General features: G+C 53.0%; 38 protein-coding genes, 3 tRNA genes and 1 pseudogene (1 of these 42 cut by a window edge). 23 read left to right on the top strand and 19 right to left on the bottom strand.

Annotated elements, in window-relative coordinates; genetic code table 11:
- From VFA09_03305 to VFA09_03285, 5 genes are all read left to right on the top strand, one after another.
- Positions 1-897: hypothetical protein (locus tag VFA09_03305; protein HZU66279.1), on the top strand; the 897-nt coding region annotated here is incomplete at its 5' end.
- 421 nt (positions 898-1,318) lie between these two features.
- On the top strand, positions 1,319-1,702 hold the full coding sequence (locus VFA09_03300; GenBank protein ID HZU66278.1) for a hypothetical protein: 384 nt from the start codon (positions 1,319-1,321) through the stop codon (positions 1,700-1,702).
- A 180-nt stretch (positions 1,703-1,882) separates the two neighbouring features.
- Positions 1,883-3,454 carry an RHS repeat-associated core domain-containing protein gene (locus VFA09_03295; protein ID HZU66277.1) on the top strand — a complete coding sequence of 524 codons (1,572 nt, stop codon included), beginning with the start codon at positions 1,883-1,885 and terminating at the stop codon, positions 3,452-3,454.
- Positions 3,455-3,865: 411 nt separating this feature from the next.
- On the top strand, positions 3,866-5,077 hold the full coding sequence (locus tag VFA09_03290) for a tetratricopeptide repeat protein (GenBank protein HZU66276.1): 1,212 nt from the start codon (positions 3,866-3,868) through the stop codon (positions 5,075-5,077).
- An 89-nt stretch (positions 5,078-5,166) separates the two neighbouring features.
- Complete coding sequence (locus VFA09_03285) at positions 5,167-5,724, top strand: RHS repeat-associated core domain-containing protein (protein ID HZU66275.1); 558 nt, start codon at positions 5,167-5,169, stop codon at positions 5,722-5,724.
- Here the strand turns inward: VFA09_03285 and VFA09_03280 are convergent.
- A complete protein-coding gene (locus VFA09_03280) occupies positions 5,721-9,257 on the bottom strand; it encodes an SEC-C metal-binding domain-containing protein (protein HZU66274.1) in 3,537 nt (1,178 codons plus the stop codon). The genes VFA09_03285 and VFA09_03280 overlap by 4 nt on opposite strands.
- Before the next feature lie 277 nt (positions 9,258-9,534).
- Between VFA09_03280 and VFA09_03275 the strand changes: the two genes are divergently transcribed.
- Together VFA09_03275 and VFA09_03270 are read left to right on the top strand one after the other, a co-directional pair.
- Positions 9,535-9,619 (top strand) — tRNA-Ser (locus VFA09_03275).
- Between the two features lie 48 nt (positions 9,620-9,667).
- Positions 9,668-9,753 (top strand) — tRNA-Ser (locus tag VFA09_03270).
- A 122-nt stretch (positions 9,754-9,875) separates the two neighbouring features.
- On the opposite strand, the gene VFA09_03265 is transcribed toward VFA09_03270, so the two are convergent.
- Positions 9,876-10,088, bottom strand: a complete 213-nt coding sequence (locus tag VFA09_03265) for a biotin/lipoyl-containing protein (protein HZU66273.1) — start codon at positions 10,086-10,088, stop codon at positions 9,876-9,878.
- A complete protein-coding gene (locus tag VFA09_03260; protein ID HZU66272.1) occupies positions 10,085-10,981 on the bottom strand; it encodes a methyltransferase domain-containing protein in 897 nt (298 codons plus the stop codon). Before VFA09_03260 ends, VFA09_03265 begins: the two co-directional genes overlap by 4 nt.
- A 252-nt stretch (positions 10,982-11,233) precedes the next feature.
- Between VFA09_03260 and VFA09_03255 the strand changes: the two genes are divergently transcribed.
- Positions 11,234-11,707: a DUF5518 domain-containing protein gene (locus tag VFA09_03255; protein HZU66271.1), complete on the top strand. Its 474-nt coding sequence runs from the start codon at positions 11,234-11,236 to the stop codon at positions 11,705-11,707.
- On the opposite strand, the gene VFA09_03250 is transcribed toward VFA09_03255, so the two are convergent.
- The 5 genes from VFA09_03250 to VFA09_03230 form a co-directional block, all read right to left on the bottom strand.
- On the bottom strand, positions 11,691-13,223 hold the full coding sequence (locus tag VFA09_03250) for an acyl-CoA carboxylase subunit beta (protein HZU66270.1): 1,533 nt from the start codon (positions 13,221-13,223) through the stop codon (positions 11,691-11,693). The two genes, VFA09_03255 and VFA09_03250, sit on opposite strands and share 17 nt — an antisense overlap.
- 24 nt (positions 13,224-13,247) lie before the next feature.
- A complete protein-coding gene (locus VFA09_03245; protein ID HZU66269.1) occupies positions 13,248-13,598 on the bottom strand; it encodes a hypothetical protein in 351 nt (116 codons plus the stop codon).
- A gap of 75 nt (positions 13,599-13,673) precedes the next feature.
- Positions 13,674-15,038 carry an acyclic terpene utilization AtuA family protein gene (locus VFA09_03240; protein ID HZU66268.1) on the bottom strand — a complete coding sequence of 455 codons (1,365 nt, stop codon included), beginning with the start codon at positions 15,036-15,038 and terminating at the stop codon, positions 13,674-13,676.
- Positions 15,039-15,041: 3 nt separating this feature from the next.
- Positions 15,042-16,187 (bottom strand): acyl-CoA dehydrogenase family protein, encoded by a 1,146-nt coding sequence (locus tag VFA09_03235; GenBank protein HZU66267.1) that lies wholly within the window; start codon positions 16,185-16,187, stop codon positions 15,042-15,044.
- A 113-nt stretch (positions 16,188-16,300) separates the two neighbouring features.
- Positions 16,301-17,821 carry a serine/threonine-protein kinase gene (locus VFA09_03230; protein ID HZU66266.1) on the bottom strand — a complete coding sequence of 507 codons (1,521 nt, stop codon included), beginning with the start codon at positions 17,819-17,821 and terminating at the stop codon, positions 16,301-16,303.
- Positions 17,822-18,183: 362 nt separating this feature from the next.
- Between VFA09_03230 and VFA09_03225 the strand changes: the two genes are divergently transcribed.
- Positions 18,184-19,461: an alkaline phosphatase family protein gene (locus VFA09_03225; GenBank protein HZU66265.1), complete on the top strand. Its 1,278-nt coding sequence runs from the start codon at positions 18,184-18,186 to the stop codon at positions 19,459-19,461.
- A 17-nt stretch (positions 19,462-19,478) separates the two neighbouring features.
- Here the strand turns inward: VFA09_03225 and VFA09_03220 are convergent, their stop codons facing one another.
- From VFA09_03220 to VFA09_03205, 4 genes are all read right to left on the bottom strand, one after another.
- Positions 19,479-21,161, bottom strand: a complete 1,683-nt coding sequence (locus VFA09_03220) for a serine/threonine-protein kinase (GenBank protein HZU66264.1) — start codon at positions 21,159-21,161, stop codon at positions 19,479-19,481.
- Between the two features lie 376 nt (positions 21,162-21,537).
- The gene (locus VFA09_03215) at positions 21,538-23,148 is read right to left on the bottom strand and encodes a long-chain-fatty-acid--CoA ligase (GenBank protein ID HZU66263.1); all 1,611 of its coding nucleotides are present in this window, start codon (positions 23,146-23,148) and stop codon (positions 21,538-21,540) included.
- A 1,662-nt stretch (positions 23,149-24,810) separates the two neighbouring features.
- Positions 24,811-27,555: an FtsX-like permease family protein gene (locus VFA09_03210; GenBank protein HZU66262.1), complete on the bottom strand. Its 2,745-nt coding sequence runs from the start codon at positions 27,553-27,555 to the stop codon at positions 24,811-24,813.
- Between the two features lie 84 nt (positions 27,556-27,639).
- Complete coding sequence (locus tag VFA09_03205) at positions 27,640-28,389, bottom strand: ABC transporter ATP-binding protein (protein HZU66261.1); 750 nt, start codon at positions 28,387-28,389, stop codon at positions 27,640-27,642.
- Between the two features lie 723 nt (positions 28,390-29,112).
- On the opposite strand from VFA09_03205, the gene secD reads away from it, so the two are divergent.
- Genes secD through VFA09_03190 form a run of 3 tightly spaced genes read left to right on the top strand, consistent with a single transcriptional unit; the run spans position 29,113 to position 33,034 of the window.
- Positions 29,113-30,513, top strand: a complete 1,401-nt coding sequence (secD, locus tag VFA09_03200; GenBank protein HZU66260.1) for a protein translocase subunit SecD — start codon at positions 29,113-29,115, stop codon at positions 30,511-30,513.
- Positions 30,514-30,534: 21 nt separating this feature from the next.
- Positions 30,535-31,995, top strand: a complete 1,461-nt coding sequence (gene secF / locus VFA09_03195; protein HZU66259.1) for a protein translocase subunit SecF — start codon at positions 30,535-30,537, stop codon at positions 31,993-31,995.
- A 19-nt stretch (positions 31,996-32,014) separates the two neighbouring features.
- Positions 32,015-33,034: a VOC family protein gene (locus tag VFA09_03190; protein HZU66258.1), complete on the top strand. Its 1,020-nt coding sequence runs from the start codon at positions 32,015-32,017 to the stop codon at positions 33,032-33,034.
- A gap of 3 nt (positions 33,035-33,037) precedes the next feature.
- Here VFA09_03190 and VFA09_03185 read toward each other — a convergent pair whose 3' ends face one another.
- Genes VFA09_03185 through VFA09_03175 form a run of 3 tightly spaced genes read right to left on the bottom strand, consistent with a single transcriptional unit; the run spans position 33,038 to position 35,725 of the window.
- Complete coding sequence (locus VFA09_03185; protein ID HZU66257.1) at positions 33,038-33,679, bottom strand: HD domain-containing protein; 642 nt, start codon at positions 33,677-33,679, stop codon at positions 33,038-33,040.
- A gap of 32 nt (positions 33,680-33,711) precedes the next feature.
- Positions 33,712-34,272 carry a CHAD domain-containing protein gene (locus tag VFA09_03180; GenBank protein ID HZU66256.1) on the bottom strand — a complete coding sequence of 187 codons (561 nt, stop codon included), beginning with the start codon at positions 34,270-34,272 and terminating at the stop codon, positions 33,712-33,714.
- Position 34,273: 1 nt separating this feature from the next.
- Complete coding sequence (locus VFA09_03175) at positions 34,274-35,725, bottom strand: CHAD domain-containing protein (protein HZU66255.1); 1,452 nt, start codon at positions 35,723-35,725, stop codon at positions 34,274-34,276.
- Positions 35,726-35,994: 269 nt separating this feature from the next.
- On the opposite strand from VFA09_03175, the gene VFA09_03170 reads away from it, so the two are divergent.
- Positions 35,995-36,078 (top strand) — tRNA-Leu (locus VFA09_03170).
- Between the two features lie 499 nt (positions 36,079-36,577).
- Here VFA09_03170 and VFA09_03165 read toward each other — a convergent pair.
- From VFA09_03165 to VFA09_03150, 4 genes are all read right to left on the bottom strand, one after another.
- Positions 36,578-37,408 (bottom strand): mycofactocin-coupled SDR family oxidoreductase, encoded by an 831-nt coding sequence (locus VFA09_03165; GenBank protein HZU66254.1) that lies wholly within the window; start codon positions 37,406-37,408, stop codon positions 36,578-36,580.
- A 19-nt stretch (positions 37,409-37,427) separates the two neighbouring features.
- Positions 37,428-38,399 carry a class I SAM-dependent methyltransferase gene (locus VFA09_03160; protein ID HZU66253.1) on the bottom strand — a complete coding sequence of 324 codons (972 nt, stop codon included), beginning with the start codon at positions 38,397-38,399 and terminating at the stop codon, positions 37,428-37,430.
- 21 nt (positions 38,400-38,420) lie between these two features.
- A complete protein-coding gene (locus tag VFA09_03155) occupies positions 38,421-39,989 on the bottom strand; it encodes a helix-turn-helix transcriptional regulator (GenBank protein HZU66252.1) in 1,569 nt (522 codons plus the stop codon).
- 301 nt (positions 39,990-40,290) lie between these two features.
- Positions 40,291-40,521 (bottom strand): helix-turn-helix domain-containing protein, encoded by a 231-nt coding sequence (locus VFA09_03150; GenBank protein ID HZU66251.1) that lies wholly within the window; start codon positions 40,519-40,521, stop codon positions 40,291-40,293.
- Between the two features lie 462 nt (positions 40,522-40,983).
- On the opposite strand from VFA09_03150, the gene VFA09_03145 reads away from it, so the two are divergent.
- The 10 genes and pseudogenes from VFA09_03145 to VFA09_03100 all read left to right on the top strand — a co-directional run.
- Positions 40,984-41,715, top strand: coding sequence for a hypothetical protein (locus VFA09_03145; GenBank protein HZU66250.1), 732 nt, complete (start codon positions 40,984-40,986; stop codon positions 41,713-41,715).
- On the top strand, positions 41,712-41,957 hold the full coding sequence (locus tag VFA09_03140) for a hypothetical protein (protein HZU66249.1): 246 nt from the start codon (positions 41,712-41,714) through the stop codon (positions 41,955-41,957). The genes VFA09_03145 and VFA09_03140 overlap by 4 nt, the downstream gene beginning before the upstream one ends.
- A 13-nt stretch (positions 41,958-41,970) precedes the next feature.
- Positions 41,971-42,180 carry a hypothetical protein gene (locus VFA09_03135; GenBank protein HZU66248.1) on the top strand — a complete coding sequence of 70 codons (210 nt, stop codon included), beginning with the start codon at positions 41,971-41,973 and terminating at the stop codon, positions 42,178-42,180.
- A gap of 350 nt (positions 42,181-42,530) precedes the next feature.
- Positions 42,531-42,910 (top strand): annotated as a pseudogene (locus VFA09_03130) (transposase).
- A gap of 90 nt (positions 42,911-43,000) precedes the next feature.
- Positions 43,001-43,228 carry a hypothetical protein gene (locus VFA09_03125; GenBank protein ID HZU66247.1) on the top strand — a complete coding sequence of 76 codons (228 nt, stop codon included), beginning with the start codon at positions 43,001-43,003 and terminating at the stop codon, positions 43,226-43,228.
- Positions 43,229-43,298: 70 nt separating this feature from the next.
- Entirely contained in the window at positions 43,299-45,152 is a 1,854-nt protein-coding gene (locus VFA09_03120) for a UvrD-helicase domain-containing protein (GenBank protein HZU66246.1), read from the top strand.
- A gap of 134 nt (positions 45,153-45,286) precedes the next feature.
- The gene (locus VFA09_03115) at positions 45,287-45,955 is read left to right on the top strand and encodes a glucosaminidase domain-containing protein (GenBank protein ID HZU66245.1); all 669 of its coding nucleotides are present in this window, start codon (positions 45,287-45,289) and stop codon (positions 45,953-45,955) included.
- A complete protein-coding gene (locus VFA09_03110) occupies positions 45,952-46,440 on the top strand; it encodes a hypothetical protein (protein HZU66244.1) in 489 nt (162 codons plus the stop codon). The genes VFA09_03115 and VFA09_03110 overlap by 4 nt, the downstream gene beginning before the upstream one ends.
- A gap of 8 nt (positions 46,441-46,448) precedes the next feature.
- On the top strand, positions 46,449-47,642 hold the full coding sequence (locus VFA09_03105; GenBank protein HZU66243.1) for a phosphoadenosine phosphosulfate reductase family protein: 1,194 nt from the start codon (positions 46,449-46,451) through the stop codon (positions 47,640-47,642).
- Positions 47,643-47,948: 306 nt separating this feature from the next.
- Positions 47,949-48,242: the beginning of a sigma-70 family RNA polymerase sigma factor gene (locus VFA09_03100; GenBank protein HZU66242.1), read on the top strand. 540 nt of this gene lie beyond the right edge of the window; the window shows 294 of its 834 coding nt (coding positions 1-294); its start codon is at positions 47,949-47,951; the stop codon falls past the right edge of the window.

The raw sequence follows: 48,242 nt of genomic DNA, 5'->3' as shown, positions 1-48,242 counted from the left end.
CCGGTGGTCGGCGTGTTCCTCTCGGCGGACAAAAAGCAGGGCAATCTGCAAGGGATGGACCCCTACACCTATGTCGGCGGCAATCCGGAGACCAGGAGTGACCCGACCGGGCAGCTGTTTATTGGAGATTCAGGGGGAACGCCGCCCTCACAATCCCCACCTCATGACGATTATTGGAATGATCCCAGTCCGCATATTCCAAATGGGTATGGACCTTCCTATTCTGGTGGGCCTTCAGATCAAGTTGGTCCTGCACCGTCGGATCGAGACCCATTTGGAGATCCTTGGAAATGGAAGCCTCTTTTGGCTCTGATAAAAGGAGCCTTAGGCATAAGTAAGTTTTATATAGATGCATCTGTACTCGACATCGCAGCGGCCAAATATGCGGATTTATTCGCGGCGTTCGATACATACCTTCCTGCAATCGATGATCCCGCGATCATAGCAATACTAACTGGGTTAAGCAAACATCCCTCAGGTGTTTTTCAAAGTCAATTACCAAGTGGGATGAAAGCTCTTGCAGAGGGAGTATCTGATCTCCTCGGCGTTGGATTGAATATTGTTGCCGGAGTTTTTAGCGGTCTTGACTTGGCAGAAAATATACACAATCATGATTACACGTCCGCCGGCATTGATATCTTAAATATTGTAGCAGTTACGGCAAATCTCCTCGGTTGGGTTCTCGATAATGAATTCTTATCGGCTCTTGGGTCCAAACTAGGTCTAGTAGTCTTCTCAGCGCAATTGGCTGCTTGGGTTACTCAGCGAGTAGTAGATTTTGCTACGGCAACATATAATTACAGCCGAAGTCATAAAGATCAGGGTAATGGCGGGGGTGGTTTTCCACCTTTTCCGCCCCCACCGCTCATACCGAATTATAGTGATCCCTATGCCTAATAGCTTGTCCATCTTGCTTTGATCGATAGAAAGTCGGTGTCCACTTGAGTAACGACTATATTTCACTATCAAAGCACGATGGACAAAGCACTTGTAGGATGTTAGAATAAAAAGCGGAAGCACTGAGTAGCATAAGTGAAAATCTTAGTTTTCTGTATGGTTTAGCTGGTAATGGTGGCATGTAATTATCTAATCGCTGGGGCAAAGTAACAGGCCTATTGTTCATGCACAGTCTTACACTTATTCTAGCTTACACTTTATATTTTACTGTAATAGAATGAAGTTAAAGATTGGGGCAAATAAAAAGAGATATGCAAATTGCTACTAGTACTACTGAAAAAGCGGTTTTCAATTTTAAATATTGTCAAGTGAAAGCGCTTGACACTGTTTTTGAACATCACAGAGACAATAGGGTCAATCAATGGGCAAAATCATTTCTGGAGAATCATTAGTAGATAGCATTATTCCTTTTTTCCTCTTACTATTTCTGGGGATAATAGTTGCTGCTTCACTTATCTACATGGTGTATTACGTCTGGAGTATCCCGCGGCAACCATTGGTACGATTGCAAAGGATAGCCAAAAACGAGAAACGCGCCCTCAAGCTTCTCGGTGGTCTGCTTTTAGCTGATCTTGTCTGCTGGCTTTTCAGACCATCGAGTATACCTTTCAATGAGTGGATTGCTATTCTGGTCAGTTGGAATATTTGGGTTCTCTGTTTAGCGGCTACAGTAGCGTTAGGAGCGAGACGCGCTCATAAAAAGCTAGCTTCTTCAAGGGATAGGCAGATGAATGAAGTAACATAGCTCTAGGATTGCGAGACAAAAAGTCCATCCACCCAAATGAGCAAGGACGTTCATGAACGAGATATGTAGGACTACTCTCACTATTCAAATGGTCTGCAATAGCATCATTGTAGTGCAGATGCCGGCACCAACCAGTGGAACACCTATTACTATTTCCTGGGCAACCGTCTGATCGGGGATATGGACGCCAACGGCACCTTCTACCTGCTCACCGACGCGCTGGGCAGCATCCTCTCCGATATCAGCTGGTCGGCAGGTGGGGCGTCCATCAAGGCCAGCCAGGTGTTTGGTCCCTATGGCAACGCACGTGGCACTCAGGGCACCTTCAACACCGCCAAGGGCTTCACCGGCCAGTACAACGACCCCTTGACGGGACTGGACTATTACGTCTCACGCTACTACGACCCGGTGGTCGGCATCTTCCTCTCGGCGGATAACGTACAAGGGAATCTACAGGGGATGGACCCCTATACCTATGTCGGGGGGAATCCTGAGACGAAGAGTGATCCCACCGGGCAAAGGTTCACCACCGCGCAAGAGCCACCTCCTCCTCCAGTCGTCTCTCCAGGATTATGGCCGTTGCTGCTCCCTTTTTTAGGTCCCTGGCTCGGTGTCGGTATTTTGTGGGCGACTTCAGCGATCATTATGCAGGCGCCACAACCACAAGCCTCCCAGCCCAGCGCCAATACGCCTCAGCCACAGCCTGTCCCAACGCCGGCACTGCTCACCATAGGATGTTGTGCCATCTTTGGAGGGACTGCCGTCAATAGTGCCGTGCTGGCCAGGTACGAGATATCCGACCTGCTACCCACTCCCAGTGGGCCACAACCACAACCTGGCAGCAGTGGGCAAGGTGGCTTGCCACCTATCCCCCCTGTGCCTGCCGCCAGTCCCCAACCGTGCAGTTTCACTCCTGAGACTACTGTCACGACCGAGCAGGGGAAAGAACCGATTGGGAAGCTGCAGGTGGGTGAAGACGTGCTGGCCTACAATCCCAAGACGCACAAAATGGAGGAGGAACCGATCCTGCATGTCTGGATTCATACCGACCATGACCTGGTCGATCTCACGCTGACCACCTACGTTCCAGCACAGCATGACAAACTGCTCAAGAGCAATGAAGTGATCCATACTAACCAGAAGCACCCCTTCTTGACCGAGGAGAAAGGCTTTTTGCCGGTCGGGCAGATCACGCTGGGCATGCATGTGTTGCGGGCCAATGGCACGTATGGGGTGGTCACGGGATGGAAGGTCGTGCCTGGGGCCAGCGTGATGTATAATCTGGAGGTAGAACAGGATCATACTTTTACTGTGGGTGATGGGCAGTGGGTGGTGCATAACGATTGTGGTCCTGATCTCAGAAACAACATGATAAATGCCGCGAGAATCTTCAACCCAGAAGAACAGGTCGCTCACCATATTATCCCCTGCCAACTACAAAATCATCCGTTGGTTCAGAAAGCGATTGAAGGAGGATTTGATATGAATGGCGCCTACAACGGCAGAGCAGCATATAAAGGCGATTATGCATTCAGAGTAACTCAGGAGGGGGAACCGGGACCAGTACAATGGTCGGGCCATCCAGAATATATAGAAAAGGTGAATGACATGCTGTGGCAAGCTTATGCACAATTAGAGTATAATGCTGATTCTATTCCTGAACAAATCCAGGCGAAAGATGCTTACAACGCCGTTATGGACATCATAGATCAACTCAATCTATACATGGATACTACATGCTTTTTAAGCTGACAGAGACTGATTTGGTTCTCTTCTACATTTCCTATGCTAAGCTGTGGCATGGGAAGTGCAGAAGAGAACCATTTGGCAAAATCTCCTCCGAGGAGATTCGCTCCCAAAACGGGCTAAGGTGCTTCAGTCTCCAACTATGCCATAGCTTAGTACAGAAAATGTGGAAGAGCTAAACCACTTGAAAGACTCAAGTGATAGGATAGCAGCATTAGCCCTATGTTTTGGAATGGAATTGAGGTTGCATCACTTCTTGCACTCATGAAGTAAACAGAAAAATGTGTAACATTGTTTTGATTTATAATTGTCCGTAGTCTCTCTAAATCTGGAAAGACTACAATGTTCATGTAGGGAAGGAACTCTATGTATTACCTTTTGATAACATCTGTTTTGAATGGAGAGATGCGATATGGAATGCCACAAGCAATAGACCCTCGCTTGTGTCTTCAATTAGCTGCTGAACGTGACTTCCCAAGGTCGATGCCCCCACTCCCGTTTTATATCGGCCAAGCCTGTTTGCAACTGGATTATCTTGATATCCAGAATACGTCAGGGAAGCTCTGTACAGAGGACTTCATCAATGTATTGGAGAGAGCAAATGTTCCGTTCACCGCTTACTCTGCTAATTTATTCGAGAAAGATACAAAACAGCCGCTGCCAGCACGCTATTACTTCTGGATTCCTCAATGGATTGAGGGGGCAATTGATTGGGAACAGTCAGAAGAGTGGGTCTATGACGAAACAGGCGTTCGTAGACTTACCAAAATCGTCTTAACATCTGAGTATGAAACAAAAGCTCCTTTACTCTTTCAAATGAAAGAGGGAGGATATTATCTTGTACATGACAAATTGCGCATCCAATTCCAGACAGCCGATATCACAGGAGTGGCCTTCGCTCCGGTTGACACTGCATATGCACCTCATGAGGGTATACGAATTATAGAACTCAAGCATATACTTGAAGGGCATCCTGATGACTGGATGCGCTGGATTGAGTTGGGTGACAGACAAGTAGTCGTACATCGTTATCAGGATGCCCTCGATTCACTAGACCACGCTCTTGCCCTCAAGCCCGATGCAGAGGCAGCCTGGTATAGGCGAGGATCCATCCTCCACACACTAGGGAGGTCGCAAGATGCATTGGATGCGCTAAAGCGGGCTATAGAGATAGAGCCACAAAGTCGAGCTTGGAACGAATACACGGCAGTCTTACGAAAGTTGGGACGCCATGGGGAAGCATTGGCGAGTGCTGAACATGCAGTACAGATATGGAGTAGATCTTCTATATCCTGGTATGAGTTGGCGGCGGCATACGCAGCCTTAGACCAGTATGAGGCAGCATTGCAGGCCATTGAACGAGGACTAGCGTTAGGAGGAGGAGGACCACGCTTGGCAGAAATGTATAGGATTAAAGGAGAGGCACTTTCTCAGTTGGGACAGTATGAAGAGGCATTATCCGCTTATGCAGCTGGGTTATCCTGTAGTCCATCATTAAAGGCTTTATGGGCGGCGAAAGCCTGTGTATTACATAACCTGGGGCGTAACGAGGAGGCATCGGTAGCACAGCAAGAGTTGGATAGGCTAGAACAGCAGCGAGAGAAGAATCTGCAGAAGAGACCAATGTAGTAATACAGCGAGTTCCAAGCGATGAAGCTATGGACTGAGAGCGCTCGGAGGCGCATATCGACCCTTGACACAGAGTATGTTGGTTGGAGATGACCTCACATCATGGTTTTGCCTCGCTGGGTCGTTGTCTCTGGCAAACCATCACCCACTTTGGGATTCCTCGTACACACGCTCCAAGCAGATTTTTCCTGCTCACCGACGCCCTGGGCAGCATCCTCTCGGAGATCACCTGGTCGGCAGGCGGCGCCTCGGTGCAGGGCAACCAACTCTTCGGCCCCTATGGCAAGGGGCGCTACTCTGCCGGCACCATCAACACCACCAAGGGCTTCACCGGCCAGTACAACGACCCCTTGACGGGACTGGACTATTACGTCTCACGCTACTACGACCCGGTGGTGGGCGTCTTCCTCTCGGCGGATAACGTACAAGGGAATCTACAGGGGATGGACCCCTATACGTATGTCGGCGGGAACCCGGAGAGCAGAAATGATCCGACCGGGCAGCTGTTCATCGGAGCCAGCAACAATAATGGCCACTATGTGCTCCCGCCACCTCCACCACCCCCGCCTCCGCAGCAGGGTTCGTGCAACTTCTTCTGCAATCTATGGAATGGCACCAAAGCGGTCGTCAGCAATTCAGAGTGCTAAGCTCCGTGGCACTTCTTATACTTTTTCCCGCTCCCACATGGGCATGGGTCATTGCGTCCAACTTTGCCAACTACCACCGGGCTTTGAGCTGTCGAAGTGGCCGCTGCGCGTTTCTGCCCCTGACCATTCGAGCGGTTGCCGGCATTTTGCGCGCGGGAAGCAGCGGCTTGAACGGGTGCGTTGCCTGGGCGCGCCTTCGCCTGACCACCCGATGTCGCAAGGGTCTTCACATTTGGACGAGCAGGCAGTGGAGCTTTGCGCCTGGGAGCAGGCCGTTCGACAGGCGCGCTGAAATCTCTGCTTAACAGGTTCGGGAGTATCTTGAGCAGTTGATCAACGACGTAGTGCTGGATATAGCCCTTCAATTGATCGAACATCAGGTACGCTTCGTTCTTGAATTCGACCAGCGGGTCGCGCTGCCCGACCGAGCGGAAATGGATACTGGAGCGCAAAACGTCCAGCGCATCGATATGATCCATCCACAGGCGGTCAATCACCTGCAAGATAACGGAGCGCTCTATATCACGCACGGTTGGTATGCCGTATTCGGGATGTTCTTTCGCGCGCTTATCCAGTTCCTTGCCACGCTCTTCATAGTGGTTCACGATGAAATCAACCAGCCTTTTGCTGAGATCATCGCGGCGCACAGCATGAAGATTCTCCGGCAGGATCTCATCCGGTATATGCACCCAGGCTTCGAGAACTGTGATCAGGTTGTCCAGTTCCTCCTCTTCCGAGATCACATTGCCTGGAATCTGCATCTGGACGATTCTTTTCACCTCGGCCCGTATCATATCGAGCACGCGCTCGTGCATATCGGCACGTTCGAGCACGGCTCGCCTATCGTCGTAGATCACTTCACGCTGTTTCGCGATGACATCGTCATATTCGACCACATTTTTACGAATATCGAAGTTGTATCCCTCAACACTCGTCTGGGCCTGCTCAATGAAACGCGAGACCAGTCCGCTCTCAAGCGGAACATCGTCATCCATGCCAACTCGCTGCATCAATTTGGAGACGCGTTCGGCAGCGAAGCGGCGCATCAATTCGTCTTCGAGCGACAGGTAGAAACGCGAGGAACCTGGATCGCCCTGGCGCCCGGCACGACCGCGCAACTGGTTATCGATACGCCGCGATTCGTGCCGTTCAGTACCGATAATATGAAGCCCGCCCAATTCGACAACGCGCTTGTGATCCTCTTCGCACTCGAGTTCTTTCCGTCGCATGAGACGTTCGATCTCTTCTTCCGTCATATTCTCGATATATTGCCGAATGGCCTCTTCCTTCTCTTCGCGCTCATCGGGCGTGCGCGACGGCATTTCTCGAATGAAGTCCACCTGCTCGGCGTGTTTGCGCAGAATGCTGTCGCGATAGCCTGCCGGATTGCCACCAAGCAGAATGTCGGTACCACGGCCAGCCATATTGGTGGCGATGGTGACTGCCCCCAGGCTACCGGCCTGCGCGACGATCTGCGCTTCGCGTTCATGGTGTTTGGCATTCAACACGTTGTGTGGGATGCCTTCTCTATCCAACAAGCTTGAGAGATACTCGGAGTTCTCCACCGATGTGGTACCTATCAAAACGGGTTGGCCTTGCGCGATCACAATCGGGTTGCCGTCTTCGTCCAGCACCGGCTCGCCGTTTTCATCGAGTTTATAAAGCGCCTTCTCGTGGAGTGCCTTGATCTCCTCAACCACGGCCTTATATTTTGCTTCGGTCGTGCGGTAAATCAGATCCGGCAGGTCCTTACGAATCATCGGCTTGTGCGTTGGAATCACAATGACATCGAGTTTATAAATCTTGTGCAGTTCTTCAGCTTCGGTCAAAGCGGTACCGGTCATACCAGCCAGCTTTTCATAGAGGCGGAAGAAATTCTGGAAGGTGATGGTTGCCAGCGTATGATTCTCGCGCTGCACCTTGACGTTCTCTTTGGCCTCGATAGCCTGGTGCAGGCCTTCGCTGTAGCGACGTCCCGGCATCTGGCGGCCGGTGAACTCGTCGACAATGACCACCTCGCCATCTTTGACGATATAGTCTTTGTCTCGCTTGAAGATCACTTCGGCCTTAATGGCGTTTTCCATGTAGCGCGTCAGTTCGACATTCCCCTCGTCATAGATATTGTCGATACCCGCCATCTTCTCGATCTTCTCGATGCCTTCTTCGGTCAGAATAACGGTACGCGTCTTTTCCTCGATGGTATAGTCGGTTTCGGGCTTCAAGCGCCTGGCCCATTGAGCGAATTGCCGGTAGTGATCCGTCGATTCCTGGCCCTGGCCGGAGATGATGAGCGGCGTACGCGCTTCGTCAATCAGGATATTATCAACCTCGTCGACAATGGCATAGTTCAGGTCGCGCTGCACCATCTGCTCAAGCGACCCGACCATGTTATCGCGCAGATAATCGAAACCGAACTCGTTGTTGGTGCCATAGGTAATATCGGCCTGGTACTGCGCGCGGCGCTGTGGGGTCTGTGGATCAACCGCATTGACAATCACACCGACGCTGAGGCCCAGGAACTTGTAGATATGCCCCATCCACTCGGCATCACGCTTTGCCAGGTAATCATTGACGGTCACAACATGTACACCTTTGCCCGGCAAGGCATTCAGATAGGCGGGCAGAGTAGCGACCAGCGTTTTACCTTCACCGGTGCGCATCTCAGCGATTTTTCCCTGGTGCAGCACAACGCCACCTATTAATTGCACGTCATAATGGCGCATCTGAATGGTACGCCGGCCCGCTTCGCGCACGACAGCAAAAGCCTCCGGCAGCAGATCATCGAGCGTTTTGCCGGATTTGTAGCGCTTCACCATTTCTGGTAGCAGCTCATCCATCTGCTCGGCTTTGACGGCGACCAGTTCCTCCTGCAACGTATTCAGGATATCGCCGAACAATTTCATAATCTGCGCGTCGGCATTACTATTGTCGCCGGCAGCATTGCTGCGAGCGGATTCAAAACGCGGCCATGCTTTCTGAAAAGCCTCTTCCAGAAATTCGTCATCGATTTCATCCAGGGCAGGCTCAACCTCTTTGAGCAAGTCCAGTGTTGCCTGCTGGGGGTCTTCCGCGTCTTCCAATCGCTCTTCTCGTTCATGCAACAGGTCGAGCGCGCGAGAAATGCGTTGGGCATTGAGGATCGGGTTCAGGTTTTGATAGGCTTTTTCGAATGTTTCAGAAAGTGTATCTTGCAGGTGATCGCGCAGGTAATATTCCGGGTCGCGTTTGCGTTCGATGAACTGGCGCGGCTCATTCATGACGGCGTGCAACTGCGCATCGCTGCACGTACTCGCGAGCGGCTCTACCGTCTCTAATGCCTCGGCGAAGAGTTTCACCAGTTCGTTTTCAAGCACCATGCCACCTTTGAGGTAGAGGTAAAGCTGGGCGCGAAATTCCTCTGTTTTTGCGGCTAATTCATCATCGCTCAGTTGCTCCATAGCCGGTTCGAGTTCATTGATTTTATCTACAAGTGGCTGGATGACCTTCAATTCTTTTTTGTTGGGATCACCCAGCATTTTCCCAAGTAATTGCATAATGGTGTGTTCTCCTGCTGCGCGGTGTTGGTGCTAAGATATTCTCTATCTCTCTATAATAACGCTTTGTCGTGTTCAAAAATTCTTGTTTAGAGGCAGCTATAGCGTTCCCTCGTAATCTTGATGGCTTCTCTATCTTGCCGGGTGAACTGTACAGTCGAGCGTTTCCTGCCCATCCATGAGTATACGCGCTCGACAGATGCATGTCAATGTGCGATATACTCCGCGGTTCCGCAAATGCTTGCCTTACTTTATGAGATATGCTATACTTGGCGGCGGAGAGATGTCAGAGTGGTCGAATGTGCCGCTCTCGAAAAGCGGTAGGGCGAAAGTCCTCGTGGGTTCGAATCCCACTCTCTCCGCCCCGGACCTGCCTTCCATCGTCTAATATCAATGGGGCAGGCCAGCATGGAGGAGTCCCATAGTGGCCTAGTGGGCACGACTGGAAATCGTGTGAGGTGAATAGCCTCCGTGGGTTCGAATCCCACCTCCTCCGCCTCTCCTCTAAAGTGGCTTCACCTCTAGATTCGAAATTGCCCCCGGCTCATTTGACAGCAAAACACCCGTAGCTTTTCGGAATGCCTACGAGTGTTTTGTTTGCAGTATTCTTGCCGGGTTTTATTCTACCTCTAGCAGCACATCCCCCTCATTCACAAAATCACCCTCGTTAGCTTTGAGGGTTTTCACCGTTCCATTGACGGTGGACTGGACAGGAATCTGCATCTTCATGGATTCAAGCATGACGACATCCTGGTCAACGCTGATCTGTTCGCCAGGTTTGACCAGGAATTCTAAGACCACTCCGGCCATGTTGGATACGATACGCTTCATGCTTGCCCATTTTCCTCTATACTGCTGCTCTCCTCCGGCTTCCTACCCCAGGCTGAGAGGAAAAAGAGGCTGGCTATGAAATCGGACCCGTATATGTCGCTGACCGCCTGATTGTAGAGTTCCTCGAACTGTTCCTCTGTGATGACGCCCGTTGAGATGAGGAATTCCTTACCAAGCTGCAGGCCGGTCCTCACATTTATAGACTGGGACTGGTGGGCTTCGCTGTTCGCGGACCAATCCATGATATGCGCCTGCCTTCGAATATCTTCGAAGCCGGCTTGCTCAAGCAAATGCCCGGTCATAAACATGGTACCGATGAAACGACCGGAGGAAAAGAAAGCGCGCCCGGTTTTACGAATAGCCTCTATTGACAACTCAAGCAGGCGCTCATAAGCAGCGCTATTGGTGATATCCGAACAGTCAGCTTCCGTGATTCTGAGGATGCCACCGGGCTTGAGTATGCGCCTGCATTCGGCGAGCAGGCCAGGCCAGTCACCAGGAGAGAGTACGTACACCAGGAAACGCATGTTGACGAAATCAAAGGAATCATCCTCAAAATTGAGCGGCTTGCGGATATCCATCACCTTATAGGAGGCATTATCAAGACGCTGCACACGGGATAGAGCGTGTGCGTAACCGACCATCTGCTCGATGATATCCACACCGACGACTTCCGTTTCAGGATACTTAAAAGCAACATCCTGTACCCAGCTACCAGGGCCGCAAGCGAGGTCTAGAACCCGTTTGAATCCCGCAGGGTCCACATCTGGAGGGAAAAGCCCGCCCATATATCTGGTGATGAAGCGATGCTGATCAATGAGTCGCGCCATTTCCGCGGCGCTCTCAGGATTAATTATATAGCTATCCTGCCGTTGAGGTGGGTCTATCGGCATATTTGGCACTCCTTCTTTTGCTCGTTGGCCCTATTCCTTTTCATGCATGAGCCAACAACGCTATTATATTCTTTTCCGCGTTTCTCAGCAAGAGGCCTTAAATCCTATGAATTCCACCTCAGCAGAGAAGTATGCATCCAGAATTGCGTAGTATAGTATGAACCACCACAAACTCTACAATAGATTTGCCTTTACCGCAAGCTATCAATATTGAGAATCAGGATAAATATAAGCCAGAGAGGAGCAAGCATCGTGCAAACCCGTAACATCTCCTCGCTCGTGTCCCGTTTGTTGCTACAACCTGGTCCAGGTGTTGTACTTGGCCTGCTCCAGCTGTTGCTCTACATGGCAGGACTGCCCCGTTTTGACACCAACCTCGCGTTGAATGCCTCGTTCTGGCCGGGGCTTGCGCTCTACTTTGTGTTTGGAATGTTAGCAGGGATACTGACGACGAGATATAGTGAGCGGCCACTGGCAGGGGTAGCCGCCGGGTTTGTAACGGGATGCATCGCCAGTGCTGTTGTGCTACTGGTTGCCATTATCGCGCTTGTGCTGAATCCACCCCATCCTGCGCCTTCTAGCCGCTATTACCCTGAACTTGTGAGTATAGTTATTTCGATATTCTTCTTTCTCCTATTGTTCCTGAATGTTGTGGGAACGCTGCTTGCTATGCTGGGGGGCGCAATTGGCAGATGGTGGATCAAGAGAGTCACACCGGGTAAATAGGATTCCTGCATTCGGAGAAACGGGCCTCCTTCGTCTGATAAATGCTGTAGCGCGCAATCAGTTCATCGCGCAGGGACTCGAAAGGCGTGATAGTGTCCACGATTAACTCAGAGGCCAGGCGAAAAATATCGATATCCTCGGCGTAGCGCGCCTCCATCATCTTGCGGAATGGCTCGCGTTCCTCTTCGGGCAGGGCGGCAATCTGGTTGGCGTAGACGGCGTTGATAGCGGCTTCGGGACCCATCACGGCGATCTGGGCGGTTGGAAGCGCCAGCACGGCATCGGTGCCAAAGGCGGGACCCGCCATCGCATAGAGACCCGCGCCATAGCACTTGCGCACGATAACCGAGATTTTGGGCACGACGGCCTGCGAGACGGCGGCAATGAACTTTGCGCCATGACGAATGATACCGGCACGTTCGACGGCAGAACCGATCATGAAACCGGAGACATCGGCCAGGAAGAGCAGGGGAATGTTGAAGGCATTGCAGGTATTGACAAAGCGCGTCCCTTTATCAGACGAATCGGTGAACAGCACGCCGCCCTTAACACGCGGCTGGTTGGCAACAATGCCGATTACGCGCCCACCCAGGCGCGCGAAGCCGGTAATCAGTTCGGGAGCAAAGAGCTTTTTGACTTCCAGGAAGCTGCCACCATCGATCAGTGAATGAATGAAGTCATACATGTTAAAGGGCTTGTTCTGAGCCTCAGGTACGATGTCTTTGAGCGATCGATCGCTGGCAGGCGGCGCGGGTTCGGCATTCGCCGGTTTTTCCAGGTAATTCTGCGGCATATAGCGGAAATACTCACGCGCGATACGAATGGCATCCTCCTCGCTCCCGGCCAGGAAGTCGCCGAGGCCGGAGACGGTACAATGCATGCGCGCGCCACCCATCTCTTCGAGCGTGACCTTCTCGCGCGTCACCATCTCGGCCATACGCGGCGAACCGAGGTAGGCGCTGGCATTGCCCTCGACCATGATCGCGATATCGGCAAAGGCCGGTGTATAGGCCGCGCCTGCCGGTGAGGGTCCAAACATGATGGAAATTTGCGGCACTACACCGGACATCTTAATCTGGTTGTAAAAAGTGCGCCCACCCTGGTTGCGGCCAGGGAACAGGCGAATCTGATCAGGAATGCGCGCTCCCGCCGAGTCGATCAGATAGAACATGGGAATGCGCATCTGCATCGCCATTTCCTGGATACGCAGGTTCTTCTGCACCGACTTTTCGCCCGCCGACCCGGCCTTGACCGTCGAATCGGACGCGCTGAAGGCTACCGGCCGCCCATAAATGCGCCCAACGCCGGTAATATTGCCGTCAGAGGGTAGCTCAGGATTCTGGCACTCGGCGAACATCCCATCCTCGAACTCGATCTTGCCATCATCCAGCAGCAGTTTGAGGCGATCACGCGCGAAGAGCTTCTTTTGCTCGCGATTGCGGATATGGTATTTTTCCGCTCCACCTTTTTTGATTCGTTCGATCTCGGCTGCCAGTTGCTCATCTTTACTTGTCATGAGGCGATGTATCCCTTTCGGAAGCTAATCTTCAACTGTTTCAGTTGAATTTCGCTCTAGCAGGTCGTCGTCAATTTCCATTCTCAATAATGCCGATGATAAAGACTTACCTAACCCATCGCTGCGCAGCGAGCGTGATGCGCCACCATCGAGCGCACCATGCAGCACGAATTTGAGCGCCAGGACATTCGGTACCTCGTACCGTTCGACCTTTCCTGTGATAATGCCGTTGAAATGCGCCTGTACGCGTTCTGCCGTGACTTCACGCGCCAGCAGGTTATAGGTTGCCTCATCAGGCGCGAAGAGGCTGATATCGGCCTTGTCGCCTTTGTCGCCCGAACGGGCATGAGCAAGCCCCACCAGTTGTCTTTTCATAGTTCCTCCGCTTGATTGTTGGATAAATATGGAGGCCGATGAATCGGCGCTGGGCGCGATCAATCGGCCCCTACATCACGGTTCCTCCACGCTCACGCGCACGTATTCTTCGATGATGTCACGCGGGGCAAGCGTGGGCCAGATACCCAGCAGTCCTCGCGGCTCCAGCATGCCACCAGCTCCGCCGATGAAAGGCGGGCCGCTGAGCGCCAGCGGCGGAAAGAGACGACCAAGTTTCGCCGCCTCGTGCCGATCCTTACAACGAATGGCGATGCGCAGGTAGACCTCGTTCAATTCATCGATATAGGTAGGGTCGGCAAGCGGGCCATGGATGGAGTTGTATCCCAGGTATTCGACAATGGTCTCATCCGCTTGCAGGCCAATTTCGGTCATTTGCTGCTGAATGATTTGCGCCGCGGCCTGCGCCTTTGCCAGGGCATCCGGCCAGGCATAGCCGATGATGGCCTGTCCCATGACGCCATCTTCATAGCCGGCCACAACCTTGAGCGTATCCGGAGCGGGTCGCCCTTTCGCTCCGCTGACAAGCACTTCGTCAGGACCAATTTCTTGCAGGCGCAGTGTAGTCATATCGACATCGACATCCGGCGTCAGGTAATGGCGGGGATCATGCACTTCGTATAATAATTGCTCGCGCAACGTATCGAAATTGACGCGCCCACCTGTGCCAGGAGCCTTGCTAATAACCGCATCCCCGTTCTCCCAGACTTCCGCGATAGGGTAGCCAATATGCGCAAGGTCGGGAATGGAGCGCCAATCGCCACCAAAATTGCCGCCCGTAGCCTGCCCGCTACACTCCAGCAGGTGTCCAACCACTATTCCCTGCGCCAGTTTATCCCAATCATCCCAGCGCCAGCCCAGTTCATGAACCATTGGGGCCAGGAAGAGCGCGGCGTCCGCAATGCGCCCGGTCAGCACGATATCCGCTCCCGCTTTCAAAGCATCAACAATTGGTCGCGCTCCCAGATACGCGCTGGCGAATAAGAGGCGCTCGCGCACACCGGCTATGTCTTCGCCTGTATCCATGTGTGCCAGGGAAACGCCTGCGCCCTGCAATTCATCGAGGCGCTCCAGAACCGAATCACCCAGCACAACGCCCACTTTCAGCTTGAGACCGGCTTTTTTGAGCGCGTTCAGCAGCACCCCACGCGCCCCCGGCGGATTCAGCCCACCCGCGTTCAGAATGAATTTAATACCGCGTGGAATGGCTATAGGAAGCAGGTCTAGCAGCATAGGAACGAGATCGCGTGTATAGCCCAGGCTGGGGTCGCGCTGGCGGTCTTTCTGGAGGATGGCCAGCGTCAATTCCGCGAGATGGTCGGACGCAACATATCGTACATTGCCACGCTCAATGCTCGCGCGAATCGGGCGCCACGAGTCGCCATAAAAGCCGAGTCCTCCGGCGATGCGCACAGATTTCATGCCTTACCTCATACCAAGCAGTTCTCTGGCTATCAGCAGCAGGCGAATCTCGTTCGTTCCGGCTCCGATCTCGCCGAGTTTGGCATTGCGCCACATTTTTTCGACCTCGAAGTCCGTTAGATAGCCCCAACCGCCATGAATCTGCAACGCCTCATCCGCGGCGCGCATGGCAGCGCGGGCCGAGAAGAGTAGCGCCGCGGCGGCTTCTTTGCTGACACGTTTGCCCTGCTGCGCCAGCCACATGCAGCGATGCGCCATCAGCCGCGCCGCTTCCAGATCGGTATACATCTCCGCGATTTTGGCCTGAACGAGCTGGAAATTGGCGATGGGCTGGCCGAATTGCTCGCGCTCCTTCGCATATTTGATGGAGATCTCCAATGCGGCTTCGATGCCACCAACCATACTCACCGCGTAGAAGGCACGCTCAAGGTCGAGTCCGCTCATCACGACTTTGAAACCCTCATTGACCTTACCCAGCACATTTTCTTCGGGCACAAAAGCATTCTCGAAGACCAGTTCGCCCGTCGGTGAGCCATGCATGCCCAGCTTGCTCAATTTGCGCGCAACATAGAAACCGGGCGTCTTCGTCTCAAAAATGAAGGCGGTGATGCCGCGACTGCCTGCCTCCGGTCGCGTTTTGGCGTAGACGATCAGCAGATCGGCAATCGGGCCATTGGTAATGAACATCTTGGTGCCGTTGAGCAGGTAGCCGCCCTCGGTTGGCCGCGCCGTCATCTGGATGCCCATGGCGTCGGAGCCAGCATTCGGTTCGGTGAGAGCCAAGGCGCCGATCATCTCGGTGCTTGTGAGTTTAGGAAGATATTTTTGTTTTTGTTCTTCGGTTCCATTGCGCATGATGTTATGGGCACAGAGATTTAAATGCGCCCCGTAGGACATTGAAATGGAGCCATTCGCGCGTCCGATGGCGCGAGCCACCAGCGCCGCCATCAGGAAATCGCCGCCGCTGCCGCCATACTCTTCGGGGATGGCTATGCCTGTGTAGCCCTGCTCGGCCAGCCGTTTCCAGATCCAGGGTGGAAAGTCGTCTGTGCGTTCGATCTCCGCATTATGTGGTTTGATTTCATCTTGCGCGAAGGCAAACGCGCTTTCATAGGCCAGTTGATGCTCTTCCGGCAGTTCAAAATCCATGGCAGGCGATCCATCCTTTCTGATTACATATGCAAAGACCGGACTTTATTATAACAGATAGCCTGGGAGCACGTAAGGGGCCGATTGAATGGGACACCGCATCGTGGCCTGATTCAACCACAATAGCGCTGGAAAGCCTGGGCAAATTCAACGACGGACGCATAACGTTCCTCCGGCCTTTTTGCCAGGGCACGCAGCATCACCTTGTTGAGAGCGGGAGAAATGGCCGGGTTGAGGATAGAGGGGGGCTGGGTCTGCATATTCGCGTGCATCCGCTTCATGATTTGCTCGGAATTGCCCTGAAATGGGGGGCGTTTTGTGAGTAGTTCATAAATGATAGCGGCCAGGCCATATTGCTCTGAGGCAGGTGAAGACTGGCCATCAAATTGCTCAGGGGCCATGTAACGGTAGTTCGCCGGGGTCCTGGCATAGCAGACCCCATCGTGTTCAAAGGCAAAATCAACCAGCGCGACGTTGAGGCCGGGCATACTTTCTGCCTGGTTCAATACCAGAATATTCGATAGCTTGAAGTTGCGGTACAGCTTTTGATGTTCATGGATAACACGAAGCGCGTCGGCCAGTTGGAACAAAATACCGAGAACCTCGCGCGGCGCGTACATTTTAGAGTCGTGCTGGAGCAGCCACGAGTCGAGCGCGCCTTCGGGACAGTAGCGTGTGGTTTTGTAGAAAAATGGTTGGCCGCTTACGTAGGATTTCCCAATATGGATGATAGGCAAAATATGGGGATGCTTCAGGTCAGCCAGCAGGTCTAATTCGGGTTGGAAGAAGTTGGGCAGTTCGGTTGATCCCTCGTTGATTTGATAGGTAATGGTACTGGTTGGAATGACTTTCAATGCAACATCCAGTTCTCGCATGCGGTCATATGCGCGATAAACCGCACACAGTGGGCCACCACCACGCGACTCATATATCTGGTAGCGACCCAGATTTTCCCCCTCCAGCGAGAGCTTCTCCTTATTTTCCTGCTTTGAGAGGACTTTTTCCTGTACCTGCCGGGATGGATTTTTTTCTTCTATTGAACTGGCCGGAACTGCGGGCAAACGAGGTAAAGGCGCCGTCGTTTGTGTGTAGAGTGCCGATTTATCAGACTTGCCGCTTGTTTGCGGTGATTGTAAAGGTGGTAAGGGTCTTGTTGTTGAAGACGGTAAAGCGCCTGAAGATTGCAAGGGGGCCAATGGCGCAGTAGTGCGCGGCAAAAATTGATCGGATGGCGGCAAGAGCAGGCGCACAAAGAGTATTTCCCATTCGTACTTGTCAAGAATTTGCTTTGAAAGGCGATTGAGGAAAAAGCGCTGATTCGTCTCTTCTTGCAGGGCAATAACCGCCATTGGAACAAATGTACCCTGGAGAAAGTGAGTGAAGGCATCCAGGGTACTGGCTACTATTATAGAACGATAGCCTGCCGATACCAGTAGTGATGCTATATATTGGGCTCGTTCCGCGTTGTTGTCTATGAGATAGACTCCACGGCCACGTACTACAGCGGCTGCCCTTAGGGATAGCGTGGTCGATGACCTGAGAGCCTGCTGCAATATTCCCTGCAAGGAGTCGAGCATAGCGTTCGGTTGACGTAACGAGCCTGGAATAGTATATATTTGGGTCTGGGCGTTCATCCTGCTTTCCTACACGCAAGGCGGCATGTCCCCTAAAAGCTGTGCTACGCAATAATACAACATAACCACGTAGATGAAAAGAGTTAATGATATGTTATTTCGATTCCTAACGAAATTTTAATACCTTAAGCCGGACAACTGAAACCCTCCCCTCTTTGCCCGGCTGCAAATATGGCAACAGGTACTGATCTTTACTCCATAGTTGCACTCCGCATCTCGCTCAAACGTCTCTTTAATCGAAAAAAGAGCAATCTGCAAAAGAGATTGCATGAGCTAGTTTCATTTCGTGATATACTGTGTTCAACACAAACATGCATGTAGATTCTGCGGTATCTACCCTTGACCCGAGAGCAGGTGTGACTATGCTCAACTCGGCTTCTGTGAACGCGGTACAGAACGCGAAATTCTCCTCGAGATTCGTGAGGCCTCTCTATGATTCCTACTGCTTCGCCAACCTGCCACAAACGATTGAGTTCCTCTTAAGCGGCAAAGGACAAAATGGCTTCCCGGTAGATGTGTTTGGCAGCTTGCCCACCCACTATAACAAGGTAATCCTGTTCTTTATCGATGCCTTTGGCTGGCGGTTCTTTGAGAAATACGCGGAGCATTACGAGTTCCTCAAAACCGTCCTGAAATATGGCATCGCTTCACAGCTGACCTCGCAATTCCCCTCGACCACAGCTGCCCATGTCACCTGCATTCATACCGGGTTGAACGTTGGCCAGAGCGGTGTCTACGAATGGAATTATTATGAGCCACTTGTCGATGAAGTGATTACGCCTTTGCTTTTCTCTTACGCAGGAGATAGAGAACGCGACTCTTTGAAACGATCCGGCATCCCATCAGAGGCTTTCTTTCCCCGGCAGACCTTTTATCGCCGCTTGCAAAGGTATGGCATCCATTCTTACATTTTCCAGAACCAGGCCTACACACCGTCCACCTACTCCGATATTGTCTATCGAGGAGCTACGGTTGTACCTTATAGAACGATCATAGAGGCGCTTACGCAACTGGGAGAACTTATCGTTTCCGAAAAAACGTCTCCCAGCTACTATTTTTTGTACTTCGACAAGATCGATGCGATCTGTCACCTCTATGGCCCGCATTCCCGGCAGTTCGAGGTGGTCATGGATAGATTCTTGACCGCCATGGATGTGATTTTTTACAAGGCGGCACACGGCAATAGCCCGGATACACTGCTTATTATGACCGCCGATCACGGGCAAATCGAGGTCGATCCCAAGAGGACGTTTTATCTCAATCGCTACGCGCCCGGCATCGAGCATTACCTGCGTACAAATATGCGCGGAAATTTCCTGGTTCCTGCAGGTTCGGCGCGCGATATGTTTTTGCACGTGCGGGAGGATGTGTTGGATGAGGCGATTGCTTTCCTGCAAAAGCGGCTTGAAGGAAGAGCGGAAATATATCCCACCCGGGCGCTGGTAGAGCAGCAGTTCTTTGGCTCTCAGCAGCTTTCGAAGGAATTTTTGCAGCGAGTGGGCAACCTGGTCATTCTCCCCTATGAGCACGAAACGGTGTGGTGGCACGAAGAGCGAAGATTCGACATGCATTTCCTGGGTCACCATGGTGGCCTGACGCCGGAGGAAATGGAGATACCGTTGCTGCTATTGCCGCTTTGACCTTACGGTTCCGGCAGCTATTTCCCCGGTAGAGGTGAACCCTGCTGCGAACGGAACCTATGTGATTGCCCGCGCCAGCCCTGGAACGAGAAGATTCCTATCAAAACCCCACCTGTTACCGCGATCCACGCGCCGAGGACGAATAATTTCAGAAATTCGGGTAGCAATGCTTTGACCTGCTCAATGAAGATGCGCAAACCATCACCCGCCTGTAGCCAATCATGGCCCCAATGTGGCATTGTCAATGCCAGCGCGGTCCAGGCATAGCAGACCAGCGCGGAAAGCACAATATCGGCCACGCCGAAAAGCGCTCCCCGGCATAGGCTCCAGCATATGGTGTCCGAACGCATTGAGCGGAACATGCGCGCAACCCACAGGCCGACCGGCAACGAAGGCCATAACGCGAGCAAAACATTGCCCACGACACGCACCTCTCCAAATTGCCAGGCGGTCACAGCTGCCAACACCATACACAGCAGCAGGTTGAAGAGCATCGCCTCCCACACCTTTTCATTTATATGGGACTCGACCGGCAAAGAAGATGAGATGGGCAGCGCGCTCTTAGCAGTTATGGCAGGATGCTGAACAACCTCTGCACTTTGGGGAGATGTAAGGGCCAGGAGTGGAGCTTGCGGAGGGCCTTTCAAGTCCCTCGCGCTCTGAGACCAGGGTGTTCCCTGCACAGATGTAGGAGCCAGATTTATCGCGCCCTGGGGCTGGAGTGTTCCCAATCCTCCTGAAGGACGGAGAGCCGGTATTGCTGTTTGCGAGGCAGCATCTAAAGCAGCAGCAAAGGTCTGCAGTGTCGGAAAGCGCTGGTGCGGGTCTTTTGCCAGCGCGCGCTGTAAGACGAGGCTCACAGCCTGAGGCAGGTCCGGTCGTAGTTCGTGCAGGGAGCGTGGCGCAATGGTGCGATGGAGATGAATCCACGTGCGCATATTGTTTTCGCTCCTGGATTGCCAGGGATACTCAGCGGTGAGCAGATAAAAACAGGTCACCGCCAGGGCATACTGGTCAGAATAACGTCCTGGAGCCTGGCCCCATACTTCTGGAGCCATGTACGCGGGCGAACCGGCCCAGGGCGCGCTCACGTGCGACACGTTGGCATCAATCATAGAAGCCACACTGAAATCGGCGAGCAACACGTGCGAACCCATTTGCAGCAAATTGGCGGGTTTGACATCGCGGTGCAGCACCCCCCTGCCATGCGCATAATCCAGCGCCTCTGCCGCATGCCGCGTTAAAGAGACCACACGGGCCAGCGACCACGGTTGTTTGCCCTCACGCTCAAATATCTCGGCTATCGACCCTTGCGCCACATAGGGCAAGACGAGATAAGGGAGTGAACCGGGAGTCTGAGAGTATGATAGTCCATAAGGACTCTTATTTCGCTGCGAGATAACGCCAAATGCATAAATGGGCAGAATATAGGGATGAGCCAGGGAAGCGAGCAACGCCGCTTCGCGCTGGAAAAACTCGAGTTGCACCTGGTCCCAGGGTTGGTGAAGTAGCTTGATGACCACTTTGCGCATATTCAAGGATTGCTGTTCCGCCAGGTATACCTTGCTGAAACTCCCACTTCCGATATAGGAGACCACCTTGAAATCATCGATCAGCGCACCTGCCACGAGACTTTCACACTGCTCGCACCATATGCTATGAGGATCATTGATATGTTGTCGCGTACAGCAATAAGCCATTCCAGACGCTCCACTCCAGGATATATTTCTCACAGTGATACACATATGTCCACCGGGGTACTTGCTTTGTATACGCCGTATGACGGGAATTTTAGTGGGGCGATGGAAAGCAGGCAAAGGCGTTATTGTAACGAAAATTTGAGAAAAACAAAAAGTGGTAAAGGTCTGGTGATTCCCCATAAGTTCCCTGGATGAGGCAAGTTCACCTCTGGGCAATCACCAGGTAAAGGTTAGATGGGAGAGCTTGCTCCGCTTATAAGTGTAATTCTGAAGGAAAGCGACCTCGCCCCAATCCAGTCGGGGCGGGGGTTGCGGGAAAGTGGGGCGGAGAAGCTTGCTCCGCCCCCTCGCCCCAATTATCAATAGAATGGATAGATTACTGCGCGGCAATCGCAGCCCTGCCGCCGCGAAGCACATATTTCTGAATCTTGCCGGTAGCAGTCTTGGGCAATTCAGGGATAAACGTAACCGTCTTCGGCACTTTGAAGTGCGCCATGTTGTCGCGAACGAAGGTGCGTAGCTCCTCCTCCGTCGCACTCTGTCCAGGCTTGAGGACAACGAATGCGTGCGGCGCCTCGCCCCAGCGTTCATCGGGCAGACCAACCACCGCCGCCTCCTGCACAGCGGGGTGACGCAGGAGCACGCCCTCAACCTCGATTGAGGAAATGTTTTCACCCCCGCTGATGATCACATCCTTCATGCGGTCGCGAATCTCGGCATAGCCATCGGGATGGACAACCGCGGCGTCGCCCGTATGAAACCAGCCACCCTCGAAAGCACGTGCCGTAGCCTCGGGATCATTGTAGTAGCCTTTCATAACGACGTTGCCGCGCGCCACAATCTCGCCAATCGTCGCCCCATCGTGGGGAACCTCGTTGCCCTGTTCATCAACGACCAGCAGTTCGCCAGAAGTCACCAGTTCCACTCCCTGGCGCGCTTTGATGATCGCCCGCTCCTGTGGGGAGAGCGCGGCATGCTCCGGGCGCGGCTCGCAGATCGTAATGAAAGGAGCCGTCTCGGTCAGGCCATAGACCTGTGTGATCTCCCAGCCCAGTTCGCCTTCGACGCGCTCGATGGTCGCGGCGGCAGGTGGCGCCCCTGCGGTCAGCACGCGCACTTTCCTGCGCTCCGAACCGGTATCCGCGGAAAGCAAGATACCGCGCACATTTTCAGGTGCGCTGGCGATGCTGATAAGTACCGTCGGCGCGGCGCAGAGCAGCGTTACCCTCTCATCGCGTATCAGCGTGAAGATCGCAACCGGTTCCACCTTGCGCAGGCAGATATGCGTGCCACCAACGGCAGTGACAGTCCAGACGAAGGTCCAACCATTGGCATGGAACATGGGCAGCGTCCACAGGTAGCGGTCTGCCGGTGACATCGAGATATGGATCAGGGTTCCAACAACGTTCATATAGGCATTGCGATGGGTAATCATAACGCCCTTGGGCCGCGAGGTTGTGCCGCTTGTATAGTTGATGGTCAGCAAATCATCTTCGGCAATCTCGGGACGGGTGAACGTCTCCGGCGCGTTCGCCAGCGTAGTCTCATAGTCCAGCCAGCCTGCTTCGCGTAAGGAATCCGTCAGGCCTTCAAGCGCAACGAAATGCCTGACCTCCGGTAGTTCATGACGAATACCCTCAACGACATCCAGGTAGTCGCTGTGAACGCAAACAACCTTCGCTCCACTATGCTGGATGATATAGGCAAAATCACTGGCGATGAGACGGTAGTTGATCGGTACGAGCACAGCCCCTATCTGAGGTACCGCGTAAAACGATTCAAGCTGGGCATGTGTATTGGGAGCAATATAGGCAACGCGATCGCCCTTACCGACGCCCAGTTGCTGGAGCGCGGCAGACCAGCGATCACAGCGTTTGCCAAACTCCGCATACGTCAAACGCAAGTCTCCATCGACAACAGCTTCACGATCAGGATACAACCGCCGGGCGCGGCGCAGAAAATCGAGCGGGGTTAAAGGTGTTTCCATTGGATGACCTCCTGAAGAATCGCTACTTTTACTGGCTTAATCGCCTCCACAATCGACATACTCGCCATTGATTCTGGCAATACCTTGCATGATGATCTCCGGCGCGAAAGGTCTTATTGCTTGAAAGTATAACATATGAAACGGGAGCATTCCAAATTGGGCATATTAATAACAGTAAAAAGTATTGACAAACGGAAACTGATGGGTTATACTATTTACAATTATTCAATGTTTTATTTTTAATATTTTTTGTAACGCATCTTGTATTAACTATTAGCCATTTAACATCACTGTGATATTTTCTCTTTATAGAATATCATTATCTGTTTACCACCTAGAAGTCATTGACGCGCAACTGCTTTAAAGATTTTGATGGGTATATCATCTTATACTCTGTTCTGCCGAATCTTTTCCGGTATATAGACAATTAACATAGTCCCTTGTTCTAAATTGTCGATTTGGCTCTCTTTGTTGATGAACGCCCTGGTTGTGGAGCTGGGTATACCTACAAATCACTGGCTGATTTTCACTACACGCAATGGTCTAATGTCCTGGCTCAGGCAAACTACAAGGGTGCGCCTTGGGCAAATCCCAATTCCTTCGTTAATACTCAGCTCTTGATGTATGATGCTGGCCCCAACGGTCATGGTGGCAGTGACGAGTACCTCGCTTATCCTGATGGGTTATCAGTGAATAACAATAATACCTTTACCAACCGCTGGTATAATTATGGCAATAGCTATGGCTCTTGCTATCCATAAGCGGAGGAAGCACCAGCATTATTCTATGCTTGCTTGCTGTTACATTTGATCACATGCTACTATTACTGAGCCAAATGCCTGGCATTTGGCTCAAACAGGCTTTCATAAACGACCGGACTAAGGAATGGAACAAATTATTGCAAAGGATCGTCTTCTCGATAGGAATGCGTTTATAGAGATAAGTATATGCTGTCGCTTATGCATTCTAAATGTAATGCCAGGCGCAAAGTTGTGGGATGAGTAAGAAGGCCGAAGCAAACCTGTAATTTCACTAAAATCGGAGCAGGAGGTGCTCAGTGAAGTGGAAAGTACCAATTCTTATGCCATTCCTTTTACTATTCTCCTTATTAGTACTCTCTTGTGGTGCAGGATCTGATGCCTCAACGTCTTTCAGGCCGACAACACTTCAGGTTGTCCGTTCCAGCACCCTACCAGGAAACAGTTTTCCTCCACTTTCACGTACTATCACCAATGCTAATGCTGTACAAAAGCTGTATGATGCTGCTCTGGCTCTCCCCCAAGTATCAACGACAGGGACGAGTTCTTGTCCAGGTGCCGATGGTCTAATCTATCACCTTCGTTTCCTTCAAGATAGCACGCACGTTCAGCAAATGGATATGGGTCCTACCGGGTGTCCATGGATTAACGTAAACAAGGATGATATGCGTGTACCCAATCAAAAGTTCTTTTTACTCTTTGCTCAGACATTGGGGATATCACCATCTCAGGTAATTCCAGCTCCAATAGGTGAGAGAGGAGTCTTCCCAAAAGCGTAGGTCCTCTTGAAATGGCTCAAGTGCCTGTAGAAAGAAGGATTGTGGCACACATAAGGAGAGCATGCAAGCGCCCCTGGAGGAGGGCAAACGCCGGATGACTCGGACCATGCCCTCCCCATCCCGTATCACTCGTATCTCAGCACTTCCAACGGCCTCACCCGTACAGCTCCCCACGCGACCAGCGCCGCGACCGCCATCGCCAGCAGCGCAATGCCGATAATCAGGCCGAGCGCAATAAACGCGCTCACTCCGAAAGCCGTCTTGAAGAAAAAGGTGCCCAGCAAGCTGGTTGCCAGCGTCACCAGCAACATTGCCAGCAATGCGCCTGTGCCACCTATGACCCCGTTCTCGATCAGCACCTCGCTCAACACGCTTCTGCTGGTATAACCAACAGACTTGAGAATGCCCAGTTCGCGCCGCCGTTCCAGCATCGCCAGGGCTACCGCGTTGGCGATGATGATCACTCCGGCCAGCAGAGAAAGCGAGGCAATCGTTACCAGGATGATCAGGAAATCATTGAGAATCTGGTTGACAAAATCACCGATGTTCGCCAGGTTAATGACCGAAGCGTTGGGCGCGATCCTGCCAATATCGTTCAAAGCCTTGCCAACCTGGTTCGGATCAATCTTCATATAGAAGATGTTCGTCACATTACCGGCGGGAGAGAGAGAAACGACTGTATTCTTTGTGGCAAACACCGCCCCGAATTGTATGTTAAATCCACTACTTTGGTAAAAGCCAACCACCGTGGCAGTTTGTACGCTCTTGCCATCTATACTGGCAAACGTAACCGTGCTTCCTACATGGACATGGCCTTTAAGAGGCGCGAGCTGCTCGAACAGGTAATTCAACAAGACGCTATTTTGACCCGCGTTGCTGGGATTGAGATTACTGCCATCCTTGATCGTGATACCGGTTGGCAGCTGGTTATTGGCTACATCAAAGCCCTCCATGGAACCCAGGAGTCCATAGGTGCCTTCGCGTCCCAAATTGCCAGGACCGGTTGAACTATTGCCGCTCGACACCAGGCTGGACAGGGGCGTTCCATCAATAGCCACAGGGACAACCTGGGCAAACGTTCTTTGGGCGTAATGAGAACGATCAAGGCCAGGTATCGTATTCAGTTGCGATTGCAGCCCATTCGCCTCGCTCCCACTCGCGAGGGTAATCACGTTATAAGTGAGGTTGTTAGCCAGGGCACTATTGATCTTGTCGCGCAGGTCCTGCCCCAGCACCAGAATCAGGCCGATGGTAAAGACGCCGACGAAGAGGGCAAGCATGGTCGTGGTCGTGCGCGCGCGCTGGCGTCCGATGTTGCGCAGGGCCAGTTTCGTGCTGGATTTCCACGAGCGCGGCAGCAGCACAATGACAATACCCATCAACGAGACGACGAACAACAACCCGCCAAACGCGGGCAACGGGATGAAGATCAGGGCCGAAATGACCAGTCCCGCGATCACCAGCGCCAGGTATGGCGGCGAGAAGTGCTCCGGCACCGGCAGCACGCTGATCAGGAAGACCACCAGGCCAAAGAACAGGCTCAAGATGGCCAGGAAGATGAAGGTGCCATAGACCGCGCCGATACCCAACCCGACATCATTCAGAATGAAAATGGCCAGCAGGCAGAATAACACCGAGAGAATCAGGAGCAGGCCAGCAGTCAGGGCAATATTACCGGCACGATTGCCCTCCGGCAGTTCGCGGATCACATTCAAGGGACGGATGTTAGCAGCCTGCACAATGGGCATCAAACCAAAGATCAATGCCGTAACCAGGCCGATCAAGACGCCGCCGCCGATAATCACAGGGTCTAAGACAAATGGAATCAGAACCGGGAAGAGGTTTTCTACCAGGATACGAATGAGCGCGCTCAAGCCAATCGCTACTCCCGCGCCGATCACGCCGCCGATCAATCCTAAGAAAGCCGCTTCCATACCGAAGAGCAGGTAGAGGTCGAAGCGGCGATAGCCGGTCGTCTTCAGCATGGCTATCTCAATCCTGCGACGAGAGAGCAGCACCTGCATCGTGTTGATGATGCCGACGCCTCCAATCAGCAGGGCCAGCAGACCAGCAATCTCCAGAAACTTCTTGATAAAATCGACCTGCTGCTGGTTATTCTTCAAAGCATCGGCTGCCGTTTGCGTGTTGGCGGCAGGAAACTTCTGCTGGATATCCTTGACGGCCTGGTTGATATTCGCCTGGGGAGCCGTGATATCGACATCAGTATACACTAGAGGAATATTCGGATTGGCGGCCTGAAAATCGCTAGCGGAAATGATCATCACATCATTGTTCTGCGCCAGTGAGCCATTATCCTGCACGATACCGGCAATCTTGACGGGCATCGTCAAGCCCCCCTGCCTGCCATTGACGTGCAGGGTCATGGTATCGCCCACTTTTTTGTTATACTGGTCGGCCAGCGCCTGGTCAACAATCACCTGGTCATTCTGCAACAAACCTGGGATGCTGCCATTAGAAGGCGCATTGAAGGTAGGTGCATCCACTACCGGATAGGTATTGGGTTTTACGACCAGCAACTGAAATGACTGCGTGATCGAGGAAGCAAAGCCGTTCGAACCATTGGTCGCATAAAACGCTGTGTAGTTGGTGATAGTTCCATTGCTCTTAAGCTGGTCAAAAAAGGAGAGATCGCTTGAATTGAACGGCGCCGATTGGGAAGTGACGGCAATATCACCCCCATTGGCATCGCGCACATTACCTGTCAGCGCGCCATTGATCATTTCTCCCACTAATTGCAGGGCTACAATCGCCATGACGCCGACGGCCACACAGAAGATCGCCAGGATTGTCCGCTGCCCTCCCCGCAACAACGAACGCGAAGTATAGTTGAAGTACATCGAAGCCTTCATTAGATGATTCTCCATTTATCGTAGGGGCCGATTGATCGCGCCCAGCGCCGATTCATCGGCCATATATGATCGCCTACCGCTGCATTATTGCGTGATTCTCCCACCGATAACATCAATCGAAGCAATCTGGCCATCGACGATACGAATGGCGCGGTCGGCGTGCGAAGCCACAACCGGGTCATGGGTAGCAATGATAAAAGTTTTTCCGGTCTCCTGGCGCAGGTAGGCGATGAGTTTGAGGACATTTTCACCATTTTTGGCATCCAGGTTGCCCGTCGGCTCATCGGCAATCACAAAGGCAGGGTCGGTCGCCAGTGCCCGCGCAATCGCCACGCGCTGCTGCTCGCCGCCGGAGAGTTGGTTCGGGCGGTGCGTCAGGCGATGGGAGAGTCCAACCAGGTTCAGCAGTTCTTTGGCGCGTTCGGAAGGGGAACCCTTGTGCTTGCCAACGTAGAGGGGCACTTCGACATTTTCCTGCGCCGTCAGCGTCGGGATCAGGTTAAATGCCTGGAACACCATGCCGATTTTGTTATTGCGCACCTCGGCCAGCCTGCCCTCGCTCATCTTCGTGATGTCCACCCCATCAATCAAGACCTGGCCGCTGCTGGGATTGTCCAATCCGGCAATGATGCCCAGCAGCGTGCTCTTGCCCGAACCAGAAGGGCCAACAATCGAAACAAATTCGCCGCCCGTAATCTGAAAGGTGATGCCGCGCAGGATATCGATCCTCTCACGGCCCAACGGCAAACTCTTGGTGATATTGCGTACATCCATAACGATGCGATGGTTCGTCTCTTGTAGAGTAGCACCCTCTACGGTCTTCATTTCATCCATTGACAGCAATTACTCCTTCTGTGATGATTTAAAAATTGCCTCTATACCAATCTCAGGCAGAAACGTTCAGAAAAAGCTTTCCTATGAGCTTACGAATCAGCATGCTTAAGGTTTGATCTCCTATTAATGAGAACGAAAGATACAAACCAGGATAAAGCACCTTTATATAGCATTTTGCTATACATGCAGGTTATAACATATCATTTTCTCGTTGTCAAGATGATAATCTTGGTGATTACCCAGAAGTCCGTCGGCTCAGCTGCATGGAGGGCGCCAGGGATTCTTCGTTGCACTCAGAATGACATGGTGGGGCATGTCATTCTGAGTGCAACGAAGAATCCCTGGCGCGCTTATAGGTAATCACCAGGATAATCCCTACCCGGGGCTGCCGCCGAAACAATCATCCTGTTCCGCGCATTACCTGTTATATAGAACAGCATACTTGAGGCAAGGTGAAAAAAGGAGTACGAAAAGACCTATTTTCCGCATGTGTCGAAAGTCATAATGACTTCTCACAGAGGCTTCTGACCAATTTTGCTTGTTCAAATTCATCAGGAGAGGCGGTGAAAAAAGCCGCAAAGCGTTTCGTGTGAATCAAAAAGGGATTTGCAACAGGTCTCAACTATGCTATACTGCACGGGAGCATTATCGGGTTCATATGTTGTGAGTTTTTCAAACGTGCAATTGTTTGTAAAATAGAGACTTTAAGGGGAAACAACACCTATGCGTCGAGGAACACTTACTCTCCTCCTGTTTATTATCTTGCTGGCGGCATGTGCGGCCTATATTGACTGGCCTAACAACCCCGGCATTAATATCGGCTTTCTAGGCTACAGTAATCCACTGAAGGTCAAGGAAGGACTCGATCTGCAAGGCGGCGTAAGCGTACTACTGGTACCCAAAAACCCGCAGAACTATGATTCATCTGCACTTGCAGAAAATGTTGCCGCCGCACGTGACCAGATCGAGCAGCGTGTGAATGGCGGGCTGGGCGTGAACGAGCCGGATATTCGTGTAGAGACGATTAACGGCATACCCAGCATTGCTGTTGAGTTGCCAGGACTCAATAGCGGCGACCCATTTGCAGCCGTCAATTCACTCCTGCAAACCGGTACGCTTGAGTTTTGGAGTACCGGCCCAACCCAGCTACAGATTGGATCAACTTTCGATCCTTCACAATACACGGCGTACAATCCCGGTGGCCAACCGCAATTCACTGGCAAAGATCTCGACGCCAACAACATTTACGTCGGGCAGGATACCACCGGGCAGCCGGATATCAACTTCGAGATGAAAGGTGATGCCGTCGGCAAATTCTACACCTTCACTCAGAAGAATCAATACCAGTATCTTACCGTGACGCTTGACCGCGAAGTTATCGAATCGGCGGTCATTCAAAGCGCCATCAATGGTCCCGGACAGATCACAGGCCGGTTCACCCAGCAGCAGGCCCAGCAAATTGTGACGTTGCTGAAGTATGGGGCGTTACCTATTTCGTTCACACCTCAAAGTGAGCAGATCGTTGGACCAACACTGGGCCAGGACTCTATCAACAAAAGCGAGATCGCAGCCGCCATCGGCCTGGGCATCGTCATCCTCTTCATGCTGCTCTACTACCGCCTGCCGGGATTGCTGGCCGACTGTGCGCTGCTGCTCTATGCCGGTACAACCTTTGCAGTCTTCAAACTGGTGGGCGTAACCCTTTCGTTGGCTGGTATTGCCGGGTTCATTCTTTCCATCGGTATGGCTGTAGATGCCAATGTACTCATCTTTGAACGAGTCAAGGAGGAATTGCGCGCCGGCAGGTTGCTATCTTCCGCCATTGATATCGGGTGGAAACGCGCGTGGCCATCAATTCGCGACTCCAACTGTTCGACGTTGATTACCTGCGCCGTCCTGTATGCCTTCGGCAGCAATTTTGGCGCCACTATCATCGTTGGCTTCGCCACCACCCTGTTCCTGGGTGTTTTGATCAGTATGTTTACCGCCGTCGTTGTGACACGCACCTTCCTGAATCTACTGGTGCCAACCGGCGTCGTCAGCCACCCCGCACTGTTTGGGCTTCCTCCTGGCTCTATTGCCAGGGCCACAGCCTCCCTGTCGCGGCGGAACACTACAGTTTAAAGGAGAGGGAGGAAGTTTGCTGTGTTCAATCTTGTAGGAAAACGCTATATCTTTCTTTTGATATCGTTGATCGTCATTATTCCAGGTACCATCTCATTGATTGTGAAAGGACTGGACGTCGGTATCGACTTTGCCGGTGGAGCAAGCGTTCAATTTCGTCCTGAAAAGACCTTGACGGATGTTCAGGTACAAAACCTGGTCAAGCCGCTCAACCTGGACAGCTTGGAGGTTCAGACAGGAAATGACCCATCAGTAGCTGCCAACCAGACCATCTGGATTCGTTTGAATACGAATATTGATACAAATGTACAAGATGTTATCCAGAACGATTTGAAAAAAGCGTACCCGACGAGTAGTAAGCTTTCCACCGTCTTCCATCCGCTCGTTCTGAATGGGAAAACGGTCACAGTCGTTGTCGTCACAGGATTTGCTTCTGGAGTCAATCCTAAGATTAGCGATATTGAGAAGGCACTCAGCAAGCTGCCTGATACCTCAAACCCAGCGATAGGACCTCCAACAGCGGCCGCCACGCCAACGGCAAGTCCGACCGCCACAGCTACATCTAAGGCCACTCCAACGGCTACGCCTAAAGCGACTGTTACGCCAGGAGCGACCGCTACAGGTACGACTACCGGTACCGGGCCGGTAGCGCACGGTACGCCAACCGCCACGCCGACGCCAACAACGACGAAGCCGAATCCTGCCAACATTCCGGTTAGTATAGTCGATGTGCGACAGGGAGCAACAACGCAAACCATTACGCTACTGACACGCTCCGATCTTTCGCAGAACGATCTCCTGAAGCTGCAGCAGGTCTTCATTAATAATGGCAACAACTACATCCAGTTGCTGAATAATGCTTCGGTTTCCGGCTCCGTGGCTTCGGATACGACGCGCAACGCATTCCTGGCTGTGCTGGCCGCCTCGGTGCTGATCCTGCTCTACATCTGGTTCTCGTTCCGCAAGGTGGCGAAGCCGTGGCGTTATGGCGCATGCGCTATCATCGCGCTGCTGCACGATGTGCTGGTGGTGCTCGGCGTCTTCTCGTTCCTGGGCTGGATATTCCATGTCCAGGTTGACGCGCTGTTCCTCACGGCCCTGCTGACGGTCGTAGGTTTCTCGGTGCATGATACGATTGTGGTATTCGACCGTATTCGTGAGAATATGCAACGCCGTACCTCGGAGACGTTCGAGCAGGTGGTGAATGCCAGCCTGGTACAAACGATGGCGCGTTCGCTCAACACCTCGCTCACCGTACTTTTCACCCTGAGCGCCCTGACGCTCTTCGGTGGAGATAGCATCCGCTCATTTACCGGAGCCTTGCTGGTCGGTATCTTTAGTGGTACCTACTCCTCCATCTTCAATGCCAGTATGCTGTTGGTGATCTGGGAAAAGGGCGAGCTCGGTTTCAATCGCCTGGGTGGTGGAGAGCCGGAGGCGGATCGCCGCGAGGCACGCGAACTGGCACGCACACGCGGATAGAATTGAGGGTTGTAGCAAGATGCTAACAGGGCTGGATCATATTATCATCGGTGTGCATGACCTGGAACAGGCGGCACAGGTATTCAGCCAGAAACTTGGGTTGGCAGTATCGGGCGGAGGTATCCATCCCTCCGGCGGTACTGCCAATCGCATTATTGTGATCGGCGATACCTATATCGAACTGATCGCGGTCAATAGGCCAGAGGAAGCATCGCCCAGAATGCTTGAGCGGCTGGCCAAAGGCGAAGGCTATCTTAATTTCGTGCTGTCCTCCGATAATATCGAGGCCGATAGCGCAGCCATGAAAGAGCGCGGCATCTCCATCTTCGGCCCTACGCCGGGAGAATTGAGGAGCGCGGATGGCCGGACACGCCAATGGCAGCGCGCCGATATAGAGATTCCAGAACTCGCGCAGCACTATCCTTTCATCATCCAGCACGATAGTACGGGTGAAGAACGACGTTTTCGCCTGGCAGGTTGGCAGACGCCACCGCGCCATCCCCTTGGTGCCACACAGGTACTCAGCACAACAATTGCCGTCGCCGACCTTGGCGAGGCCGCGCGGCGTTTCCAGCATATCTATAATCTGTCGCCATCGGATTCATTCACTGGCGAGGCCGATTCGTGGGACGCCATGCTGGTTGCATTCCCCCTGGGCCCGTTCGGAGCAGGCGAGGTAAAGCAAATAGACGGCACCGCTGTGGTTGCGCAGCAGAGTTTCGAGCTGGCAGTGCCACTCCCACTTTCAGTTGAAAGCGATGTAGAAGACCTGTACCTGCCGGAGCCGGGCGCGCTTGCCCGCTACCTGGAACGTTTTGGAGAGAGTCTATGCCGCATGACGCTCGCGGTTGAGAATCTTGAAGCAGCGCGGTGCTACCTGGACGAACACGGCGTCACCTATACACACGAGCAGGGGAATGAAGAAAGCCCGCGCCCGGTGTTATGGATTCATCCTGCTGATGCCTGTGGCGCCTCGATAGTGCTACACGAACACGACCCCAAATTTGTGATTTCCGCGTCCGGCTTTCCTGAGGAATAATTTTCATTCCTGCACCACGAAGTGCAATTTGCGTTTGAACACCTTCTCGAAAAGGTCTGCCTTCTTGTGGGCATGTTCAAGCTCATCATCCAGGTCTGCCAGGGGGCGTTTCCAGAGCAATAGCGTCCATTGCTTTTCATTTGTTTGCTCTCTGGCGGCGGCCACACGCAGCACACGTCCATCGTGGCTATAGTCGAGGGCATCGGCTACGCGCAGTAATGACGCCAGAATGGAGACGCGCCGGCGAGCCTGTCGGCTCAACGCGGCATACTCTTCGTGCGAAGTAGAGGGTAAAGCGCGGCGGTGATAGCGGGCTATGCATGCAATTTCGAATCGCTCTTCATCGCTAAAATCGGGCAGCGACGTTTCGTTGATGAGGCGGAAAGAATGTTTGTGGTGGCGGCGCGCCTCGACCAGCATACCGACATTGTGCAAGAAGGCAGCGCGTTTAAGCAGGCGCAAGGTGCGTTTATCCAGCTTATGCAGGGGCTGTGTGGCTTCAAAAAGCTGCAAGCTGAGTCGTTCTACGTGGCGAGCATGAGGCCAGTCCTCGACACGCAGCCCTCCACTCAAATGCAGTTCCTCGGCGGTCGGCTCGGAAAGTTGCCACCAACCCAGTTCCTCAACTGAAAATGGCGTTGTCATGTCTGATCCCTCCTCTCGTCGCTCCCATAGCTTCATGATTTCAAAACATCCAGTATTTCACGCCGGAAATCGCGTGCTTGCAGTTCATACCAGTGCTTGCGGAAAGCAGCATATTGCTCTTCACGCAATTGTTCCTGTTTATGCAGCAGACTCTCCAGCCCGTAGCGTTCCTCACTTGTGGGAGCGACCGCCGGGTCCAGCAGATCATTCACCAGCTCGGGCTGCACGAGTGGTTTCTCCTTCTGTTTCGCGGTATCCGAGATTGTTCCGGCGTCCTGGCTTCCTAAACACAGCCGCAGCATTGCAATCATCACATCGCTGTCATGCAACTCGCCAAGCTCGTCCTGTAGCTGCTGCAGTTCATCGACGATAGGATGGCTGGCTTCGGGGAAAAACTCCTCAAAAACTTCAAACGTATAGCGGAGCCGTTTAGCTGCAATGCGCAGGTTATGCAACTCGCGTACGCTGTATGGATCGTCGACGCATTTTTGCCAGTTATACAATTCTTCGAGGCGCACTTTGGCGATAATGCGCGCATTCTGCCCGGTAGGAGCAGATGGATTCAGTCCCTTGAGCGGCCTGGCTTTTGCCATACTACACACCTCCAGGAATACAGGCTTCAGCCTGTTCTTCCAAAGCATCCATATCCAGATTGCGAAGGAAGCGTTCCAACTCCTGTTGTTTCTCCTGCCGGTAGTCTTTCAGGCGTGAAATGAGCCACTGCATGCCGGGCCGATCCTCGTCATTCATTTGCTCTAATTGAGCCTGCAAGTTTTGCAGCATCACATCTGTATCGCGCGCCGCTCCCAAAATATCGGCGGCCTTTTTGATCTTCCGGTAGAGCTTCTTAAAGACTTTGGGGTCTGAGCATGACTCGAACGCATCGAGCGTAGCACGCAGGCGGCGCGAGGCAACACGCATCTTATGCACCGCTTCGACATCTTCGTGCTTCAGAACCTCATCGCACCAATCCAGCATCTTCTTTGTGCGATCCAGCAGCATGCGCCTGCCAGATTGCGCAAACGTCTCCTCCTTTGGAGTAGCAAACTGAGCGGATGCATTTGCTCCCTTACCCGCACTGGCGGCCTCAGCGCTTTCTTTGACCTTCTCCAACCAGTGATCTCCATAACGGGCATAGGCCAGCAGCACGCCCTCACGAATGCCGTGTGGGCTTACTCGTACCTCATCCAGGCGCAGGCGCGTCATCACTTTCTGTATAATCAACGCGCCAGCCGGTAGAATACGCGCCCGATCTAGTGGCTGTTCATATCGCTGAGCAATTTCTTCGGCGGGCAGCGCCATCATCAGCCCCATGCAGCGCATAAGATTCTCCTGCGTTAGTCGGCTGCTCGTATCAAGGTGAAACGCGCGCTGGACGAGGTACAGCAGCGAGTTAGCGCTTCCACCGGTGACGATCAGAACGGGTGGGAAGCGCTTGATATCCATATTTTGCAGGTAGGTTTGCAGAAAGGTAGTCGCGACCTCAATTTCCTGGTTCGTTGGAGGATTAGAAGGAAGGTAGCGATCATGCAGCCAGCCTGAACCAATAGGGACGGATGTTTGCCAGGTGATCTGCATGTTTTTCGCGGTGATCAATTCCATGCTTCCGCCTCCCAGGTCCATTACACCAATCTGGGCCGGTGCATTAGGTTCGTTATGCAGCTCATAGGAAGCGCCGAGAAAGGTCAGCACTGCCTCGACGGTGCCACTGATGATTTGCACCTCCAGGCCGGTCTCGCGCTTCACATCCTGCAAAAACTGCTCACCGTTCGTAGCCTTGCGAATGGCTTCTGTGGCCACGACGAAAACCTGCTCGGCTCCATGTTGTCCGGCCAGAGCTTTATATTGATTGAGCGTGGCGATAGTATCGTTCCGTTTCTGTTGCGAAATCTCTCCGGTTGCATTGACACTTTCGCCGATGCGCACCATTTCCACCTGGTCCTCGACAATATCGAGGGCATCAGGAGCGCAGCGCGCAACAACGATATGGATCGTGTTACTGCCAATGTCGATGGCGGCTCGCACGGGAGAGGACTGATCCTGCATGAAAAAAGACTCCCACTTTTCAACGAATGTCTGTTGCATAAACATCGTTTACATCGCCTGTTAGCTCAAACATAAGCTTGCAGGCATAGCAATCCCACAGCCAGTATGTGATACAAAAAGGATGTCTTTGTAATTATAACACAAGGAACTATGCCGGAAGGCGAAGAGGGAAAGGCCGCTTACAAACGGGTCGCAAACCTATTGACAAGCCGCGACAGATGCAGTAATATATGCCTGTCTCCAAAGACAGGACAACCAATCCAGAACGAGCCGAAGTGGTGAAATTGGTAGACACGCAACGTTCAGGGCGTTGTGCTCTTAAGGGCATGGGGGTTCGAGTCCCCCCTTCGGCACCCCCTCACTTTTTCGGTTTTTCCCAAAAACTCCAGGCGGCTTCAGAACAGATGTTTCAGGTCTGAAGCCGCTTCTTTCGTGCTTTCAAGCACTTTTGCCACTTTGCGACGTATGCAGATTCATTCAGGTCTCTTCAAGAAAGTACAGGTCATAAACTGCAAATAAACTGACAAATTGCCTTTCTGCAACGCGCTTGATAAGCAGGATTCGCATAAGAACAACCTGCTGTAGAGACAGTTGATTGGCTGCGGGGTAGGATATGTTTGAGAGGCAGGTCTTCCACTGCCTCTTTCTCTGGAAACCCGTCAGAATTTCACCCCCGCAGGCCAAAAACGCTCTTGGAGAAGAACAACCTTTCGTGATCGAACGACCGGAGAAGTCAAAGGGTTTCTGGCAAAGCCAGGTACAAACGAGTTGCTTTTCGTAGGGACTACGAGGACTGAAGATGCGCCGCGTCGAGTTCTTTTGTTGATTGGGAAATGGGTAAAAACTACCCTCTTAACGGGTCAAAAACCCAGCGTCTACAGGTAATGCACATCCCGTAATGTGGCTTGCCTCAGAAGAGGCAAGCCAGAGAACGACAGCAGTAATATCTTCGGGAGTAACTATTCCCCTGTCCCTGAAGAGATTCATTTCGTTCATACGGGCAATCACGTTCTCGCGGGTGGCATTTGGTCCTGGGCCCCCTGCAAAATAGTCGTAGAATGCCTGGTTGTTAATCATATCGGTATCTACAGTTGTGGGACAGACCGCGTTGACATTGATGTTGTAGGGGGCCAACTCTACTGCTAATGTCTTCACCAGACCCATTATTCCATGCTTAGCAGCAACGTAATGACCCAAACCTGGCAAGCCCTTAAAACTACCTATCGAGCCGATGCAGATAATTTTCCCCTTTTTTCGCGCAAGCATGTGTGGTATCACAGTTTTACATGTGATCCACGCACCCTTGAGTGCCACTGCAACTGTCTCATCCCATTGCTCCTCTGTGAGTTCCCATGTTGTGGCAAATGAGTACAACCCTGCATTTGCCACAACAATGTCAATAGGGCCTAGCTCTGCAATAGCTCTATCAGCGGCTTTCTGCATCTCATTGAGGTCAGTGACATCTGCGTGATGCACAATTATACATTGACCCATCGCTTCGATCTCGCCAGCAGTCCGGAGTAAATCATCAGCAGAACAGAGGAGATAAGGAACTGAGGAATAGGAACGGAGAGTATCACAGAGGAGTAGATGAGCTCCCTCGCGAGCAAAGCCTAAAGCATGAGCTCGTCCTTGCCCACGGCCTGCACCTGTTATCAGAACCACCTGGTCACGAAATCGCATAGCGGACACTCGCTTCTAGTTATGACAGGCGATCTACAATGAGCAATCCACCTGCAACGTCCTCACACCAATATGTTACAGGACTCTTAAGCGTCTCAATGCTCCACTTTCCCCACTTTTCTAGTTTTTCCCGTGAAAATAGCTGTTCGTGCCCATATACCGTTGTAACCTGCTGTTCGTAAGGTACTGCGACTATCAAGCGGTGGCGTGTCAGCTTCAAGAGATGTTCAAATGCTTGAGCAAGTTGAACTTCTGGAAGATGTTCCAGCAGATGAATAGCTGTTACCGTGTCGAAGGTTCCCAGGCTAAGAATAGTCGCATCCAGCACATCTTGTAACTTAAATGTGACGTGGCGCACGCTAGCAACCTCTGCTGTATCCATGGAAAAATTGAGCGCATCAGGGTTGTTATCGCAGCCCATGATTGTTTGCATATTGGGGAAACGCTCGTTCATTAGGATCGGTAAAAAGCCAAAGCTGCATCCGATGTCAAGGAGGCTCTGCCCGATGCAGAGGTCAAAGATACGCCGATAGATCGTCGCAAAAGGGGCAATATAGGAAACCTCTGGAGGTGTGGAAAGAGGATGAGCAATTTGTTCACGCAGCTTGACTAGCGTATTGAAGCAGAACCGCTGCCAAATGATGCGCTGATTGCGTGGCGATGGAAATGTAGAAGCTAGAATGGCAAAGAGAACAGCCCCAAAATCCTTGGCAGATGAAATGAAACCAAATGAGTCTAGCTCCTTTTCAATGAAGCAGATGAGGTCTGCATCAATATCTGCTTGCCCAAATGTGTGCATCAATACTGTTTGATGAGGAGACTGCTTCTGACAGAACACAAAGTGCGGCGTTTCCCTTACTCGATAGCCCTTTGTATGAAAGCGCTGTTCCTGATACTTCAGGGCAAGTTGATCATGCTGAGCCAATACGATCAACTTGCCCACACGGATGGCTTCTTGTTTGCTTAATGCTGGCCTCAAACGATAATCCAACCGAGCCTCCGCTCCTAGTAACTAGGCAATAGCGAGTTGCTGCTGTGCCTCCGCAACAAATGCTTGACAGGACCTGTCGTGGCAGAAACTAGCAAGCAATTCTGTCTGCAAGTAGTTGGCAAATTCCTGTATAAGCGTCGGAGACTGCGAAATCCTGACAATTGGTAACGTTTTTTTGGCAAGAGCAAAAGCACGATTGAGCTCCCCCTGCTGTATCAAAGCTCTTGCCAAGGGAATAGCGGTGGAAACAACGCGCAATATCCATTGGGGCGGAAGCTCATTGAATGCTTGTTGCAGCCGTGTTACTGCCACATCGTATTCTTTGAGATTCAAGGCACAGGTTCCTGCTTGTTGCAACCAGCTTACCTGGTCAAACTCTTCATGGTAGCCCGGAAGGTACTCAAGTAGTCTTTCTGAGGCATCAAGTCTTGCTTGTACCTCTCCTTTTTCACCTAAGAGCGCGGCATTTTCAGCTGAGAAGGCAAGAAGGCGCGCTCGAAGCCGAATACTTTCAGTATCATGATGGTGTGAGATTAGTCTTAGTGCAGCATCTGCCATCTGTAACGCTTCAGGATAGTTCTCGCATTCTCTCAATACATATGCCTGCCAGCTTCGACTCTGGGCCATATTCCAAGGATCAGCACCTTCCAAGGCAGCAATATAGGCTTTTTCGTGTGCTTGGTGGGCTTCAGTGTATCTTCCCTGGAAATAGAGCGCAGCCCCCATCAGCCGATAGACACCAGAATAGAACAAAGGTTGCGCACTTCGGTAGAGCAATGAATGGTTTTGCTGTACCAGATACAATTGTGCGTGGCTAACTGCTAAGACCTGCGCATTTCCTGCGGTATGGAAAATCTTCCATCCAGCTGCGATGCTCTCCCCTAGCGCCTGGTGGAGTTTGGCCCGGTCCTCTTCTGAAGTGTGCCGCCCTTCAGGAATAGGAATGCCGCTTATGACAGCGGCAGCTCCGAGTTGGAGCAATTTGCGTCGTGAAATTTTAGGCATAGCCCGTACCCCGTGCAGTACGATCCGCAATGATTCCAAAAGTTCGTCCACTGCCCATCCTTCATCGAAAAAAGCGGTCAGATCATTGGCTTCCAAGGCGAGCAATGCTCCGAGTCGCTCTTCTGGTGTGGCATCCGTCGCGTGCATGACGAGATCAACTGCTGGATGAGAGCGAAGCAATACCGCTGGAACTTCCTGGATGACTGCTGGGGTTCCTCCTCTCTGAGAAAGTGATGCTGTACTCTTTGGAGGGTACGTTCCATTATAACACGCTCCGTCAAAAAGAGAGGAGGGAAAAGGAACCAGGCTCGTCTCAGGGCAGGGAACTGGTTGCTCGATCAAACCAAGTTCAGCAGCACTTTTGCCGAAGAGTTTGCAAAGTTTTGCTCGATAATGAGCTTCGGGTTTGCTAACGCCGCGCTCCCATCTTCCAACGGTGTCCGCGCTGATCCCACTCTCACGGCCCTCCTGGATACACATGTCATAGAGTTTGTCTGCGATCTCCTGCAGCGTCAGATTCTGCTGCTCTCGTTGGTGACGAAGGCGTGTGTTTGGATGAGCTTTTGGCTTTTGGCGCGAGGCCATCTCTGGCTCCATTCTCCCCGCAGGGACCTACATCAAGCACAGATTACACGAGAAACACGTTGCTATTCTTGCATTGTACTAGAGAAATGGAAATCCTTCAATTTTTACCAAACCGGCCCGTAAAACTCCTGACTTCAGACATGGGGATAGAAGGGCCGTTCCTTTGTGCGCTCTAACTGATGATGTTATCCTTCTTCCTCTTCACCGATACTTGTGCGTACATTGACACAAAACTCTTCACGCCACAACTGGGAAATGTGTTCGAGCATCGTCTGAGGCAAACGCCCTTGCTGCGATGCTGCTAGGTTGCACGTGTATCCGACTCCTCCTCACGTTCTCTCTCGACGGGGTGTAACTCCTTTAAAGCTTTCAAGTCAGCCAAACGAAAATAGACACGGTTTTTTGCTCCATGTCTGTATTTTCGCAACTTCCCCTCATCAATGCGCCTATAGAGTGTATCCCTAGCGATCCCGAGAAATGCAAGAGCCTCATTTACCGAATAGTAGGTCTCGTTATCGATATCAATTGGCATTATTTCAAACTCCATCGTACAGTGCTTGACAAAATCATACAGTATCGACTATACTATAGTCAAGGAAATCGTACAATTGCGTACAGTTACGTATAGAATTGGTCAAAAAGATATTATTCGTCATCCCTAAAGCAGTGTGAAAGCAGTGTCAAGACGTGTTGAAGCAGTGCCAAAGCTGTTCTAAATCAGGGAAAAGTGAGTCATAATTGCACTGTGAACGGTTTGGGGCGGCAACTTCGGGCGGTTCACAAGCGGAAGATGGTTTTCGTAGTGCGTAACTGATTGAAGAGAGCCAAAGAGCGGCAACTCTTCGGCTCTTTCGACTCAGAAGTTCTTTTGCAAGGGAACTGGTGTAGTTTCTCAGGCAACGCCAGAACCCTTGCCCATTCTGTCCTGAGTCTGCCTGTATTATAGCACGGCGGCTCGGACATTGCACCGTTGGGTGCAAGGAGGGCTGCTCTGATGGATTTGTCTTCTACTGACACCACCTATGTCGCGCTGGCCGCTACTATTCTGCCACCGGACCTGCACCCCTACGCCAGCGCCGCCGGTCTGTGTCACCTGCGGATCACTTCTTTTGGCGATGACCAGGAGGCGTGCCTGATTGAGGTGGCTGCGCTGCCTCATCGCTTGCATGATCGAACTGCGTTCAGGCGCGTGTTTACGGTCTGGGTCAACACGGGGCAGCTCGCACACGCGCTGCCTTGGGACCGGACCTTGCAGAATCTGCCCACCTGTGACGTGCGCGAACGCCTAGAAGCGGGCATCTCTCCCTGGCCCGCTGACGATTCCTCGGTCCCTGATCCCGTTGAACCAGGTGAGACGGGCGAAACCCACGAGCAGGGACGCCAGGCCGTGACGCTCCTTCCTCTCCCCGAACTCTTCCTTGCGTGTGAGACCGTCAACGAGGTCGTTGCAGACGGGCCAGAGCCACCACGGAACGCTCCCACCTCTCGCTTGCAGCGCTGGATGCGCCTGGTGTGGCTGCGTGCTGCCCTGGCGATGGTACGCCGTCAACTCGTCCACACCCGGCAGGTGTTTCACAAGCTGGATGTGCTGTTGGAAAAGGTCATCGAGGTGCAGCGGCAGTGGCATCAGTCCCTGGTCAGTGCTAGCGCGGTCTACGTTGACCGGCGGCTGGTCGGCTGGCGCTTGCAGATTGCCTACCCCATGCAGGAGGTGCTAGCGGCATGAGACAGGCGCAACAGACTTCCCAACGGGGCCGGCGCGTCCGGGGCTATCGCATTCATGTGTATCGTGGCTCACAGCATCATCCCCCATCGTTCACGACGCCCATCATGTGGCGCGAGCAGCCACCGGTCGAGGAGTGGAAGCGTGTGATCAACGACCCGGCCACGCAGTCCGCTTACATGATCCGCAGTGGGCGTCGTATGAAAGACTTTCAGTTTACTCGCAACTCTTCATCTCACAGATAGAAAGGAGCAAGACATGCGTCTGCTCAAGCTGATTGGGACGCTGACGTGTATGTTGGCCGAGGCAGCGGCGTTGATGTTCGGCCTCACCTGGTGGGCGCTTCATGATTCCCACCTGGCCACATTCAGAGGCACCCTCCCTTGTTTACTGCCACTGCTTGCGGTCTTCACCCTGGCCATGTGCGTTTTACACCTCTATTGGTATCGAAAGGAGAAAAAGGGGTGATGCGTTCCCACAAAAACCATGACTATCGGCAAAAGCCGACGTTCCTCAAGAAAAAAAGAGCAGCATCCTTGTCGTTTCCGAGGGGAATCATCATCCCGATGCAGGACCCCATCATCCATACCGATGCTCACCCCGTCTGTGATGATGTTTCGTGTCCTTGCCGAGGGAGCGGTTCCCACAGGCAGGCCGAATCCTGAGTACTTCCCAATCGTTGCTTGTGGGGGTTGGGCATGTTGGAGGGCAAGTATCTTCCTACCTTTTTCGCTCACAACCCGTCAGCATCTCACCCCCGCAGGTCAAAAACGCTCTTGGAGAAGAACAACCTTTCGTGATCGAACGACCGGAGGAGTCAAAGGGTTTCTGGCAAAGCCAGGTACAAGCGCAACAAGCAGCAGGACTCGCTGCACAAGGCGAGTCATCTGATCGCCCACAAACTGGTTGAAAGAACCGTTGTGGTTGGTGATCTTTCCCAAAGGCAAATGGTCATGAAAGAGCATCGTGAGCGTAACAAACATTGGCGTACAAATGCGTGCTCTACGGGAAAGAACTGGTGATCTTAGATGAGAGGGATACAAGCAAGATGTGTTGCGCATGCGGACACAAGCAAACTATGCCACTCTGGAAACGCACATATCGCTGTAGTAACCCTGAATGTCGCTTCGTGATAGACCGTGACGAGAATAGCGCGATGAATATCCTCAAGCGGTATCTTGCCCGGCCAGGGCCACATATGGATCGGATATCCATACGGTGTGCGGATGTTTTCACCGCAACGGACAATGTGATTACGTTTGATTACATTTAAGAAAGCAGATACGTTATGGCCATCTCACACTGTCGGGCTTGCCAGCACACCTTTACCAGCATCACCGCGTTTGACCTGCATCGTAGCGGAAGCTATGAGCGCTCTACCAGGCGTTGCCTGACCGAAGAGGAGATGCGTGCGAAAGGCATGACGCGCAATGGTAGGGGCTGGTGGAGTGCCCCATCACGCGGCAAGATTCCCCCCTGGTCTTCACAAGCAGGAAGGGAAAGATCGCTCTCTTGAAATGCTTGTGTTTCCAGCCCCCGGAAGTGCTTCCGGGGGCGGTTTTGTGGGTAGGAAAGGGAGGATGCTCATGCTACCCAGTCCGTATCAGCAAGCCATTTACGCCTGGATCGAACAGGGAGCCGGCAACGCCCTGGTTGATGCCGTCGCCGGCTCGGGCAAAACGACGACCTTGATTGAAGGAGCCAAACGACTCAAGACCCGCAATGCTTGCTTTGTCGCCTTCAACAAGGTGATTGCCGACGAGATTGCCAATCGCCTGCAAGCCAGTGGCTCACCTATGCAAGCGAGTACTATCCATAGCCTGGGCAAACGCTGCCTGGGCCAGGTACGTATTGAGCGTCACAAGTATATCAAACTGTGCCGCAAGTACCTCCAGAGTCTTCCTGATCTGGAAATGGTGCTCAAAGACACCCCGGAGGCGACGGCCGTCAAGCAATTGCGCACCCTGGTCAATTTCACGCAATTGACGCTGACTGAGCCCACTGAAGAGAACCTGCTCCGCCTGGCAGAGCACTATGCCCTGGACGAAGTGCTCGCCCTCAGTGTTCGCCATGACCTGTTGTGGGAGACAATCTGGAGCGGCGTGAGCAGTATCATTGAGCAGGGCATCGAGCAATACCAGCGTGAGCGCCTCATCGACTTCAACGATATGGTGTACTTGCCGACGGCACTGCACCTGCCCATGCCACAGTTCGACTTCCTCTTTATCGACGAGGCGCAGGACTTGAACCGCGCCCAGTTGGAACTGGTCCTTGCTTGCACGAGTCCACAGGGGCGCTTACTCTTTGTCGGAGATCGCAGGCAGTCCATTTACGGCTTCAGTGGCGCTGATACAGCCAGCATCCAGAATATCATCGAACGCACGCAGGCACAGGTGCTGCCCCTCTCCATCTGCTATCGCTGCCCGTCGTTGCCCATCCAATTGGCCCAGCAGATATACCCGGACATCCAAGCGGCGCCAGCGGCTGAGCGTGGAACTGTTGGTATCATTTCTCAGGATGACTTCCTCCGGCGTGTGCAACCTGATCCGGGTGGCTGCGCAGTGATCGGGCGGTGTACCGCGCCCCTGGTCAGTCTGTGCTTGAAACTCTTACAGCAAGGAAAGCGGGCCAAAGTCCGGGGGCGCGATATTGGTGCGAGCATTCTGGATGTGCTTGAACGCTTGAAGAAATCCAGGCACTTCCACTTTGCCGCGTTTCTGGAACTGCTGGAAGCCTACCGCGAGGCTCAGCTCGAAGTCCTGGGAGCCAAACCTGAGCAGAATGAGATGGCGATTGACGCCTTCTTGGACAAGATCGAGACGGTGATCGCCTTCCACCAAGCGTACTGCACCCAGGCGCGCTGCCAGAAAACACCGGTCACCATTGAAGGCTTTGAGAGGTATGTCAGCGACTTCTTTAGCGATGAAGACGAACGCCAGTGCATTCTCTTCTCAACCATCCACAAAGCCAAGGGCCTGGAGTTCAACGTGGTCTACGTGCTGCCGGAGAAAATCCCGCATCCGCTGGCCAAGAACGCCTGGCAGTACGAGCAGGAATGCAACGCCGAGTATGTCTTGCTCACCCGCGCCAAGCAAGCCATGTACTTCATCGGACGACTGATCAGCAACCTGGCACTGCCATCCGATGAGCCAACCACATCAACCCCGGAGGGGTTTACTGCACCAACCCCACTGGAGCCTGCGCTCGTCGTTGAAGCGGAGGCCCTTCCCACTCATCAGGAGCAGGCCAGCAAGAAAGGCGGCAGGCCACGGAAGGACAAAATGCGCCTGCAGATCAAAGTGAGCCAGGAGGTGGTGGCCTACCTGCGGACGCTGAAAGGCGGGGACGACGGCTACAGTGGCTATGTCGAGAGCCTGATCCGCAACGATCCCCAGTTCCTTCAGTTCCTCGCGTCATCGCACACCATTTCGTGTGTATGAAATGGCACCAGCGTTGGACCGTCTGGTGCCATGGTTGATCGATGTTCCTCAGAGGGATGCCTCGTGAGGGGCCGACTGTTCCCACCTGTTCTCATGAACCAGGTGGGATTTCCTTGTCGAAAGGAGTTTTCCCTATGCAGTACACACCTCTCCCCCCAACTCAGAGCCGCCGCGGGTGTTTCACCCCTTTCGGCTGGTTGGTGATTGTCCTGGCGATCATCGTCTGTGTGATCCTGATGGTGTATCCCAACTCGCCCTTTCGTCCGTTTTCATCCCCGCTCCCTGCGCAGCCGACGCCCACACACCACCGAAGCAAGCCAGATGTGCGTGTCCTGGCAGCCGCCCAGGGTCATGATGTGCGCGGAGGACCGAGCCTGGCAGCCGCGTTCGTCGACCAGGTCCTGGCAGCCGCCCATTCGCCAGCGCAGGGAACCGGGCAGGCTTTGTATGACCTGAGTCAGCAGTACAGCATCGATGATGCCTACGCCCTGGCCTTTTTCCAGCATGAAAGTGCTTTTGGCACGACTGGCATCGCCCGCCTGACCCATTCGCTCGGCAATATCCGCTGTAGTGCTGGCTACCGCTGCATCGATGGCTATCGCGCCTACAGCAGTTGGGCGCAAGGCTATGCCGATTGGTATCACCTCATACGTACCCTCTACATTGGTACCTGGCACCTGACCAGCGTCGAACAGATCATCCCCGTCTATGCGCCCGCCAGCGACGGCAACGATGTCGCTGGCTACATCGCCGCTGTTGAAGATGCCGTCTCGCACTGGCGGCAGCACGAGGTGCAAAGATGAAAGGCGGAAGCAGTTTGACGGCATCCGCCGACGAGATGATCTTCTCGCTTGACCTCCAGGCTCCGCTTGAGGGTGTCCTGGCGCTCCATCGTTCGCTGGGCATCCTGGTCAAGATCACCTGTGCAGCGAACCACCCCCAGCTGCTGGCGGTACAGCTCTTCACACCAACTGAACTCACGCTGCTCCTCCCACTCCTGGAGTCCTATCCCGATTATTGTCCCTACGAAGTGTGTTATGCCCGTTTTCATGGGGCCACTTCGGATCGGGAAGTCACCCGGGCCAGGGAGATGTTATATACCGCCATGGGAACAGAAGAGTGGGAGATCATCATGCGGCCCATGCGCAACGTGCTTTCACGCATCCGACTCAAATTGCGCACGCTGGACCTGGAGGTGAGGACGCTGCTGGAGACCGGATATCTGCTGGCACCGCGCAAACAGAAGCGCGAACCAGAGGGGACGCGAGATGGAGGGAAGCAGCAATGAGCGGCCGTATGCCGAGTTTATGGGAGGGCGAGCGCTTGACCTTCGAACGGTCGCTGGCCCTTACTATCGAATCGCTGTCTGCTTACGGTCCTGGGTATGGTCATTGGGCGATGGCCTATAGTGGAGGCAAGGACTCCTCGACCGTTGTCACCCTGGTGGCCCACCTCATCACATCCGGGGCTATTGCTGCCCCCAGGAGCCTAACCGTGTTGTATGCCGATACCCGCCTGGAGTTGCCTCCCTTGCAGATGGCAGCCATGGGTGTTTTGCAGGAACTGCGGCGACACGGGATACAGACGCACATCGTCTTACCGGCACTGGATGACCGCTACTTCGTGTACCTGTTTGGCCGCGGCGTGCCTCCGCCCAAGAATCGCTTTCGCTGGTGTACGGCACAGTTGAAAGTCGAGCCGATGAAATTAGCGCTTGACGTTGTGCGCCAGCGCTATAGTCATGGGGAAAAGGTGCTGCTCCTGACTGGGGTACGCCTGGGAGAGAGTGCCGCCCGCGATCAACGCATCGCCCTATCCTGCTCAAGAGATGGGGCTGAATGCGGGCAGGGATGGCTACAGCACACAAGCGCGACGGCTGTTGCCGATGTATTGGCGCCATGCCTGCATTGGCGGGTGTGCCATATCTGGGACTGGCTGATGTTCTATGCCCCGGAGGATGGCTTTCCCACCCAGGTGATTGCTGAAGTGTATGGCGGAGACGAAAAAGAGGAACTCAACGCCCGGACTGGCTGTGTTGGCTGCAACCTGGCCTCCAGGGATGTGGCTCTGGATGCAGTATTGAAACTGCCGCAATGGGCATACCTGGCTCCCCTGAAGCGGCTCAGACCGCTCTACCAGGAACTCGCCAGACCACAATACCGGCTGCGCAAAGCTGGCACCGACCGGCGCAAGGATGGCAGGCTTGCCGCCCATCCGATGCGGTTAGGACCGCTGACTATGGAAGCTCGTCGCGCTGGACTCCATGAGGTACTCAGGATACAACGAGCGATCAATAGCGCAGCGCGGCAGGCGAAACGGCCGTTCATCCAACTGATCAACCGGCGCGAATACCTGCGAATTCAAGAGCTGATGGAGGCCAATACCTGGCCGGAGGGATGGACAGGCCACGAGGTCCGTGGTGATGTCCTCTTGCCCCAGGTGCTGGCCGATGGGGTAGTCCAGCCACTGCTGGAGGAAGACTTTCTCTGAATGCTGCCAAAGATTACCATTGCAGGCCGAGTTTATCAGGTTGATACATTGGGCAGCTTTGCAGGCCACACGCAGGGTCCAGCCTGATCAGCAAATCAAATGGAGGGGATTATGATCATGGGACGATCACTTGGCGCTTGCCAAGGGAGGCCAGCGATTGAGGCTCAGCGCCCAGGATGGGGCTGCCTGGGTCTATGAATGAAACGCTTGCACGATCTCACCCAAACAGACAAGCACAGTCAGATTGGAGCGCTGATATGCCATCAGTGCTCTTCTTTTGCTCTCAAGACAAGGAGACAAGTTGCTATGCATGAGGAGGAACTCAACCTCATCAGCCAGTACCTCAGAGACATCGGGCCTCATCGGTTGCTGACCTTCGAAGAAGAACAGCAGTTGGCAGAGTGTATCCGGGCCGGTGATGAGCAGGCCAGGCAGCGCTTCATCGAAGCCAACGTCAAACTAGTAGTCAGTCTTGCCAAGCGCTATCAAGGATATGGACTAGCGTTGGAAGACCTCATTCAAGAGGGGAACCTCGGCTTACTGCGCGCAGTGGACAAATTCGATGCCAGCCGGGGCCTCAAGTTCAGCACGCATGCCTTC

This window comes from Ktedonobacteraceae bacterium (assembly GCA_035653615.1).
Classification (GTDB): Bacteria; Chloroflexota; Ktedonobacteria; order Ktedonobacterales; family Ktedonobacteraceae; genus DASRBN01.
The sequence above is the reverse complement of the archived record's forward strand: the minus strand, read 5'-3'. Positions and strand labels throughout refer to the sequence as shown.

What these genes read in the sequence shown, in the direction of transcription:
- VFA09_03300 (HZU66278.1), top strand. Translation starts at nt 1,319, where the DNA reads ATGGGCAAAATCATTTCTGGAGAATCATTAGTAGATAGCATTATTCCT.
- VFA09_03295 (HZU66277.1), top strand. Translation starts at nt 1,883, where the DNA reads ATGGACGCCAACGGCACCTTCTACCTGCTCACCGACGCGCTGGGCAGC.
- VFA09_03290 (HZU66276.1), top strand. Translation starts at nt 3,866, where the DNA reads ATGCCACAAGCAATAGACCCTCGCTTGTGTCTTCAATTAGCTGCTGAA.
- VFA09_03285 (HZU66275.1), top strand. Translation starts at nt 5,167, where the DNA reads ATGACCTCACATCATGGTTTTGCCTCGCTGGGTCGTTGTCTCTGGCAA.
- VFA09_03280 (HZU66274.1), bottom strand. Translation starts at nt 9,257, where the DNA reads ATGCAATTACTTGGGAAAATGCTGGGTGATCCCAACAAAAAAGAATTG.
- VFA09_03265 (HZU66273.1), bottom strand. Translation starts at nt 10,088, where the DNA reads ATGAAGCGTATCGTATCCAACATGGCCGGAGTGGTCTTAGAATTCCTG.
- VFA09_03260 (HZU66272.1), bottom strand. Translation starts at nt 10,981, where the DNA reads ATGCCGATAGACCCACCTCAACGGCAGGATAGCTATATAATTAATCCT.
- VFA09_03250 (HZU66270.1), bottom strand. Translation starts at nt 13,223, where the DNA reads ATGACAAGTAAAGATGAGCAACTGGCAGCCGAGATCGAACGAATCAAA.
- VFA09_03245 (HZU66269.1), bottom strand. Translation starts at nt 13,598, where the DNA reads ATGAAAAGACAACTGGTGGGGCTTGCTCATGCCCGTTCGGGCGACAAA.
- VFA09_03240 (HZU66268.1), bottom strand. Translation starts at nt 15,038, where the DNA reads ATGAAATCTGTGCGCATCGCCGGAGGACTCGGCTTTTATGGCGACTCG.
- VFA09_03235 (HZU66267.1), bottom strand. Translation starts at nt 16,187, where the DNA reads ATGGATTTTGAACTGCCGGAAGAGCATCAACTGGCCTATGAAAGCGCG.
- VFA09_03230 (HZU66266.1), bottom strand. Translation starts at nt 17,821, where the DNA reads ATGAACGCCCAGACCCAAATATATACTATTCCAGGCTCGTTACGTCAA.
- VFA09_03225 (HZU66265.1), top strand. Translation starts at nt 18,184, where the DNA reads ATGCTCAACTCGGCTTCTGTGAACGCGGTACAGAACGCGAAATTCTCC.
- VFA09_03220 (HZU66264.1), bottom strand. Translation starts at nt 21,161, where the DNA reads ATGGCTTATTGCTGTACGCGACAACATATCAATGATCCTCATAGCATA.
- VFA09_03215 (HZU66263.1), bottom strand. Translation starts at nt 23,148, where the DNA reads ATGGAAACACCTTTAACCCCGCTCGATTTTCTGCGCCGCGCCCGGCGG.
- VFA09_03210 (HZU66262.1), bottom strand. Translation starts at nt 27,555, where the DNA reads ATGAAGGCTTCGATGTACTTCAACTATACTTCGCGTTCGTTGTTGCGG.
- VFA09_03205 (HZU66261.1), bottom strand. Translation starts at nt 28,389, where the DNA reads ATGGATGAAATGAAGACCGTAGAGGGTGCTACTCTACAAGAGACGAAC.
- secD (HZU66260.1), top strand. Translation starts at nt 29,113, where the DNA reads ATGCGTCGAGGAACACTTACTCTCCTCCTGTTTATTATCTTGCTGGCG.
- VFA09_03190 (HZU66258.1), top strand. Translation starts at nt 32,015, where the DNA reads ATGCTAACAGGGCTGGATCATATTATCATCGGTGTGCATGACCTGGAA.
- VFA09_03185 (HZU66257.1), bottom strand. Translation starts at nt 33,679, where the DNA reads ATGACAACGCCATTTTCAGTTGAGGAACTGGGTTGGTGGCAACTTTCC.
- VFA09_03180 (HZU66256.1), bottom strand. Translation starts at nt 34,272, where the DNA reads ATGGCAAAAGCCAGGCCGCTCAAGGGACTGAATCCATCTGCTCCTACC.
- VFA09_03175 (HZU66255.1), bottom strand. Translation starts at nt 35,725, where the DNA reads ATGCAGGATCAGTCCTCTCCCGTGCGAGCCGCCATCGACATTGGCAGT.
- VFA09_03165 (HZU66254.1), bottom strand. Translation starts at nt 37,408, where the DNA reads ATGCGATTTCGTGACCAGGTGGTTCTGATAACAGGTGCAGGCCGTGGG.
- VFA09_03155 (HZU66252.1), bottom strand. Translation starts at nt 39,989, where the DNA reads ATGGCCTCGCGCCAAAAGCCAAAAGCTCATCCAAACACACGCCTTCGT.
- VFA09_03150 (HZU66251.1), bottom strand. Translation starts at nt 40,521, where the DNA reads ATGCCAATTGATATCGATAACGAGACCTACTATTCGGTAAATGAGGCT.
- VFA09_03145 (HZU66250.1), top strand. Translation starts at nt 40,984, where the DNA reads ATGGATTTGTCTTCTACTGACACCACCTATGTCGCGCTGGCCGCTACT.
- VFA09_03140 (HZU66249.1), top strand. Translation starts at nt 41,712, where the DNA reads ATGAGACAGGCGCAACAGACTTCCCAACGGGGCCGGCGCGTCCGGGGC.
- VFA09_03135 (HZU66248.1), top strand. Translation starts at nt 41,971, where the DNA reads ATGCGTCTGCTCAAGCTGATTGGGACGCTGACGTGTATGTTGGCCGAG.
- VFA09_03125 (HZU66247.1), top strand. Translation starts at nt 43,001, where the DNA reads ATGGCCATCTCACACTGTCGGGCTTGCCAGCACACCTTTACCAGCATC.
- VFA09_03120 (HZU66246.1), top strand. Translation starts at nt 43,299, where the DNA reads ATGCTACCCAGTCCGTATCAGCAAGCCATTTACGCCTGGATCGAACAG.
- VFA09_03115 (HZU66245.1), top strand. Translation starts at nt 45,287, where the DNA reads ATGCAGTACACACCTCTCCCCCCAACTCAGAGCCGCCGCGGGTGTTTC.
- VFA09_03110 (HZU66244.1), top strand. Translation starts at nt 45,952, where the DNA reads ATGAAAGGCGGAAGCAGTTTGACGGCATCCGCCGACGAGATGATCTTC.
- VFA09_03105 (HZU66243.1), top strand. Translation starts at nt 46,449, where the DNA reads ATGCCGAGTTTATGGGAGGGCGAGCGCTTGACCTTCGAACGGTCGCTG.